Source organism: Bacteroides sp. 4_1_36 (assembly GCF_003466325.1).
In the GTDB taxonomy this organism is placed as follows: Bacteria; Bacteroidota; Bacteroidia; order Bacteroidales; family Bacteroidaceae; genus Bacteroides; species Bacteroides uniformis.
In genome coordinates, this window is record NZ_QSOX01000002.1 from 230,999 (window position 1) to 288,669 (window position 57,671).

General features: G+C 46.4%; 53 protein-coding genes (2 of these 53 running past the window's edge). 38 read left to right on the plus strand and 15 right to left on the minus strand.

Annotation, left to right across the window (positions count from 1 at the left end):
- The 13 genes from DXD65_RS03860 to DXD65_RS03920 form a co-directional block, all read left to right on the plus strand.
- Positions 1-162, plus strand: the end of a protein-coding gene (locus DXD65_RS03860; protein WP_117887363.1) for a hypothetical protein. The gene continues 747 nt to the left of window position 1, outside the view; the window shows 162 of its 909 coding nt (coding positions 748-909); its start codon lies beyond the left edge, outside the window; it ends in the stop codon at positions 160-162.
- An 83-nt stretch (positions 163-245) separates the two neighbouring features.
- Positions 246-1,463 carry a hypothetical protein gene (locus DXD65_RS03865; RefSeq protein ID WP_117887364.1) on the plus strand — a complete coding sequence of 406 codons (1,218 nt, stop codon included), beginning with the start codon at positions 246-248 and terminating at the stop codon, positions 1,461-1,463.
- An 8-nt stretch (positions 1,464-1,471) separates the two neighbouring features.
- A complete protein-coding gene (locus DXD65_RS03870; protein ID WP_117887365.1) occupies positions 1,472-2,554 on the plus strand; it encodes a glycosyltransferase family 4 protein in 1,083 nt (360 codons plus the stop codon).
- Between the two features lie 19 nt (positions 2,555-2,573).
- On the plus strand, positions 2,574-3,104 hold the full coding sequence (locus DXD65_RS21520) for an acyltransferase (RefSeq protein WP_117887366.1): 531 nt from the start codon (positions 2,574-2,576) through the stop codon (positions 3,102-3,104).
- A gap of 2 nt (positions 3,105-3,106) precedes the next feature.
- Positions 3,107-4,168: a glycosyltransferase gene (locus tag DXD65_RS03880; protein ID WP_117887367.1), complete on the plus strand. Its 1,062-nt coding sequence runs from the start codon at positions 3,107-3,109 to the stop codon at positions 4,166-4,168.
- Positions 4,169-4,213: 45 nt separating this feature from the next.
- A complete protein-coding gene (locus DXD65_RS03885) occupies positions 4,214-5,299 on the plus strand; it encodes a glycosyltransferase family 4 protein (protein WP_117887368.1) in 1,086 nt (361 codons plus the stop codon).
- Positions 5,300-5,361: 62 nt separating this feature from the next.
- Positions 5,362-6,336 carry an SDR family oxidoreductase gene (locus DXD65_RS03890; protein ID WP_117887382.1) on the plus strand — a complete coding sequence of 325 codons (975 nt, stop codon included), beginning with the start codon at positions 5,362-5,364 and terminating at the stop codon, positions 6,334-6,336.
- 25 nt (positions 6,337-6,361) lie between these two features.
- Positions 6,362-7,630: a nucleotide sugar dehydrogenase gene (locus DXD65_RS03895; protein ID WP_044469023.1), complete on the plus strand. Its 1,269-nt coding sequence runs from the start codon at positions 6,362-6,364 to the stop codon at positions 7,628-7,630.
- Between the two features lie 4 nt (positions 7,631-7,634).
- On the plus strand, positions 7,635-8,762 hold the full coding sequence (locus tag DXD65_RS03900) for a glycosyltransferase family 4 protein (RefSeq protein WP_034523419.1): 1,128 nt from the start codon (positions 7,635-7,637) through the stop codon (positions 8,760-8,762).
- Positions 8,763-8,796: 34 nt separating this feature from the next.
- Entirely contained in the window at positions 8,797-8,988 is a 192-nt protein-coding gene (locus DXD65_RS03905; RefSeq protein ID WP_005836975.1) for a hypothetical protein, read from the plus strand.
- The gene (locus tag DXD65_RS03910) at positions 8,985-9,305 is read left to right on the plus strand and encodes a hypothetical protein (protein ID WP_005829173.1); all 321 of its coding nucleotides are present in this window, start codon (positions 8,985-8,987) and stop codon (positions 9,303-9,305) included. Before DXD65_RS03905 ends, DXD65_RS03910 begins: the two co-directional genes overlap by 4 nt.
- 9 nt (positions 9,306-9,314) lie before the next feature.
- Positions 9,315-10,295 (plus strand): NAD-dependent epimerase/dehydratase family protein, encoded by a 981-nt coding sequence (locus tag DXD65_RS03915; RefSeq protein WP_005836976.1) that lies wholly within the window; start codon positions 9,315-9,317, stop codon positions 10,293-10,295.
- 51 nt (positions 10,296-10,346) lie between these two features.
- Positions 10,347-11,294 (plus strand): MraY family glycosyltransferase, encoded by a 948-nt coding sequence (locus DXD65_RS03920; protein WP_117887369.1) that lies wholly within the window; start codon positions 10,347-10,349, stop codon positions 11,292-11,294.
- A gap of 14 nt (positions 11,295-11,308) precedes the next feature.
- Here the strand turns inward: DXD65_RS03920 and DXD65_RS03925 are convergent, their stop codons facing one another.
- From DXD65_RS03925 to DXD65_RS03945, 5 genes are all read right to left on the minus strand, one after another.
- On the minus strand, positions 11,309-12,739 hold the full coding sequence (locus tag DXD65_RS03925) for a hypothetical protein (protein ID WP_117887370.1): 1,431 nt from the start codon (positions 12,737-12,739) through the stop codon (positions 11,309-11,311).
- A gap of 194 nt (positions 12,740-12,933) precedes the next feature.
- Positions 12,934-15,057 (minus strand): alpha/beta hydrolase family protein, encoded by a 2,124-nt coding sequence (locus DXD65_RS03930; RefSeq protein ID WP_009038496.1) that lies wholly within the window; start codon positions 15,055-15,057, stop codon positions 12,934-12,936.
- 37 nt (positions 15,058-15,094) lie between these two features.
- Positions 15,095-16,426, minus strand: coding sequence for an MATE family efflux transporter (locus DXD65_RS03935; RefSeq protein ID WP_057087615.1), 1,332 nt, complete (start codon positions 16,424-16,426; stop codon positions 15,095-15,097).
- Positions 16,427-16,528: 102 nt separating this feature from the next.
- Positions 16,529-18,382, minus strand: coding sequence for a membrane protein insertase YidC (gene yidC / locus DXD65_RS03940; protein ID WP_117887371.1), 1,854 nt, complete (start codon positions 18,380-18,382; stop codon positions 16,529-16,531).
- 31 nt (positions 18,383-18,413) lie between these two features.
- The gene (locus DXD65_RS03945) at positions 18,414-20,033 is read right to left on the minus strand and encodes a CTP synthase (RefSeq protein ID WP_005829157.1); all 1,620 of its coding nucleotides are present in this window, start codon (positions 20,031-20,033) and stop codon (positions 18,414-18,416) included.
- A gap of 270 nt (positions 20,034-20,303) precedes the next feature.
- Between DXD65_RS03945 and DXD65_RS03955 the strand changes: the two genes are divergently transcribed.
- From DXD65_RS03955 to DXD65_RS04045, 19 genes are all read left to right on the plus strand, one after another.
- Positions 20,304-21,743 carry a DUF3078 domain-containing protein gene (locus DXD65_RS03955; protein ID WP_035457995.1) on the plus strand — a complete coding sequence of 480 codons (1,440 nt, stop codon included), beginning with the start codon at positions 20,304-20,306 and terminating at the stop codon, positions 21,741-21,743.
- A gap of 230 nt (positions 21,744-21,973) precedes the next feature.
- Entirely contained in the window at positions 21,974-22,393 is a 420-nt protein-coding gene (locus DXD65_RS03960; protein WP_005836985.1) for a SoxR reducing system RseC family protein, read from the plus strand.
- A 37-nt stretch (positions 22,394-22,430) separates the two neighbouring features.
- The gene (locus DXD65_RS03965) at positions 22,431-23,333 is read left to right on the plus strand and encodes a Fe-S cluster domain-containing protein (protein WP_005836987.1); all 903 of its coding nucleotides are present in this window, start codon (positions 22,431-22,433) and stop codon (positions 23,331-23,333) included.
- 60 nt (positions 23,334-23,393) lie between these two features.
- The gene (gene rsxC / locus DXD65_RS03970) at positions 23,394-24,731 is read left to right on the plus strand and encodes an electron transport complex subunit RsxC (protein ID WP_005829145.1); all 1,338 of its coding nucleotides are present in this window, start codon (positions 23,394-23,396) and stop codon (positions 24,729-24,731) included.
- 6 nt (positions 24,732-24,737) lie between these two features.
- Entirely contained in the window at positions 24,738-25,730 is a 993-nt protein-coding gene (locus DXD65_RS03975; RefSeq protein ID WP_005829143.1) for an RnfABCDGE type electron transport complex subunit D, read from the plus strand.
- Positions 25,727-26,392: an RnfABCDGE type electron transport complex subunit G gene (locus DXD65_RS03980; protein ID WP_117887372.1), complete on the plus strand. Its 666-nt coding sequence runs from the start codon at positions 25,727-25,729 to the stop codon at positions 26,390-26,392. The genes DXD65_RS03975 and DXD65_RS03980 overlap by 4 nt, the downstream gene beginning before the upstream one ends.
- Before the next feature lie 16 nt (positions 26,393-26,408).
- On the plus strand, positions 26,409-26,993 hold the full coding sequence (gene rsxE, locus DXD65_RS03985) for an electron transport complex subunit RsxE (RefSeq protein WP_005829138.1): 585 nt from the start codon (positions 26,409-26,411) through the stop codon (positions 26,991-26,993).
- A 93-nt stretch (positions 26,994-27,086) separates the two neighbouring features.
- Entirely contained in the window at positions 27,087-27,665 is a 579-nt protein-coding gene (gene rsxA / locus DXD65_RS03990) for an electron transport complex subunit RsxA (protein WP_008663551.1), read from the plus strand.
- A gap of 131 nt (positions 27,666-27,796) precedes the next feature.
- Entirely contained in the window at positions 27,797-28,831 is a 1,035-nt protein-coding gene (gene galE / locus DXD65_RS03995) for a UDP-glucose 4-epimerase GalE (RefSeq protein WP_005836990.1), read from the plus strand.
- 611 nt (positions 28,832-29,442) lie between these two features.
- A complete protein-coding gene (atpD, locus tag DXD65_RS04000; RefSeq protein ID WP_005829130.1) occupies positions 29,443-30,978 on the plus strand; it encodes a F0F1 ATP synthase subunit beta in 1,536 nt (511 codons plus the stop codon).
- A gap of 19 nt (positions 30,979-30,997) precedes the next feature.
- On the plus strand, positions 30,998-31,246 hold the full coding sequence (gene atpC / locus DXD65_RS04005; RefSeq protein WP_034523421.1) for an ATP synthase F1 subunit epsilon: 249 nt from the start codon (positions 30,998-31,000) through the stop codon (positions 31,244-31,246).
- Between the two features lie 41 nt (positions 31,247-31,287).
- Positions 31,288-31,707, plus strand: coding sequence for a hypothetical protein (locus tag DXD65_RS04010; protein ID WP_005829126.1), 420 nt, complete (start codon positions 31,288-31,290; stop codon positions 31,705-31,707).
- On the plus strand, positions 31,691-32,761 hold the full coding sequence (gene atpB / locus DXD65_RS04015; protein WP_009038492.1) for a F0F1 ATP synthase subunit A: 1,071 nt from the start codon (positions 31,691-31,693) through the stop codon (positions 32,759-32,761). The genes DXD65_RS04010 and atpB overlap by 17 nt, the downstream gene beginning before the upstream one ends.
- Positions 32,762-32,817: 56 nt before the next feature.
- Positions 32,818-33,075, plus strand: a complete 258-nt coding sequence (gene atpE, locus DXD65_RS04020; RefSeq protein ID WP_005829122.1) for an ATP synthase F0 subunit C — start codon at positions 32,818-32,820, stop codon at positions 33,073-33,075.
- Positions 33,076-33,170: 95 nt separating this feature from the next.
- Positions 33,171-33,677, plus strand: coding sequence for a F0F1 ATP synthase subunit B (gene atpF, locus DXD65_RS04025; RefSeq protein ID WP_005836994.1), 507 nt, complete (start codon positions 33,171-33,173; stop codon positions 33,675-33,677).
- Positions 33,678-33,688: 11 nt separating this feature from the next.
- A complete protein-coding gene (locus DXD65_RS04030) occupies positions 33,689-34,249 on the plus strand; it encodes a F0F1 ATP synthase subunit delta (protein WP_005829118.1) in 561 nt (186 codons plus the stop codon).
- A gap of 133 nt (positions 34,250-34,382) precedes the next feature.
- On the plus strand, positions 34,383-35,966 hold the full coding sequence (atpA, locus tag DXD65_RS04035; RefSeq protein WP_117887383.1) for a F0F1 ATP synthase subunit alpha: 1,584 nt from the start codon (positions 34,383-34,385) through the stop codon (positions 35,964-35,966).
- Between the two features lie 116 nt (positions 35,967-36,082).
- Positions 36,083-36,973 (plus strand): F0F1 ATP synthase subunit gamma, encoded by an 891-nt coding sequence (locus tag DXD65_RS04040; RefSeq protein ID WP_005836996.1) that lies wholly within the window; start codon positions 36,083-36,085, stop codon positions 36,971-36,973.
- A gap of 167 nt (positions 36,974-37,140) precedes the next feature.
- The gene (locus DXD65_RS04045; RefSeq protein ID WP_057252424.1) at positions 37,141-39,357 is read left to right on the plus strand and encodes an AAA family ATPase; all 2,217 of its coding nucleotides are present in this window, start codon (positions 37,141-37,143) and stop codon (positions 39,355-39,357) included.
- 31 nt (positions 39,358-39,388) lie between these two features.
- Here the strand turns inward: DXD65_RS04045 and DXD65_RS04050 are convergent, their stop codons facing one another.
- The 5 genes from DXD65_RS04050 to DXD65_RS04070 form a co-directional block, all read right to left on the minus strand.
- The gene (locus tag DXD65_RS04050) at positions 39,389-40,291 is read right to left on the minus strand and encodes an SDR family oxidoreductase (RefSeq protein WP_008663562.1); all 903 of its coding nucleotides are present in this window, start codon (positions 40,289-40,291) and stop codon (positions 39,389-39,391) included.
- 25 nt (positions 40,292-40,316) lie between these two features.
- On the minus strand, positions 40,317-40,913 hold the full coding sequence (locus DXD65_RS04055) for a hypothetical protein (RefSeq protein WP_005829107.1): 597 nt from the start codon (positions 40,911-40,913) through the stop codon (positions 40,317-40,319).
- A gap of 100 nt (positions 40,914-41,013) precedes the next feature.
- Complete coding sequence (locus DXD65_RS04060) at positions 41,014-41,820, minus strand: hypothetical protein (RefSeq protein ID WP_008663564.1); 807 nt, start codon at positions 41,818-41,820, stop codon at positions 41,014-41,016.
- A 21-nt stretch (positions 41,821-41,841) separates the two neighbouring features.
- On the minus strand, positions 41,842-42,561 hold the full coding sequence (locus DXD65_RS04065; protein ID WP_008663566.1) for a response regulator transcription factor: 720 nt from the start codon (positions 42,559-42,561) through the stop codon (positions 41,842-41,844).
- A gap of 73 nt (positions 42,562-42,634) precedes the next feature.
- On the minus strand, positions 42,635-44,206 hold the full coding sequence (locus DXD65_RS04070; protein WP_057255870.1) for a sensor histidine kinase: 1,572 nt from the start codon (positions 44,204-44,206) through the stop codon (positions 42,635-42,637).
- 201 nt (positions 44,207-44,407) lie between these two features.
- On the opposite strand from DXD65_RS04070, the gene DXD65_RS04075 reads away from it, so the two are divergent.
- A complete protein-coding gene (locus DXD65_RS04075) occupies positions 44,408-46,561 on the plus strand; it encodes an outer membrane beta-barrel family protein (protein WP_055288447.1) in 2,154 nt (717 codons plus the stop codon).
- A 115-nt stretch (positions 46,562-46,676) separates the two neighbouring features.
- Positions 46,677-48,347 (plus strand): formate--tetrahydrofolate ligase, encoded by a 1,671-nt coding sequence (locus tag DXD65_RS04080; RefSeq protein WP_005829089.1) that lies wholly within the window; start codon positions 46,677-46,679, stop codon positions 48,345-48,347.
- A gap of 119 nt (positions 48,348-48,466) precedes the next feature.
- On the opposite strand, the gene glyA is transcribed toward DXD65_RS04080, so the two are convergent.
- The 5 genes from glyA to pyrB form a co-directional block, all read right to left on the minus strand.
- Complete coding sequence (glyA, locus tag DXD65_RS04085) at positions 48,467-49,747, minus strand: serine hydroxymethyltransferase (RefSeq protein ID WP_117887373.1); 1,281 nt, start codon at positions 49,745-49,747, stop codon at positions 48,467-48,469.
- 102 nt (positions 49,748-49,849) lie between these two features.
- Positions 49,850-50,620, minus strand: a complete 771-nt coding sequence (locus DXD65_RS04090; protein WP_008663573.1) for a porin family protein — start codon at positions 50,618-50,620, stop codon at positions 49,850-49,852.
- A 23-nt stretch (positions 50,621-50,643) separates the two neighbouring features.
- On the minus strand, positions 50,644-51,210 hold the full coding sequence (locus DXD65_RS04095) for a flavin reductase family protein (RefSeq protein ID WP_005829084.1): 567 nt from the start codon (positions 51,208-51,210) through the stop codon (positions 50,644-50,646).
- Positions 51,207-51,671, minus strand: coding sequence for an aspartate carbamoyltransferase regulatory subunit (gene pyrI / locus DXD65_RS04100; RefSeq protein ID WP_005829083.1), 465 nt, complete (start codon positions 51,669-51,671; stop codon positions 51,207-51,209). The genes DXD65_RS04095 and pyrI overlap by 4 nt, the downstream gene beginning before the upstream one ends.
- A 26-nt stretch (positions 51,672-51,697) precedes the next feature.
- A complete protein-coding gene (gene pyrB, locus DXD65_RS04105) occupies positions 51,698-52,645 on the minus strand; it encodes an aspartate carbamoyltransferase (RefSeq protein WP_005829081.1) in 948 nt (315 codons plus the stop codon).
- Between the two features lie 611 nt (positions 52,646-53,256).
- Here pyrB and DXD65_RS04110 point away from each other — a divergent pair.
- The 4 genes from DXD65_RS04110 to DXD65_RS04125 form a co-directional block, all read left to right on the plus strand.
- Entirely contained in the window at positions 53,257-55,587 is a 2,331-nt protein-coding gene (locus DXD65_RS04110) for a transglycosylase domain-containing protein (RefSeq protein ID WP_057255865.1), read from the plus strand.
- A gap of 70 nt (positions 55,588-55,657) precedes the next feature.
- Positions 55,658-56,023: a 2-amino-4-hydroxy-6-hydroxymethyldihydropteridine diphosphokinase gene (locus DXD65_RS04115; protein ID WP_005829072.1), complete on the plus strand. Its 366-nt coding sequence runs from the start codon at positions 55,658-55,660 to the stop codon at positions 56,021-56,023.
- Between the two features lie 81 nt (positions 56,024-56,104).
- The gene (kdsB, locus tag DXD65_RS04120; RefSeq protein ID WP_016273726.1) at positions 56,105-56,860 is read left to right on the plus strand and encodes a 3-deoxy-manno-octulosonate cytidylyltransferase; all 756 of its coding nucleotides are present in this window, start codon (positions 56,105-56,107) and stop codon (positions 56,858-56,860) included.
- A gap of 12 nt (positions 56,861-56,872) precedes the next feature.
- Positions 56,873-57,671, plus strand: the 5' portion of a protein-coding gene (locus DXD65_RS04125) for a M16 family metallopeptidase (RefSeq protein WP_009038484.1). Its footprint extends 491 nt past the window's final position; the window shows 799 of its 1,290 coding nt (coding positions 1-799); it begins with the start codon at positions 56,873-56,875; its stop codon lies beyond the right edge, outside the window.

Here is a 57,671-nt window from a genome sequence, read left to right on the forward strand (position 1 = left end):
ACATTCTTTTCAACCAATAAAAAAATGGATTTAGGATACCATACTTTCAATATGTATAAAGGTTTGATAGTTGTTGATGGTCATGGACATAGGCGAAAATTATTATTTATGATATATAGCATTTTAGTAAATATCAAAGGAATGTGGAAAAACAAGCGATGATTCAATGTTGCAGAATTAAAAGAAGAGTAAGGAATATAAGATAGTAAACTTCTATTTGTAAAAAGATTTTATTTCTTATTGCTATGAATAAAGGTATAGTAGTTACAATTCTTACTGTTTTATATTTTCTTTGGAATATATTTGCTGGAATTAAATTAACATGGGGTGGAATTTTAATGTTGATTTGGGGAGGTCGTATTAATATCATTTTATTCCTGATTTTTGCTTTATTGTTTATTCTCATTGGGTTAACTGATAAAAAAGGAAGCGTTTTTACATCAAAGTACAAGCGATATGCATTTCCATTTATATTAGCTTATCTTTTTATTTATTTTTATGCAGGTTTTTTCTTGGGAGAATATCCTAGCGGATCTTTTTTAATGAATGCCTTTATGGCGTTTATATTTATACTTCTCAATGACAAATGGAAACTTACGGTTTTTGATTGGTTGGTCAAATCTCTCGTGTTTTTTTTGTCCTTGTCGTTAATTGAATACCTCCTTTATATTTTTACTGATCAGGGTATTCTGATTGCTTATTTCATTCGTGATAATTCTGGTCGCGAACAGCTTTTCGAACAACATCTTTTCAATTTCTTTATTATAAACTCTACTATTCGATTTCAAAGCTTTTGTGAAGAACCTGGAGAACTTGGTACTCTTTGCTATTTGATGTTATTTCTGATAGGGAATAATCCTCGATATAAAATTTATTATTACTGTTTTTGGATTTTTGGTCTAGCTTCATTCTCATTGGGATTTTATATACTTGCAGCCATTTATTTGTTGTCAATTCGTTTCAAGATTCGTACAATTGTTCTTACAGCTGTTTGCGTATTGACAATGCCTTTAATTTTGGGTGAGCAGTTTGAGACTTTAGTCATGGAACGTATTAGTGGAAAGGATATTAGGGATATTGACAATAGAACGGGTGACGCACTTAATAGTGCCCTCAGTACTTCCATTTTCGATGGGTCGATAATTTATGGTCATGGTGGAGTACTTCCTGATAATATGGGATATGATTCAGGGAACACTGGAGGAAAGGTATTTTTGTATAAATATGGTGTTTTAGGGTTGATTTTACTCTTATGTCCGTTTTGGAAATTCATTAATCAGTATTATCGTCAATATCGTGTGCCATATCGGCTTCGAATGTGTTTTGTGATTGCATTCTTCGGAGCATTCTACAAGTCAAATATGCTTGAATTCTATTGGTGCTTATGTCTTCCTTTCTTGTTCCCTATGTTGGCATCTGGAGCTACTTCAAAGACATTTAGTATAGATAACATCAAGTTGTAGCAATTATTATGAATATATTATTTCTGTGCCATCAACTTACTGGTGGGGGGGCTGAACGTGTCTGTGCAGATGTAGCGAATGGCTTGAGCCGTTTGGGACATAAAGTTGCAATTATGATGGATACATCAATAGCTATCGTTTATCCCGTATTACCAGATGTGCAAATTTATTCTTGTCCAGAAAGAAAGGGTAATTCCTGGATCATGTATCGTATCAAAATATTTTGGAAGATATTGGAAGTTTTAAAGAAATATAAACCAGATGTTATAGTAAGTATATTGTACTTTCATGCAACACTTGCTAAATTGGCATCCATGTTGGTACATAAGTGTCCAGTGATAGTTTCTGACCATAATTCTTTTGAACGACCAGAATCAGCTCCTTTCCCATTGAACCAAAAAATAGATAAATTTTTCAGAAACTATTATTTTGATTATCTGACGGTCTTGACACAAGCTGATTATACGTTTTTAAACGGTCGTTTCAAAAAAGTAGTTGTTATGCCTAATCCTTTGACTTGGGAACCGGAAAAAGTAATTCCATCAAAAAGTAAAATAATACTTGCTGTTGGACGTGTGGATATTTGGTACTGCAAAGGCTTTGATATTTTGTTAAAGGCATGGAGCAATCTTGCATGCTTTTATCCTGATTGGACTCTAAGGTTAGTCGGTGCTGGACACAAAAAAAATGTAGATTATTTGAAGTCGTTAGTACAGAATATATCTAATGTAGAGTTTGTTCCATATACCAAGGAGATTAAAACAGAATATCGTGATGCTGAGATATTTGTTCTTAGTAGTCGTTACGAAGGTTTTGGTTTAGTGCTTACTGAAGCTATGTCACAAGGTTGTGCTTGTATTGCTTGCGATTATAACGGTCGCCAATCAGAAATTGTAATTAATAATAAAACAGGTCTTATTTGTGGAATTGATAATCTGTTAGAATTAGAACAGAAATTAAAAATATTATTAGACAATAATGAGTTACGCAAGAGGCTACAACATAATGCATTACATGCACTCGACAGATATAAAGTAGACCATATATCTAAATTGTGGGAGCAGTTGCTTCACAAGTGCATTTATGAGTAATTCTTTTAGTTTATAAATTATGCTGAATCCTTTTAGGAGAATTGTTGATTTTTATTGGAGATTTTTAGTTTCTCCTATTGACTACGCCAGACATATAGGTGTTTTTGTTGGTGAAAATTCTTTTATAGCTACGAGGAAATGGAGTAGTGAACCTTATCTGATTACAATTGGTAATAATGTTCAAATTACGAGTGGCGTAGCTATTCACACACATGGAGGAGGGAACTCTGTGCGTTCTCGAATTCCAGATTTTGATGTATTTGGAAAAGTGCAAATCGAAGATTGGGCTTATATAGGTGCATATTCTCAAATCATGCCAGGTGTTACTATTGGAGAAGGTGCTATTGTAGCAGCAGGTAGTGTAGTAACGAAATCAGTACCTCCTAGGACGGTAGTGGGAGGAAATCCTGCCCGCTATATATGTACAGTAGACGAATACATTCAGAAGAATCTGGAATTTAATTTACAAATACATGGCAAGAATTTATCACTAAAAGAAAAACGGAAATTCTTGTTGACACTTCCTGAAGAAAAATTCTTAAAAAAATAGCTATGAAGATATTTTTCTATATTAATACTATATCTAGTGGGGGGGCTGAGAGAGTGCTGACTAATTTGGCAACAGAAATGTCGACTCGTGGACATGAATGTGTTTTGATAACATCTTTCCCTTGTTCATGGGAATATTCTTATGGAGAAGATGTGCAGCGTATTTCATTAGATTTGAATAAGATAGAAGGTTATTTTAAAAGGAATGTAATACTAATATATCGATTGAGAAAATTATTGAAATCGGAAAGGCCAGATATTCTTGTTTCATTTATGGCAGAACCTAATTTCCGAGCAATAATCGCAAAACTTGGTTCTGGCATAAAGTCCATTCTTTCAGTTCGCAGCAGTCCGGATGTTGAGTATGGCAGTAATTTTACATCTTTTTTGGCCAAAATATTATTTCGTTTTGGAGATGCAATTGTTTTTCAAACTCATGATGCTAAGATATGGTTTCCAGAGGTAATACGGAAGAAATCATTTATTATATATAATCCTATTGATCGGGTTTTCTACAATACGAAACTAAGCGAGTCTCGTTCGGGAATAGTTACGGTCGGTCGAATTGACAAATTCAAAAATCATAGATTACTGATTGAATCATTTGCGAAAATTGCAAATCAAGTGAATGATAATCTTATAATATATGGATCAGGAGATGTTACTTCATTGAAACTATATGCTGAGTCACTTGGTATAGGAGAAAGGGTTCATCTACCTGGCCAAATATCAGATGTTCCTACTTTCATAAAAAGTGCGCGGCTATTTGTTTTGTCTTCGAATGTTGAGGGAATGCCTAATGCATTGATGGAAGCTATGGCTATTGGTCTACCTTGTATATCAACCGATTGCCCTTGTGGAGGTCCTCGAATGCTATTTCCAGAAAGCATTAGGGAGTATCTTGTCCCAGTAGGAGATTCAGATACTTTATCGAAACGAATGTTGGCGGTTCTTACAGATTCTCAAAAAGCAATATTTCTTGCACAAGAATGTAAGAAGGCTTCTTTTGAATTTGAGTCGTGTAGAGTTTTTGACAAATGGGAATTGCTATTCAGGAATACCTAACTTTTATTTACTAATTTCATTATTGATGAATATACGAGGAGTCTGATGAAAATCTTGCATATCATAAATTCATTCATGAGAGGTGGTGGTGCAGAGACATTAGTTTTAACCTTAGCTACTGCATTAAGTAGGATAGAAGGCAATACAGTTCATGTATTAAGCTTGAAAGATCCGGAAGACAAGGAGTTTGTTCAGTTTTTGGAAGAACAAGGAGGAAAATGCTTTGCATTATCTGAAAATTTGAAATCGTTCAAAAATGTTCAATTGTTAGCAAATTTTATTAAAAGAGGTAACTATGATATTGTGAATGTTCATCTTTTCCCATCCCTTTATGTGGCAGCATTAGCTAAAATATTAAAAGGGGTGAATACTCGTTTGGTATATACAGAGCATTCTACGACTAATAGACGTAGAGGGAGATTGATGTTTAGAATTATTGATAAAAGAGTATATCATGTTTATGATTGTATTATAACAATATCAAAAGAGGTAGAGCTGGCACTCAAAAAACACGTTCCAGATGCACGTACTGTAACGATAAATAATGGAATTAATATATCATTATTTGAAAATGCAATTCCTGCCAATATTCGCACAGAAATGGGTTTGAAGCCAGATTGTAAACTAGTTACAATGGTAGCTAGGTTTTGTTTCATGAAAGATTACAAGACTCTTATCAAAGCGATGTCGAGACTTGAGCGTGATATACATTTATTATGTATCGGTGATGGCCCTTTTTTGAACGAGAATAAAGAATATGCGAAGGCAGTAGGCGTAGACTCTCGTATACATTTTCTTGGTTTGAGAAAAGATGTTCCTAATTTGCTACAAGCTTCAGATGTTATAGTTCTTTCTTCGAAACATGAAGGATTTAGTATTTCAATGCTTGAAGCTATGTCATGCAAAAAGCCTTTTATTGGTTCCAATGTACCAGGTATTGGTGATTTGGTAAGAGATGTAGCATTGTTGTTTGAGTTTCAGGATGATGAAGAACTGGCTCTACGCATAAAAGAGGTTTTAACAGACAGAACCTTATATTGTAATGTCGCTGAAAAATGCTATTCTTTTGCCAAACAATATGATATAAACATAATATCACAAAAATATATGAAACTTTATAGAAGTCTATGATTTCTACAGCAAATGTAGGAATAGCTGTTGCTTTTTGGAAATGTAATAATAATTGTAAATATATGGCATATAAACATTTGAAATTTCCCCAAGGTTCTTTATTCTTGGTGACTGGCGGAGCTGGTTTTATTGGTTCCAATCTTTGTGAGGCTATTTTAAATCTCGGCTATAAAGTAAGATGTCTTGATGATTTATCCACGGGTAAGCAAGCTAATGTGGATATGCTTTTGAGTAATCCCGACTATGAGTTTATTTATGGTGATATAAAGAATCTTGATTCTTGTATGGTAGCATGTAAAGGAGTGGATTATGTGTTACATCAAGCGGCTTGGGGCAGTGTACCTCGCTCAATAGAGATGCCTCTTTTTTATTGTGGTAACAATATCCAGGGAACTCTCAATATGCTTGAAGCTGCACGGCAAAATAAAGTGAAAAAGTTCGTTTATGCTTCTAGTTCTTCAGTCTATGGTGATGAGCCCCATCTTCCAAAGTCGGAGGGAAAGGAAGGTAACTTGCTTTCTCCTTACGCTGTGACCAAACGTTGTGATGAAGAATGGGCTAAACAATATACTCGTCATTATGGGCTTGATACCTATGGAATGCGCTATTTTAATGTGTTTGGTCGTCGGCAAGATCCTCATGGAGCTTATGCTGCTGTAATACCTAAGTTCATCAAGCAGTTAATTGATAATGAACGTCCTATTATTAATGGAGACGGTAAACAAAGTCGCGATTTTACCTACATTGAAAATGTGATTGAGGCTAATTTAAAGGCATGTCTTGCACCAAGTGAGGTTGCTGGTGATACTTTTAATATTGCATATGGTGGCCGTGAATACCTCATAGACATTTACTATACATTAACAAAAGCTTTAGACAAAGAGATTGAACCGATTTTCAGTACTGAACGCAAGGGAGATATCAAGCATTCTAATGCAGATATTAGTAAGGCAAAACTCTTACTTGGCTATGAGCCAGAATATGATTTTGTGAGAGGTTTAAATGAGGCTATTGAATGGTATAAAAATAATCTGTAAAACAAGAAAAATATAGTCGAATATAATGGAAAGTGAAATTAAAATTGCCGTAATCGGTCTCGGTTACGTAGGGCTTCCTTTGGCCCGTTTGTTCTCTACCAAATACAAAACTGTTGGTTTTGACATGAATAAATCCCGTGTGAATGCATTGATGGCAGGACACGATGCTACCCTTGAAGTTTCGGACGAATTGCTGCAGTCTGCCATTGCCAATGGCTTCAAGTGCACGGCTGACATTGAAGACATTCGTGATTGCAACTTCTATGTTGTGGCAGTTCCTACCCCTGTGGATCATAACCATAATCCGGACTTGACTCCTCTGTACAATGCAAGTACCACTGTGGGGAAAGTGATTTCCAAAGGTGATATTGTAGTGTATGAATCTACAGTATATCCGGGTGTGACTGAGGATGAATGTATTCCGGTAGTGGAAAGAATATCCGGTTTGAAATTCAATACGGATTTCTTTGCAGGCTATTCCCCCGAACGTATCAATCCGGGTGACAAGCTACACACAGTCGAGAAGATAAAGAAAGTGACTTCAGGTTCAACTCTTGAAATTGGTAAGAAAGTGAACGAAGTGTATGCTTCTGTTATATCTGCCGGAACACATTTGGCTCCCACGATGAAGGTGGCAGAGGCGGCCAAAGTCATTGAGAATTCGCAACGTGATATCAATATAGCCTTTGTCAATGAGCTTTCCAAGATATTCATGCGTATGGGGATTGATACTCAGGATGTATTGGAGGCTGCAAGTACCAAATGGAATTTTCTTCCCTTCAAGCCGGGGCTGGTTGGAGGACACTGCATTGGCGTAGACCCTTATTATCTGGCCCAGTGTGCACAGAGTTATGGCTATAATCCTGAAATCATATTGGCCGGTCGTCGTATGAATGATGGTATGGGAGAGTATGTGGCTGGTCAAGTGATAAAACTGATGCTGAAAAAAGGAATTCAGGTTTTGAACTCTAATATACTGATACTCGGTTTTACTTTCAAGGAGAATTGTCCGGATGTACGTAATACGAAAGTGATAGATATTTATGAGGCTTTGATGGGATACAATCTGAATATAACCGTTTATGATCCGTGGGCAAATCCGGATATCGTAAAGCATGAATATGGAATTGAAGTGATCAATGAACTTCCTGAAGAAAAGTTTGATTCGGTTGTGTTGGCGGTTGCCCATCAACTGTTTACGGGAATAGATATCGAAAGTTTGTCGAAGACACGGTCTGTTGTGTTTGATGTTAAAGGTTTCTTGCCCAAAGAATCCGTTGACGGCAGATTATGATAAAATGAAAAAGCTTTTCTTTGTTACCAATGTTGATTGGTTCTTTATTTCCCATCGTTTGCCTATTGCCCTGAATGCTATTCAGCAGGGATATGAAGTTTATTTATTGTCACGGGATACCGGAAGAAAACAGTTTTTACAAGGGAAAGGGATTCGCTTTATCGATATTCCTTTTGACCGTTCCGGAAGTAATCCTTTGCATGAATTGAAATGTATTTTTCAGTTATATACAAACTACAAAAAGTATAGACCTAATATAATTCATCATGTTACTTTAAAGGCTGCATTGTTAGGTTCTGTTGCAGCTAAGCTGTCAGGGCAACATCATGTTGTGAATGCAATAAGTGGATTGGGGTATAACTTTACGAACGGCAGGAATGGGATTTTGCAGAAGTTGATAAGGACTTTGATTCGCATTGCATTCAAAAGTAAGTCTTTTTCCTTTATTCTTCAGAATCCGGATGATGTGGGGATGATCAAAGGCTTCAATCTGGTTCCCTCGTCCCATATTTTTCTGATAAAGGGCTCGGGAGTAGATTTGAATGAATTTGTTTTTTCCCAAGCTCCTGGCAAGACTCAATTAAAGGTACTCTTTCCTGCAAGGATATTGTTGGATAAGGGGGTGATGGAGTTCATTGATGCAGCCAAATTACTTCAAAAGCGATTTATTGGAAAAGTAAAATTCATATTGGCAGGTGATTGCGACAAAGAAAATCTGGCTGTTTTGGGGGAAGAAAAGCTAAGGTCTCTTCTTGTCGATGATTATATTGAATGGATAGGATATCAGGCTCAAATGTTTCCTATATATACGGATAGCGATATCGTTGTACTGCCTTCCTATCGGGAAGGTTTGCCCAAATCCTTGATTGAAGCATGTGCGGTAGGGCGTCCTATTGTAACAACCGATGTACCGGGTTGCCGTGAATGCGTGAAATCCGGATATAATGGTTATTTGGTTCCTGCCAAGGACAGTAGGGCGTTGGCTGATGCCATCGGCCTATTGATAGAAGATGATGCGAAGAGGAAGGAGTTTGGAAGGAACTCTCGTCTGTTGGCGGAAGAAGAATTTTCTATAGATAAGGTTGTCAGGCAAACTTTTGATATTTATCAATCAATTATTAGGATATCTTGATATTCCCGGGTATCTTTGTAGAAAGATTGGATTCATGAAGAAGAACAAGCCATATAAGGAACAAGAACCGATGGTGCCGAATGTTGGTGAACCGGTAGTTGTATATACGGGTAATGAGAATAATCCGAATATCGTTACGGAAGGACGTGATGACATTAGGCATGCTATTTCCGGTGAAGAATTATTGGATAGACTTTGCCCTCGTATAAAGGCTTTGTTTGGATGAGAGTCGTATTCGCTCCCGAAGTAGAGGAGGATTTGTATGGGCTTATAAAAATACTTGTTGAGAAGGAGTATTTGGGTACTTATCCTTTTGCTATTTCTTATGTGGAAGAACTGATAGCTGATATTCAACAGAACATTCATTCTAAATTAAAAAAGAAAGCGCCCGCTTTTTTTGAGCGTTATGGTAAGGATATGTATTACATCACTTATCAACGTAATTCTAATACGACGTGGTATATTTTCTTCTCTGTCATTGGAGATACTTATTTTATTAAATACATAACCAATAATCACGTTTCCGGTCAGTATATTTTTTAGCATATTTCAATGAACATACTCGTCACTGGAATCCACGGCTTTGTGGGTTCCAATCTCGTTGTTGCCCTAAAGGAACGTCATAGCCTTTACGGGCTGGATATTGTCGCTCCTGAAAAGGAGGGGGTGGTAAAGACTTTTTTCTGGAAGGATATCGAACCGGCTTCTTTTCCGATGCGGAATCTTCCTGAATTCGATGCCATTATTCATCTGGCTGGTAAAGCCCATGATACGAAAAACCGGTCCGCAGCCCAATCCTATTTTGATATTAATACGGGATTGACCCAAAAGATATTTGATTTCTTTCTGGAATCGTCTGCGAAGAAGTTCATATTCTTCAGTTCTGTGAAAGCCGCTGCAGACAGTGTGGTGGGTGATATGCTGACTGAAGATGTGGTGCCTGCTCCGATAGGACCGTATGGGGAGAGCAAGATAACTGCCGAGAATTATATTCTTGGCAAGTTGAATGTTGAAAATGGAGAATTGAAAGTTAATCCGTATGATGACAAGCAGGTCTATATCCTGCGTCCCTGCATGATTCATGGTTCCGGCAACAAAGGCAATCTGAATCTTCTTTATAATGTGGTGAGGAAAGGTATTCCCTGGCCTTTGGGGGCTTTTGAGAACAGGAGGTCTTTTACTTCGATAGACAATCTTTGCTACGTGGTGGAAGGGCTGTTGACTAAGGAGGTGGGGAGTGGTATCTACCACATGGGAGATGACGAGGCCTTGTCCACGAATGAGCTGATAGCTTTGATGTGTCGGGCTTTGGACCGCAAGCCGCATATCTGGAAGATAAACAGAGGACTGATGGAATTCTGTGCCCGGCTTGGGACTCTGCTCCATTTGCCTTTGAATACAGAGCGTCTGCGCAAGTTGACAGAGAATTATGTGGTGAGTAATGCGAAGATAAAGGCTGCCCTGGGAATTGACAGAATGCCGGTGAGGGCAGAGGAGGGGATAGTGAGAACGATAAAATCGTTCTCAAATTAAAAGTTAAGAATTAAAAATTGATAATTAAAAATTAAAGAGGAAAATACTGTTATGTATTATCTGTTAATATTGGTTCTGCTGTTTTTGGCAGAACTTTTTTATTTTAGAGTGGCTGATAGGTACAATATCATCGACAAGCCCAATGAGCGGAGTTCCCATACGAAAGTGACTTTACGCGGTGGTGGGATTATTTTCTATTTCGGAGCGTTGGCCTATTTCCTGACGAGTGGCTTTGAATATCCTTGTTTCCTGCTTGCCTTGACACTGGTGACGTTCATCAGCTTCGTGGACGATATAAAATCCACCGGACAGATGACAAGGCTGCTTTTTCATTTCTCTGCTATGGCTATGATGTTTTATCAGTGGGGACTGTTCTCCTTGTCCTGGTGGTGGATAGTCATAGCCTTGATAGTCTGTACGGGTATCATCAATGCCTACAACTTTATGGATGGCATTAACGGCATAACCGGTGGTTATTCTCTGGTTATTCTTGCTGCGTTGGCCTATATCAATAAGGAGGTGGTTACTTTTGTGGAAGCGGATTTCATCTATACCGTTATCTGTTCCGTTCTAGTTTTCTGTTTCTTCAATTTCCGCAAGCGTGCCAAATGCTTTGCCGGTGATGTGGGTTCGGTGAGCATTGCCTTTATCCTTCTTTTCCTGATAGGCAGGCTCATCATTGAAACGGAAGATTTCAGTTGGATAGTCCTTTTATCCGTTTATGGTGTGGATAGTGTACTGACTATCATTCACCGCCTGATGCTTCATGAGAATATCGGGCTACCGCATCGCAAGCATCTGTATCAGATTATGGCGAATGAACTGAAGATTCCTCATGTCATAGTCTCTCTGGCCTATATGACAATACAGACTTTTATAATAGTAGGATATATTTATTACCAACGGTATGGCTATATCTTCTTGATAGGGTGTATCTTACTGTTGAGCGCAATATACGTACTCTTCATGAAAAAGTATTTTTCAAGACATATCTCTTGAATTACTGTCTTCCATTATACAATTTCCACGGTCACCTGAATACCCAAAGCTTTGGCAATACGCTCGATATCACGCTTCTTTGTTTTTGTATTGCTGCAGGTCATAAGAAACCGTCCGTTGCCTAATGGTTTTTGAGCGCGCTGGTATTTCTCATGAAGTGTGTTTGATATCAAGGGAATCTTGCATACCTTGATATTTAAAGATTGCACTTGTTCCACACCTACTGTCATCACAAATTGCCGGAAAGTCTCGGCTGCTTGTGTTTCTTGAATTACTTTCCCATTACCAAAAGTAATCTTTAATCGGGATATTGGAGTATTGCTTTCCGTATCATTGGTTACTTGGTACAGTTTCTTTGCTGCTTCAAGAAATCTTGGAAATAATGTTCCCCACTGGTTGTTGACAACAATTTTTGTTCCGTCTGCCAATAAAATAACTTCATCAGGCTTAAGAAAGTAACGTTTCTTTAAATCGGGATGAGATTTGATTTTTTCTTGGACTTCTATCAAAGTACGTATTACACCCAATGCTTTACTGTGTAAATTGGATGGAAAGACTTTCTCCAGCTCAACATAGTTTATGTTGGGATGGTCTTTGATATAATGCTTGATTACTTCCAATACAAAACGTCTTTTGACATAGAAGTTGATTCCATCCAATGAGAATTTTGTATGGTCTTTGGAGTCACTTTCTTTATAGTCGTTTTGTGAGTTTTTAGATGTTTGCCTCGTTTTAAGCTGTAATGAAGGCAGAATGCTCTTATTTTCGTAATGTACTGTAAGCGTAAGATTGGCAAATTCTTCATTAATGGCGGATTCCTCAAATCCTTCAGCTGTAAACTTGTCTTTGAGCAACGAAATTATATTCTTTACCCCATTGCCTTCGGATAAGAATTCTGACACCCTCCTATGCAGATTATTACGCGCTTGGATTTTTTTATATTGCTCATTACAGAATGTTTCTATTTTCTCCAGATTGAATTTGTCGTAGCTCAATAAATCACAGATGATGGAACCATTTGTATCTTCTTTTTTAATTTCCGCTGTAAATACACAAATGGGATTCTCTCCATCATTGGGAATGTCATAGTAAAGTTGTATCTTTTCTCCTATATATAATCCGACATTAAGTTTCAACTGGCGCATATACGACATCAGTTGATTTTCTTGTCTTTCATTTCGTATATTAGACGGACGTTTTATTTCAATTGGGAGTACGGGGGATTGTGTATCATGTTCGTTCTTTCGCCAAAGTACAATGTCCGGGCGTATGGAGTTGCTATTGCCTATCGGTAATGTATACTGGGATACCATTGTTCCATTGGTCTTTTTCCATCCAAGAAATTTCAAGCAGTTCTCTATTTCCCGCTGGTAATCACCTTCTACCGAATTTGTTTCAAAATACGGTATCAGTGTTTCCACAATCTCAGGCCAATTTTCATTCATCTTTTATCGGGTTATATTAGGACATATTGTTTACACTTCTTCGGAGTGTGCATAAAGCAAATGTATTGACTTTATTTGAACTGCCCAAATTATAGTCATAAAAAATGAATCGGGCGGTGTACAATAAAAACAAATAGTCCCGGATTCTTTGTCAAGAATCCGGGACTATTTGTTTTTATCGTTTTTGAGGGGCTTTACTTAGCCGGCTTCAACCATTTGTCCAGCCATTCAAAGAAGGTACGTTGCCACAGCACGCCATTCTGAGGTTTCAGTACCCAGTGGTTTTCGTCCGGATAGATAAGCAGTTCGGCAGGAACGCCACGCATCACGGCTGCATCGAAGGCGGCCATTGCCTGGTTGGCAAGGATGCGGAAGTCCTTTTCTCCGTGGATGCAGAGGATAGGGGTGTCCCATTTGTCGACGAAGAGATGCGGGGAGTTGGCAAAAGTGCGTTGTGCCGTAGCGTTGTTCTTTTCCCAATAAGCGCCGCCCATATCCCAGTTGGCAAACCATTTCTCTTCCGTTTCCAGATATTGCATTTCCATGTTGAAGATACCGTCGTGTGCGATGAATGCCTTGAAGCGTTTGTCATGGTGTCCGGCAAGCCAATATACGGAGAAACCTCCGAAGCTGGCACCTACGCAACCCAGGCGGTCTTTGTCGACGAAAGGTTCTTTCGCCATTTCGTCAATGGCAGTGAAGTAGTCCTTCATGCACTGGCCGCCATAATCACCGCTGATGGCTTCGTTCCACTCTACACCGAAGCCCGGAAGACCACGACGGTTGGGAGCTACGATGATATAGTCGTTTGCCGCCATAATCTGGAAATTCCAACGGTAGCTCCAGAACTGGCTGACGGGACTCTGAGGACCACCTTCACAGAAGAGGAGGGTGGGGTACTTCTTGTTAGGGTCGAACTGCGGAGGATAAATCACCCAGGTCAGCATCTGCTTGCCGTCGGTGGTCTTCATCCAGCGGGCTTCCACTTTACCCATCTCCAGCTGGTCGTAAATCTGCTTGTTTTCTGTGGTCAGTTGCACTGCTTCTGCAAAAGCGTCGCCGTTACGTGCACTGTTTACGGCATAGATTTCGTCGCCCATGCTCATGGAATGACGTTTGGCGATAATCTTGTCTCCGCAAAGGGCAAGCGAAGCATAGTCGTACATGCCGTCGGTGAGCTGGGTAAGCTTGTCGTTTCCGGCAAGGTCGATGTTGTAAATCTGTGTCTCGCCATGCCATACACCGATGAAGTAGATGCTCTGGGAATCTTTGTTCCACAAGAAGGCGTCCACGTTCGATTCGAAAGCTTTGCTTACAAAACGTTTCTCGCCGGTCTCGAGGTTCATGATAAACAAGCGGTTCAAGTCGGCTTCGTAGCCGTCACGCTCCATGCTCTGCCAGGCGATGTATTTGCCGTCGGGAGAGTATTGGGGATTCGTATCATATCCCTTGTTTTCTTCCGTGATGTTTTTGGTTTCCTTGGAGGCAAGGTCGTAGATATAAATGTCGGAGTTGGTGGAAATGGCATACGCCAGTCCGGTTTTCTTACGGCATGTATAGGCCACTTTATCAGAAGACGGGCTCCATGCCAGCTGCTCGATACCGCCCCAGGGCTTCATCGGGCTTTCGTATGGCTCTCCCTCAAGAATATCAGTGACATTGCTGATGGCATTGCCGTCGAAATCAGCAACAAACGGATGGGGAGCAGTAGTCACCCATTCATCCCAATGCTTGTACATCAGGTCGGTAACGATGATGCCGGTGGCTTTAGGAAGGTCCGGATGTTTGTCTGCCGTACTCTTCACGGTCTTTACCTGGGCAATGAAAAGGAGTTTCTTGCCGTCGGGCGAGAAAGAGAACCCTTCGATGTCTCCCTCGTATTGGGTCAGCTGCTTGCGTCCGCTGCCGTCGGGATTCATTTCCCATACCTGGCTGCTGCCGCTTTCGTTGCAAAGGAAGGCAAGCTTCTTGCCGTCCTTGAACCACGTGGGCTGTCCTTCTTGCCAGGCGTCATGCGTTATCTGGGTATTGTCACTACCGTCGGCATTCATGACGAAGACTTCGCTGTTACTCTTGTTCTGGGGCACGCTGTAATAAGATACCGTGTAGGCAATCTGCTTTTCGTCGGGGGATACGGCCACACTGCCGATACGTCCCATCGCCCAGAGTGCCTCGGGTGTCATACGCTTTCCTTCAATCTTGATGTCCGACCGCTGGATGAGCGTTGCTGCGTCCTGCTGCTGTCCGGCATCTTTTGTGCCTCCGCAAGAGGCCAATGTCATGGCTGCTGACATAAGTAGTAGATTTACTTGTTTCATATATGTTTTTTGTTTCGGTTATTTCAATGCAAAGATACTAAATTTTCCTTCCTTGCCAATTCCCACGTTTGATATATAGCCAGCAGAAAATGAGAATAAAGCTGGAATAAACCATTTCCGAGGTCCAGCAGATGGCCACGTCGAGTTGCAGAATCAGAATAATGTAGGTGATATAGGCTGTGTAGATGACCAGCGTTGCCAGCTCCATGCCCAATGCAGTACGCGTATTGCCGGTTCCGGAAACTGCCTGGAAATAGACATTGGCAGGAACCAGGAACAGATAGGTGGAGCACATCACCCAAAGCGAATGCACGGCAGCATCCTGCAGGTCGGGTATGTCGGTATAAATTCCCAGAATCAGCTTGGGGAACAGCGCGAAAAGCAATGCCAGCGGAAGTACGAAAACGTAGGCTATGCGTACATGTTGCCGGATAGTGCCTGCCACGCAATCGGAGTGGCCTGCACCGATGAGGTTGCTGACCAATGAACCGCAGGTAGAGGCAAATGCCATGAGTACCATGAACAGTATGCCGGACACATTGCGGACAATGTTGGTCACTGCCAGCGAGCGCTCTCCCAGATGCTCCACATAAAGGAAGAACAAGAACCAGGTGGAGAGGGAGAAGAAATTCTGTATCATGGTCCAGAAAGAGACGTTCAGCATCCGTTTCAATACGTCCAGCCGGAACTTCGGAATACGGTCCAGCCCGTACTTGCGGCAGTCAATACGGCTACGGGTATAGAGGATGAAGAATAACAGCGAAACCAGCTCGGCCAATGAGGAGCCGATGGCGGCTCCGGCAATGCCGAGTGCAGGAAAACCGAATTTACCGAAAATCAGGATATAGTTGAATACAACATTGCTCAACACCATGACGATAGAGTTCAGTGTCAGTGTCTTGGTCTGGGTGGTTCCCAAGAAAAAGGCACGGAACATGACTGCGCTGAACGAGAAGAAGGCACCGAATACACGCCAGTGCAGGTAGCTGGTGGCTGCTTCGTAGATATGTTCCGAGGCTACGATGCGTTTCAGGATAATCGGCGAGAAGCAATAGGACAGCAGGAACATGACTGCCGCCATCCCGACTTGGAAATAGATGCCCTGATAGAACAAGTCACCGATTTCCTTATACTGCCGTTCGCCGTTGCGCCGGGCAATGAGTATCTGTGCCCCGATGCTGAAACCGAAGGCAACCATGAAGATGACCATATAGAAGACACCGGCGATGGCAGATGCTCCCAGCTCGACTTCGCCCACACGCCCGAGGAAGGCGGTGTCCGTCATACCTATCATCTGCTCCATAAGGAGGCTGATTAGGATAGGGTAGGCTATGAGCCAGATTTGTTTGTAAGTGTATTTAGTCTGCATAATTTAGAGTCTGTGAATTTTTTCGTTGGTGTAAGGATAAGAAAGCCGGGCAAATGTCATTGTCCGGCTTTCTGCAAAAGAATATCTTGAACGGTAGTCTTACTACTTTTTGTTCTGTTTTTCTTTCATCATCTGTTCCTGCTGTTTCTGCATGGCTTCCAGACGGGCGGCGAAACCGGTTTTCTTCATCTTCTTCGGGTCTTTCTTGTTGGCTTCCAACTGGGCAAGAAGGGCTTCCTCATTGGTTGTCTTGCGCATGATGAGCGTTGTTACCACACTGACTAACGTAGAGATGAAGTAGTAATAGTTCAATCCCGAAGGATAGTCGTTCAATATGAAGAGGAACATGATAGGCATCAGGTATGACATCCACTTCATGGCAGCCATCTGCGGATTGGCACCCGTATCCTGTTGCTGCATCATGTACTTCGTGTTCAATATGTTGGTAACCGTCATCAGCAGGCAGAACAAGCTGAGGTGGCTTCCCAGGAACGGGATATGGAACGGGAAGTTGATGAACGCATCGTAAGTGGAAAGGTCGTCTGCCCACAAGAAGCTCTGCTGGCGGAGTTCAATGGCACTCGGCACGAACATGAACAAGGCCATCAGGATAGGGAACTGTATCAGCATCGGCAGACATCCGCCCATCGGACTGACTCCGTACTGGCTGTAGAGGCCCATCACTTCCTGCTGCTTCTTCATGGCATCTTCCTGCTTGGGGTACTTCTTGTTTATCTCGTCGATTTTCGGTTTCAGTACGCGCATCTTGGCGGATGACATGTAGGTTTTCCACGTTGCGGGGAATACTACAGCTTTTACGATTAACGTCATAAACAACAGTACGATACCCATGCTCAACCCCCAACTGGACAACCAGTCGAAGATGTTGATGGTGAACCATTTGTTTATCCAGCGGATGAGCGGCCAGCCCAGATAGACCAGACGGTTCAGCTCCCACTTCTCGTCACGCCCCTTGTCGAGTGCGGTCAGAGTCTTGTAGTGATTGGGGCCGAAGTAGAAGAACAGCTGGGTAGGTTCCTTGCCGGCAGGGTCGAACTTCGTGCTCATCTCCGCAGAATAGTCCTTAATGTAGCCGCTGCCTTGAGTCTCCATCTTGGAACTCAGTTTGGTCTTTTCAAAGTCGGCATCTGCCAAAAATACTGAAGAGAAGAATTGGTTCTTGAAAGCAATCCAGTCCAGGCGTTCCGGAACTTCCTTTTCGTCGTTCTTGTTGGCGGACAGATAATCGGTACCCTCTCCGGTGATTTTGTAAGTCAGTTCAGCCAGACGGTTCTCGTAGGTGTAACCCTTCTCTATCTGACGGGCACGCTGAGACCACTCGATGTCCACATAATTGTTGGTGGCGGCCAGCTTGCCTTCCATATTGACTGCCTGGATAGTAAAGTCTATCAGGTATGTGTCATTGTGCATGCTGTAGGTAAAGTCGATATAGCTGTTGCTGTCTGCCGACAAACGCATGGTGACGGTACTGTCCGTACGGTTTACTGCGGTGAAATAATAGTCTTCCGTCTGGATAGTCTCTTTCTTGTTGTAAAAGAGGAAATTCATGGAAGCGTCATTGCCGCTGAACAGTGTGACGGGGGTCGTCTTGTCTTGTCCCATGTATTCCTTCAGCGTGGCCGAAGCTATGCGCCCGCCTTTTGTATCTACGGTTATTTCTGCCAGGTTGTTCTGGATGGTTACCTGCGAGTTGGTTCCTTGACGGGCGTCGAAGAAGAGGGCAGTGGAGTCAACGCTTGCTTCCGCTCCGCTTTCGTTGGCCAGGGCTGCTTCCGCCTTGGCTTTCAAGTCGGCTTCGCGCTGTTGCACCTGGGCTATGGAGTCGTAGTAACGTTGCTGTGCTTCCAACTGCTCCTGGCTGGGACGGCTCAGAAAGCTGAAACCTACTAACAATATCGCTATCAGAACAAGACCTGTGATGGTATTTTTATCCATTCTTTGTTGATTACAAATTACTTATTACAAATTATTTCTTTTCGTTTTCATTTTCGATGGCGGCCTTCACGAATGCTACGAACAGTGGGTGCGGATGCAATACCGTACTGCTGTATTCGGGATGGAACTGGGTACCGACAAACCACTTCAATGCGGGAATCTCAACAATTTCCACCAGGTCCGATTCGGGGTTTATACCCACACACTTCATGCCTGCTGCTTCGTAGGCCTCCTTGAAGCTGTTGTTGAATTCGTAGCGGTGGCGGTGACGTTCCTGGATATGCTCGGTACCGTATGCCTCGTATGCCTTGCTGCCTTTCTGCAGAACACATTCATAGGCACCCAGACGCATGGTTCCACCCATATTGGTGATGGACTTCTGCTCTTCCATGATGTCGATGACATTGTGCGGTGTCTTTTCGTCCATCTCGCGTGAGTTGGCATCGGCATAACCCAGTACGTTACGGGCAAATTCGATGGCGATACACTGCATACCCAGACAGATACCGAAGGTGGGGATGTCGTGTGTACGCGCATATTTGATGGCTACGAACTTGCCGGCAACGCCGCGTTCGCCGAATCCCGGACCGATTAGTACGCCTGCCATGCCTTTCAGGGCTTCTGCCACATTCTCGTCAGTCAGCTTTTCACTGTTCACGAAGTCTACCGATACCTTGCGGTCATTGTAGGTTCCTGCTTGTGAAAGGGCCTCGCGGATGGACTTGTAGGCATCCTGCAAGTCATATTTGCCCACCAATGCGATGTGCAGCGGGGCAGTCTCTTCGGCTTTGTGACGGCGTTCGAGGAAAGCGCGCCACGGTCCCAGTCCCGGAGTGTCGCCGACGGGAAGTCCCATTTTCTTCAAAATGGTAACGTCCAGTCCCTGGCTCTGCATCAAGATGGGCACCTCGTAGATGGTAGGCGCGTCGATGCTTTGCACCACGGCATTCTCGTCCACATTGCAGAACAGAGCCACTTTCTTGCGCAGGGTGGTACTCAACTCATGTTCCGTACGCAGTACGAGGACATCGGGTTGGATACCGGCACTTTGCAGTTCCTTTACGGAGTGCTGGGTGGGCTTGGTCTTCAGCTCACCGGCAGCTGCCAGGTAGGGGACATAAGTAAGGTGTACGCACAAGGCGTCTTTTCCCAGTTCCCACTTCAGCTGACGGATGCTTTCCAGATAGGGCAGAGACTCGATGTCACCCACTGTACCGCCAATCTCGGTAATAACAAAGTCGAATTTGTATTTGTTTCCCAGCAGTTTTACATTACGCTTGATTTCGTCTGTAATATGGGGAATAACCTGGATGGTCTTTCCCAGATAGTCACCCCGGCGCTCTTTGTCGATGACGCTTTTGTAGATGCGTCCGGTCGTGATATTGTTGGCCTTGGTGGTTTGGATGCCCAGGAAGCGTTCGTAATGGCCCAAATCGAGGTCGGCTTCGTGGCCATCCACGGTAACGTAGCATTCGCCGTGTTCATAAGGGTTCAGTGTACCCGGGTCGATGTTGATGTACGGGTCAAACTTCTGGATGGTTACCTTGTAACCTCTTGCTTGCAGCAATTTACCGATGGAGGATGAGATGATACCTTTACCTAATGAAGAGGCAACACCACCGGTGACGAAAATATACTTTGTTTCTCCCACAACTATATTATTTTATTAATTGTTTAATCTAATGCCAAGAGCCTATACGGCTTGTCGTTCAGGGTGCGCACTGCTCCCGTCAGTACACGTAGAACTTAAAAAGCGCAAAATTATAAAAAAAAGAGGAAGTAGAGAAAGTTTCGATGAAACAATTATTAAAAAATACGATTTCATCGAAGAAAGTCCTTCTTGCCTTTTTCTTATGGCTTTTCTATGTTTTCTAAACATTTTAAGCTAAATTTGCGCTCGAAACATAGACTTTAGGGCATTATGAAGAATAGACACATTGCATTTTGGTTAATTGCTACGATGATTTCTTCGTCGGTGATGGCACAGAATACGCTGGATACCGCCTCGAAGAACAGTGGACAGGAAACAACTGCCAAAGCCGACACCTTGCCGGATATAATGAAAGAATACATGATTCTGAAATTGAAACCGGAAGGTATGGGGTACAGGCTGGATACTGTTTCCATATTATATGAAAGGTATATCGGAGTGCTGGATTATTTGAATGACCCCACGACTCCGGAGCGTTATATACCTTCCAATCCGAACTACTATAGGTTGTTCCTTCCCCTTACCTATTATTATGCCCCCATGAGACGCCTTTCCAAGGTGGACTGGCATTTCCAGGTGCCTGATACGGTGCCTGCCCTGACGCGCGAGATGTTGCCGTTCGACACACTGAGTTTCACCTCAAAGGACCGAGCCAACAAACTGGTGGACCGTACGCTGCTGAACACGTATGTGAATTGTCCCAATCTGGTTGTAATGACCGAGAAGGAGGTGATGAAAGGGAAGATATTCAAGGATAATATAGAGAAGGAGGTTTCTTCCAAGCCGTCCGTCGTGAAACTGTTTGCACAAGAGAATATGGTGGGAGTGAAGGAGGAAGCCGACGTGATTATCCACAAGCCCAACTGGTGGGTGACGGGTGGAAACGGTTCATTGCAGATTACCCAGAACTATATCTCCGACAACTGGTACAAGGGAGGTGAGAGCACTAACGCCGTGCTTGCCAACCTGCAATTGTTTGCCAACTATAATGACCGTGAAAAGGTGCAGTGGGAAAATCTGCTCGATGCCAAGCTGGGCTTCAGTTCCGCACCTTCCGACGAGTTTCATAACTATCTGGTAAGCACCGACCAACTCCGGCTGTACAGTAAACTGGGTATTCAGGCTGCGTCCAAGTGGTATTATACCATCACGACTGAGTTTAAGACCCAGTTCTGCAATGGCTACAAGGCCAACAGTGAAGAGCTGGTTTCGGCTTTCTTTGCTCCGGCGGACTGGTCAAGCAGTATCGGTATGGACTACAAGTTGAAGAAGCAGAAATTCAGCTTGTCCGTTTTCATGGCTCCGCTGACGTACATGCTGCGCTATGTAGGAAATAAGGGGGTGAATGAAGTGAGTTTCGGTCTTGATGAGGGCAAATGCGTGAAGCATAACTTCGGTTCGCAGATACAGCCTACACTTTCATGGACCATCATTCCTTCCATCACGCTGGATTCCCGCTTGGACTTCCAGACCAGTTATGAGTGGACACGTATTGAATGGGAAAACACGGTGAACTTTGTGCTGAACCGCTATCTTTCCACCAAGCTCTATGTGCACGCCCGCTATGACGACAGTGCCAAGCCGACGGAAGGGGACAGCTATTTTCAGGTAAAAGAATTGCTCAGTTTCGGTATCAATTATAAATGGTAAATAAACAAATGGTCTGTTCGGAGTGAACAGATTATCTGTTTTGGTTAGTCAGACGGTCTGTTTTTCCTTGACAGACCGTCTGTTTTTTGTCTTTTTGTAGTCTGTGGCAGGTGAAAAAACATAAAAACATAGAAAAAGCACGTTTACGAACACAGAAAATGCATAGGAAAGGTTTGCAGTTCACAAATAATGCGTAAATTTGCCGTGATTTGTAATGCACACTTTGCAAAATGGCGAATACTATAAAACATCAAGGTATTGTGGAAAACATAAACGGTTCTCATCTCCAAGTGAGAATCATCCAGACTTCAGCGTGCGCTTCGTGTAGTGTCAAGGGGCATTGTACCTCTGCGGATACGAAAGAGAAACTTGTCGATGTGGCCGATGCCAATGCCGCATCCTACCAGCCCGGTGACCGTGTATGGGTGACGGGCGAACTTTCAATGGGAGTGATGGCAGTTCTGTTTGCCTTTATATTTCCTTTCCTTATTCTGATAATTTCACTGTTTGTCTTTATGGCTATCTGGAATGACGAGCTGCGTTCTGCACTTTGTTCGCTGGCACTTCTTATACCTTATTATTATATATTGTGGCTGAACAAGTCGCGGATGGGTAAGAAGTTCTCATTCTCCGTACGACCGATGAACTAACTAATAATAAAACAAATAATTAATAAACAACTAATTTATGAATGTAATTCTGATTGCAGTGATTTCATTGGGAGTTATAGCGCTGGTATCGGCCGCTATTCTTTACGTGGCTTCCAAGAAATTCGCCGTGTATGAAGATCCGCGGATTGCCCAGGTAGCAGAGGTGCTTCCCCAGGCAAATTGCGGTGGATGTGGTTACCCCGGTTGTAGCGGATTTGCAGATGCTTGCGTAAAGGCAGGTTCGCTGGATGGTAAACTTTGTCCGGTGGGTGGACAGCCCGTCATGACAAAGATTGCCGAGATTCTGGGCTTGGATGCCGCTGCTGCCGAACCTATGGTTGCGGTGGTGAGATGTAATGGAACTTGTGCCAACCGTCCTCGTGTGAACCAATACGATGGCGCCAAGAGTTGTGCCATTGCGGCTTCTCTCTATGGTGGTGAAACGGGTTGTAGTTATGGCTGTCTGGGATGCGGCGACTGTGTGGCTGCCTGCCAGTTCGATGCTATCCACATGAATCCGGAGACCGGACTTCCCGAAGTGGATGAGGAAAAGTGTACGGCTTGTGGAGCTTGTGCCAAGGCTTGTCCGAAATCTATTATTGAAATCCGTCCTCAAGGCAAGAAATCACGTCGTATTTACGTACAGTGTGTAAACAAGGACAAGGGGGCCGTAGCACGCAAGGCTTGTACCGTGGCATGTATCGGTTGCGGCAAGTGTGTGAAGGTTTGTCCGTTCGAGGCTATCACGCTGGAAAACAATCTGGCTTACATTGACCCCAATAAGTGTAAATCCTGTCGCAAGTGCGAGGAAGCTTGTCCGCAAAACACAATCATTGCCCTCAACTTCCCGCCGCGCAAACCGAAGGCTGACGATACAGCTCCCCAAGTAAAGGTTGCAGTTCCTAAAGCTGAGGTTGAGACTCCTAAAGCAGAGGTTTAGACTTCCCAAGTTGAGGTATGAATTAATAAAGTAAATAAACGACTAAAAATACAGAATTGTATGTTGAAGACATTTTCAATTGGTGGAGTCCATCCACACGAAAATAAACTTTCAGCACATCAGCCTATCATCAAGGCAGAGATTCCGGCCAAGGCCGCTATCTTGCTGGGACAGCACATCGGTGCTCCTGCCAAGCCTATCGTTGCCAAAGGTGATGTTGTGAAAGTGGGTACAAAGATTGCCGAGCCCGGCGGTTTTGTATCAGCAGCCATTCATTCGTCTGTCAGCGGGAAAGTCGCTAAGATTGACACGATTGTCGATGCCAGCGGTTACGCCAAGCCTGCTATATTCATTGACGTAGAAGGGGATGAATGGGAAGAATCCATTGACCGTTCCGAAACGTTGGTGAAGGAATGCAGTCTGACCTCCGAGGAAATCGTGAAGAAAATCGCTGATGCCGGTATCGTAGGTCTGGGCGGTGCATGCTTCCCTACGCAGGTCAAGTTGTGTCCTCCTCCTGCATTCAAGGCAGAGTGTGTCATCATCAACGCCGTAGAGTGCGAACCGTATCTGACTGCCGACCATCAGCTGATGCTGGAACATGCGGAAGAAATTATGGTAGGTGTATCCATTCTGATGAAGGCGGTAAAGGTGAACAAGGCATTCATCGGCATTGAGAACAACAAGCCCGATGCCATCCAGCTGATGACGAAAGTCGCTTCCAGCTATGCAGGCATCGAGGTGGTACCCTTGAAGGTACAATATCCGCAGGGTGGTGAAAAGCAGTTGATTGATGCAGTCATCAGTCGCCAGGTTGCAGCCGGTGCGCTGCCTATCTCCACGGGAGCTGTGGTGCAGAATGTGGGTACCGCATTTGCCGTTTACCAGGCCGTACAGAAGAACAAACCTCTGTTTGAGCGTGTCATTACCGTGACTGGTAAGTCGTTGGCAAAGCCGTCCAATTTCCTGGCACGTATCGGTACGCCGATGAAGCAGCTGATTGAAGCTTGCGGCGGTCTGCCCGAAGATACGGGTAAGATTATCGGCGGTGGCCCGATGATGGGTAAAGCTCTGGTAAATACGGATGTACCGACAGCCAAAGGAAGCTCCGGTATTCTGATTATGAACGAGAAGGAAGCCAAGCGCGGCGAAGTACAGCCTTGTATCCGTTGTGCCAAGTGCGTGGGAGCCTGCCCGATGGGGTTGGAGCCGTATCTGCTGGCTACCGTTTCGGCCCACGGAGATTTTGAAAGAGTAGAGAAAGAAGACATTATGTCGTGTATAGAATGCGGTTCATGCCAGTTCACTTGTCCTTCCAACCGTCCGATGCTGGATTATATCCGCTTGGGTAAGGGTAAGGTAGGAGCGATGATCCGTGCACGTCAAGCTAAAAAATAACGAAGTATGAATAAATTAATCGTATCCCTTTCGCCCCACGTTCACGGCGGTGACAGCGTGAAGAAGAATATGTACGGTGTGCTTATCGCATTGATTCCGGCATTCCTTGTTTCGCTTTACTTTTTCGGACTGGGTGCGCTGATTGTTACGGCCACTTCCGTAGCAGCCTGCTTGTTCTTTGAATGGGCCATCGGCAAATTCCTCATGAAAAAAGAGACCACAACCATCACCGACGGCTCTGCCATCATTACCGGTGTGTTGCTGGCCTTTAACCTGCCTTCCAACCTGCCCATCTGGATTATCATCCTTGGTGCCTTGTTTGCCATCGGGGTAGGCAAGATGTCCTTCGGAGGTTTGGGTTGCAATCCCTTTAACCCTGCACTGGCAGGACGTGTATTCCTGTTGCTTTCATTCCCCGTGCAGATGACGACATGGCCGGCTGTAGGCCAGTTGACAGCCTATACGGATGCCACGACGGCTGCTACGCCGCTGGCTATTATGAAAGGTGTCATCAATGGTGCTCCGGGCATGTCCCTGAGCGACCTTCCGGGAGCTTTCGACCTTCTGATAGGTAATAATGGAGGATGTCTCGGTGAGGTGAGTGCTTTGGCGCTGCTGCTTGGTTTGTTCTACATGTTGTGGAAGAAAATCATCACCTGGCACATTCCGGTATCTATTCTGGTGACGGTATTCGTGTTCTCCGGTATCATGTATCTGGTCAATCCGGAACTTTATGTATCCCCGGTCGTACAGTTGTTGTCCGGTGGTCTGATGCTGGGTGCTGTCTTTATGGCTACGGACTACGTGACTTCTCCGATGAGCCACAAAGGTATGCTGATTTATGGTGTTTGCATCGGCCTACTGACTGTCATCATCCGTCTGTTCGGTGCATATCCGGAGGGTATGTCGTTTGCCATTCTGATTATGAATGCGTTCACTCCGCTCATCAACACCTATGTTAAACCTAAACGCTTTGGGGAGGTAGCGAAGAAGAAATGAAAAAGTTAGAATCATCCTTGAAGAATATGTTGCTGGTACTTACGGGCGTTACCGCAATCTCCGTAGCGTTGCTGGCTTATGTAAACGAATTGACGAAGGAGCCCATTGCGCAGGCCAATGCAAAGACCTTGAGCGATGCCGTAAGTGCGGTGGTTCCGGGCTTCGACAATGACCCCATCGCCGAGAAGAAGATGCAGGAAGTAAACGGAGTACAGTATTCTGTATATCCTGCCACCAAAGGCGGAGAATATATCGGAGCTGCTGTGGAAGCTGTTGCCATGGGTTTTGGCGGTGAGCTGAAAGTGTTGGTCGGTTTCGATGCTGAAGGCAAAATCATCGACTACTCCTTGTTGTCGCATGTGGAAACTCCGGGGTTGGGTTCCAAGGCTGCCGACTGGTTCAAGAAAGGCAATAAAGGTGACATCACCGGCATGAATCCGGGTGAAGCTGCATTGACAGTGAGCAAGGACGGTGGTAAAGTAGATGCCATTACAGCGTCTACCATCACCTCACGTGCTTTTTTGAATGCAGTGAATGCGGCTTATGCTGCCTATGCCGGTCAGGAAACTGCCGACGGCACTACCGGCGCTACTCAAAAGAATGTTGAACAACCTGCTGATTCCGCAGCTCCCGAAGCTGTGGATACACTCAGCACTAAATAAGAAAGGAGTAGAAGATATGAATAATTTTAAAGTTATGATGAACGGGATTATCAAAGAGAATCCTACGTTTGTACTCCTGCTGGGTATGTGTCCTACACTGGGTACCACTTCCTCTGCCATTAACGGTATGGGTATGGGACTGGCTACAATGTTCGTGCTGATATGTTCCAATGTGGTGATTTCTGCCATCAAGAATCTGATTCCCGATATGGTGCGTATCCCTTCATTCATTGTAGTCATAGCATCATTTGTGACACTGTTGCAGATGATAATGCAAGCTTACGTTCCTGCATTGTACGCCACACTGGGCCTGTTCATTCCGCTGATTGTTGTAAACTGTATCGTATTGGGGCGTGCCGAGGCATTTGCTGCCAAAAACAATCCGGTGGCTTCCTTGTTCGACGGTCTGGGCATGGGCTTGGGCTTTACCATTGCACTGACATTACTGGGTGCCGTGCGTGAGTTCCTGGGAACCGGCAAGATATTCAACTTGAGTATCCTTCCTGAAGAATACGGCATGTTGGTATTTGTCCTTGCTCCGGGTGCATTCATCGCATTGGGCTATCTCATTGCTTTAATCAACAGTATGAAGAAGAATTAATAATGAAAAATTAAAAATGAAAAAATTGAGAACGTATCGGCGGTAGGCTGCCGGGCTTTTAATTTTTAGTTTTTAATTCTTAATTTAATGATTATGGAATATATATTGATATTTATCTCGGCAATCTTTGTAAACAACATCGTATTGTCGCAATTCTTGGGAATTTGCCCGTTCTTGGGAGTTTCCAAGAAAGTGGAGACTGCATTGGGCATGTCGGCAGCGGTGGCATTCGTGCTCACCATCGCCACTATCGTGACATTCCTTATTCAGAAGTATGTGCTCGACGCTTTTGATTTGGGCTATTTGCAGACTATTACCTTTATCCTGGTGATTGCCGCATTGGTGCAGATGGTAGAGATTATCCTGAAGAAAGTTTCTCCTTCTCTGTATCAAGCCTTGGGCGTGTTCCTGCCGTTGATTACTACCAACTGCTGTATTCTCGGTGTGGCTATCCTTGTTATCCAAAAAGATTATGATTTGCTGACGGGAGTGGTTTATGCATTCTCCACGGCACTTGGTTTCGGCTTGGCACTGACACTGTTTGCAGGCCTGCGCGAGCAAATGAGCCTGGTTAGTGTACCGAAAGGTATGCAGGGTACTCCGATAGCTTTGATTACTGCCGGACTGCTGGCAATGGCATTCATGGGCTTTTCGGGGGTTGTGAAGATTTAAAGAAGAAAAAACGGAAATAAAGTGGAAGGGGGATAAACTAAAATTTATCCCCCTTTTTCTGTTTTTATTAATTTATTTCCTTACATTTGTGGCGTATTGATAACCTAAAAGCTAAATTATCTATATTTAATATGAAAGGGAAAATCTTAGTTACGGGTGGAACCGGTTATATTGGTTCTCACACGGTGGTGGAACTTCAAAACGCAGGTTATGAAGTTGTTATTATTGATAATTTGTCAAACTCCAGCGCAGATGTTGTAGATAACATAGAGAAGGTATCGGGCATCCGCCCTGCATTCGAGGAATTGGATTGCTTGGATTATGCCGGTCTTGACGCTGTGTTTACCAAATATAAAGGCATTAAAGCCATCATTCACTTTGCGGCCAGCAAGGCTGTGGGTGAATCTGTCCAGAAACCGTTGCTTTACTATCGTAATAACCTGGTTTCACTGATAAACCTGCTGGAATTGATGCCGAAGCATGGAGTGGAAGGTATCGTATTCTCTTCTTCCTGCACAGTTTACGGCCAGCCGGACGAACTTCCGGTAACGGAAAAGGCACCTATTAAGAAAGCTGAGTCTCCGTATGGAAACACGAAGCAAATCAATGAAGAGATTGTACGTGATACGGTTGCTTCCGGTGCTCCGATAAACGCCATCTTGTTGCGTTACTTCAACCCGATAGGTGCACACCCCACAGCATTGCTGGGAGAGTTGCCTAACGGTGTACCGCAGAACTTGATTCCTTATCTTACCCAGACCGCTATCGGCATCCGTGAGAAACTGAGCGTGTTTGGTGACGATTATGATACTCCCGACGGTTCTTGTATCCGCGACTTCATCAATGTAGTCGATTTGGCCAAAGCACACGTAGTGGCTATCCGCCGTATCTTGGAGAACAAGCAGAAGGAAAAAGTGGAAGTATTCAATATCGGTACAGGTCGTGGACTTTCCGTATTGGAACTGATTAATGCTTTCGAAAAGGCTACCGGTGTAAAACTGAACTATCAGATAGTAGGGCGGCGTGCCGGTGATATTGAGAAGGTATGGGCAAACCCGGAATTGGCAAACAATGAACTGGGTTGGAAGGCAGAAACAAGTATTGAAGATACTTTACTTTCTGCATGGAAATGGCAGTTGAAGCTTCGTGAAAGAGGTATTCAATGACAAACTTTGAATTTGTGTTTTTTAACAAATAGGCAATAAACAAATGCCTCCCCGCATTTGTTTATAATGTGCAAATCAGCCTGAAGCTGTTTATGTATATGTGAATATCCGTAACTAGTACGTATGCCTCCCCGGCATAGACAGGTAAGATTGCATAGTAGTTTTGTCGTGTTTTATTTTGTGTTTGTGTTGTGAATAAGCCTTGTCGAGAGACAAGGCTTATTTTTTGTATATTATATACAGAACCTCTGTTGTCAATTCAGTGTTTTTTTCATAAGATGGGTGGGCAATTCCTTTTTCTTGCTAATTGTTAACTGACGTTATCATGTCTGTAACAATTTGTTCCAATTGTAGTATTAATCGTTCAAAATAGTCTTTTTTGTTCAAAAAATGCTATACACGGTAACAACTACATGCAAATTGTTTATACATTTGCGTTGTTGTTTATGTAACTATTGGGATGAACAAACCATAGCTGACAAACGTTAATAGGTACGAGTACATAGCTGATGAAAGACGCGACTTGGCTGACTTGTTAATGAGGATACACGCGACTTACAACTTAGTATTGGGAAAAATAATTAAGGAAATATAGAATAAAAAGATTGCTTATGTCACAGATTGTCGGACATATCTCACAGGTAATCGGGCCTGTAGTAGACGTCTATTTCGAAGGAACGGAGGCAGAAATGATGTTGCCGAGTATTCACGACGCACTGGAAATAAAAAGGTCGAACGGCAAAAGACTGATTGTAGAGGTACAGCAGCACATTGGTGAAAACACGGTGCGTACTGTTGCTATGGACAGTACGGACGGCCTGCAGAGAGGAATGACAGTGCATCCGCTGGGAGGCCCCATCACCATGCCGATAGGTACACAAATCAAAGGCCGCCTGATGAACGTAGTGGGCGACTCTATCGACGGCATGAAGGAGTTGGACCGTACAGGTGCTTATCCCATCCATCGCGACCCCCCTAAGTTTGAAGATTTGACTACCGTACAAGAGGTGCTTTATACAGGCATCAAGGTTATCGACTTGCTGGAACCATATAGCAAGGGCGGTAAAATCGGTCTGTTTGGTGGCGCCGGTGTAGGCAAGACGGTGCTTATCCAAGAGCTCATTAATAATATTGCGAAGAAGCAGCACGGCTTCTCTGTGTTTGCCGGTGTAGGAGAACGTACACGTGAAGGCAACGACCTGCTGAGAGAAATGATTGAATCCGGTGTTATCCGTTACGGAGAAGAATTCAAGAAAGGTATGGAGGAAGGCCATTGGGATTTGTCCAAAGTAGATTATGACGAAGTGGCCAAATCACAAGTGTCTTTGATATTCGGTCAGATGAACGAACCTCCCGGTGCGCGTCAGTCCGTGGCATTGTCTGGGTTGACGGTGGCCGAGTCCTTCCGTGACATGGGAGCGGAGACGGACGGTCCGCGTGACATTCTGTTCTTCATTGATAATATCTTCCGTTTCACCCAAGCCGGTTCCGAGGTTTCGGCCTTGCTGGGCCGTATGCCTTCTGCCGTAGGCTATCAGCCGACACTGGCAACGGAAATGGGTGCCATGCAGGAGCGTATTACCTCTACAAGAAACGGCTCCATCACTTCCGTGCAGGCTGTATATGTGCCTGCCGATGACTTGACGGACCCGGCACCTGCCACAACGTTTACCCACCTCGATGCCACCACGGTGTTGAGTCGTAAGATTACTGAACTTGGTATTTATCCTGCTGTGGACCCGTTGGAATCTACTTCACGCATTCTCGACCCACACATCGTGGGGGTAGAACACTACGAAGTGGCACAACGTGTAAAACAAATATTGCAGCGCAACAAGGAATTGCAAGACATTATCTCCATCCTTGGTATGGAGGAACTCTCTGATGCCGACCGTACGTTGGTGAACCGTGCACGTCGTGTGCAGCGTTTCCTTTCACAGCCGTTTGCCGTTGCCGAGCAGTTTACGGGTGTCCCAGGTACAATGGTTTCCATTGAGGACACTATCAAAGGCTTCAAGATGATTCTTGACGGGGAGGTGGACTACCTGCCCGAACCTGCTTTCTTGAATGTGGGAACCATTGAAGAAGCCATTGAGAAGGGTAAGAAACTACTGGAGCAGGCAGGGGGAAAAACGATTAAAAATTAAAAGTCTGGGAGCTTTGATGATGAAAAAGTTGCATTTGAATATTGTTTCACCGGAGAAGGAACTCTTCAACGGGGAAGTGGAAAGTGTTACATTGCCGGGCACTATGGGCTCTTTTTCTATCCTGCCGCAGCATGCACCGATTGTATCATCGTTGGGAACGGGGAAATTGATTTACGCAACGGACGGTGAGGAACATGAGTTGGATATTCAAAGCGGATTCGTGGAGATGAGTAACGGAAGGGTTGCCGTCTGTATAGAACAGCAATAGGCTATTAAAAAATTAAAAATTAAAAAATAGAGGTTGTTAGCGTGACTATTACTAAGAGAAACTACTTATTGCATACAGCGCTCTTGACGGTATTGATAGGAATTGTAGGCGGTTGGGCGTATTTTTCGATAAATCCGCATCACTATTTCGGCGGTTATCCGCTGATTCCGCTTTTCTTCTTTGTTTTCGGAGTATTCATGATTAATATGACCGAAAGCTGCCGTCACCGGATGCCAGGACGAATGTTGCAGATTTATCTGCTGATGCGTGTGATGAGAATGCTGGTCTCCATGATTGTGATGCTGGTTTATTGCGTTGCAGTACGTGAGGAAGCCAGGGCGTTTTTGTTGACGTTTATAGCCAACTATCTGATATATTTGATTTATGATTCCTGGTTCTTCTTCACTTTTGAGGCGAATCGGAAACTGAAAAAGAAAAGTAACAATGAAAAGATTGCGTAACATACTGACTGTAATTCTGCTGGCACTGGGCATGTTGCTACCCGCCACGGTGCGGGCCGAGAATACGGTGGACGTGAAGGAGATTGTCTTCGGGCATATCGGCGATTCTTACGAATGGCACATCACGACGTGGGGCGAAACTCACGTTACGATTCCTTTGCCGGTAATAGTGCATAGCTCTACCACCGGATGGCATGCCTTTCTATCCTCACGTCTGGAGGAGAACGGTGGAAGTTATGAAGGCTTTTCCATCGCTCCCGCAGGAAGCAAGTACGAAGGCAAGCTGGTGGAGTATGATGCCACCGGAAACGAAATACGCCCGTTGGACATCTCCATCACGAAGGTGACACTGGCTTTGCTCATCAACAGCGCATTGCTGCTTCTCATCATTTTGAGTGTGGCGCACTGGTATCGCAAGCACCCGCAGGGAAGTGCCGCTCCCGGTGGTTTCATCGGGTTTATGGAGATGTTTATCATGATGGTGAACGATGATATTATAAAGAGCTGTGTCGGTCCGAAGTACCGTAAATTCGCACCTTACTTGCTGACGGCCTTCTTCTTTATTTTCATCAACAACATTATGGGGCTGATTCCTTTCTTTCCCGGAGGGGCCAACGTGACGGGAAATATAGCCATTACGATGGTATTGGCCATCTGTACTTTCTTGGCCGTGAATATCTTTGGAACCAAGACTTATTGGAAAGATATCTTTTGGCCGGATGTGCCCTGGTGGCTGAAGGTACCGGTCCCCATGATGCCGTTTATCGAGTTCTTCGGTATTTTCACCAAACCGTTTGCTTTGATGATACGTCTTTTTGCCAATATGCTGGCAGGGCACATGGCAATGCTGGTGCTTACCTGCCTGATATTCATCTCGGCCAGTATGGGACCTGCTTTGAACGGAACGCTGACCGTGGCATCGGTGTTGTTCAATATCTTTATGAATGCACTTGAGTTGTTGGTTGCCTTTATCCAGGCATATGTGTTCACCATGCTGTCAGCCGTGTTCATCGGTCTGGCGCAGGAAGAGCATAAGGAGAAGGCGGTGAAGTGATACGATTATTGGGAATATAAATATTAATAAAAATAACCATTTAAAAACTGAAAGTTATGTTACTATCTGTATTATTGCAAGCTGCTGCGGCAGGTGTGGGAGTTAGTAAACTGGGTGCAGCCATTGGTGCTGGTTTGGCTGTTATTGGTGCTGGTGTAGGTATTGGTAAAATCGGCGGTTCTGCTATGGAGGCCATTGCCCGCCAGCCGGAAGCATCCGGAGATATCCGTATGAACATGATTATTGCCGCTGCCTTGATTGAAGGTGTTGCTTTGTTGGCAGTAGTTGTGTGTTTATTGGTATTCTTTTTATAATGTACAATCTACCATTTGCCATTTACAATTTGTCCGTGCAGCATCACCGCGCAGCCAAATTGTAAATCGTAAATTGTCAAATAGTAAATAAAATTATGTCATTGTTATTACCCGATAGTGGTCTGCTGTTCTGGATGCTCCTTTCATTCGGTGTGGTGTTTGTGGTGCTTGCCAAGTACGGTTTTCCCGTTATCACCAAGATGGTGGAAGGTCGCAAGACCTACATCGACCAGTCTTTGGAAGTGGCACGCGAAGCAAATGCCCAGCTCTCCAAACTGAAAGAGGAGAGTGAAGCGTTGATTGCTGCTGCCAACAAAGAACAAGGACGTATTCTGCGGGAGGCGATGCATGAGCGTGACAAGATTATCGTCGAAGCACGCAAGCAGGCGGAAGCCGCCGCGCAGAAGGAGCTGGACGAAGTTAAAAAGCAGATACAGCAAGAGAAGGAAGAGGCCATCCGCGATATTCGCCGCCAGGTGGCAGTCTTGTCCGTAGATATAGCCGAGAAAATTATCCGCAAGAATCTGGACGAGAAACATGAGCAGATGGAGATGATAGACCGGATGCTGGATGAAGTGCTGGCCGCAAGTAAAAACAATTAATTCTCAAAGAAATGGATATAGGAATCGTTTCGATGCGTTATGCGAAAGCATTGATGGAATATGCCAAGAGCATGGGGGCAGAAGATACTCTGTACAAGGAGTTTTGTATGCTCGACCGTAGCTTCAGGAAACATCCGGATTTGCGCATGGCATTGGAAAACCCCATCCTGACGATACGTGAGAAGTTAACACTTATCTGTACCGCTGCTGTGGGGGATGCTCCTGCGGGCCGTGAGTTTGCGCGTTTCATGACCCTGGTGTTGAAGAACCGGCGGGAAAACTTTCTCCAGTACATCTGCCTGAGTTTTCTGGATTTGTACCGGAAAGACAAGCATATCGGTGTAGGAAAGCTGATAACAGCCGTTCCCGTCAGCCAGGAAGTGCGGGAGCGCATCCATGACAGTGCTTCCTCCCTGCTGCATGCCAGCATGGAGCTGCAGACTGAAGTGGATCCCTCCATTGAAGGTGGTTTTATCTTCGACATCAACGACTTCCGTCTGGATGCCAGTATTGCTACGCAGCTTAAGAAAGTGAAACAGCAGTTCATTGATAAGAATAGAAGAATCGTGTGATTTACGATTTGACAATTTACAATTTACTTATTTAATAGTCTTGTGATGCGTAAGTTGTAGAGGTCAAACAGTATATGATTCGGGTTCTTTCAAATAGTAAATAGTAAATTGTAAAATAGTAAATACTAAGATGTTGTCTGAAAATATAAAAGTAAGCGAAGTCTCCGATATTCTCCGCAAGCAACTGGAAGGGATTGACACCCGCGTACAGTTGGACGAGATTGGCACGGTACTGCAAGTCAGTGACGGTGTAGCCCGTATCTATGGGTTGCGCAATGCCGAAGCCAACGAGTTGTTGGAGTTCGACAACGGCATCAAGGCCATTGTGATGAACCTCGAAGAGGATAATGTGGGTGCTGTGTTGCTTGGCCCTACGGATAAAATCAAGGAAGGCTTCATTGTAAAGCGTACCAAGCGTATTGCTTCCATCATGGTGGGAGAGGGTATGCTGGGCCGTGTAATAGACCCTCTGGGTGCGCCGCTCGATGGCAAAGGACTGATAGGCGGAGAACTTTATGAAATGCCGCTGGAACGCAAGGCGCCGGGAGTTATCTTCCGTCAGCCGGTGAATCAGCCGCTACAGACCGGTCTGAAGGCTGTGGATGCCATGATACCTATCGGCCGTGGACAGCGTGAGCTGATTATCGGTGACCGCCAGACCGGTAAGACGGCCATTGCCATCGATACCATCATCAACCAGCGTGCCAATTTTGATGCTGGTGATCCGGTATATTGCATTTATGTAGCCATTGGCCAGAAAGGTTCTACCGTTGCCTCTATCGTGAATACCCTGCACCAGTACGGTGCGATGGACTATACCATTGTGGTGGCTGCTACGGCGGGAGACCCGGCTGCATTGCAGTATTACGCTCCCTTTGCAGGGGCTGCCATCGGAGAGTATTTCCGTGATACCGGCCGTCATGCGCTGGTGGTCTATGACGACTTGTCCAAGCAGGCGGTGGCCTATCGTGAAGTGTCTCTGATTCTGCGCCGTCCGTCAGGACGTGAGGCCTATCCGGGTGATATCTTCTATCTGCACTCCCGTTTGTTGGAACGTGCGGCGAAGATTATCAGCCAGGAGGAAGTGGCACGCGAGATGAACGACCTGCCGGACAGTCTGAAAGGCAAGGTGAAAGGTGGCGGTTCGCTGACTGCATTGCCCATTATCGAAACTCAGGCAGGAGACGTGTCTGCCTATATCCCAACGAATGTGATTTCAATCACTGACGGGCAGATATTCCTTGATACGAACCTCTTCAACCAGGGTAACCGTCCGGCCATTGACGTGGGTATCTCTGTGAGCCGTGTGGGTGGTAATGCCCAAGTCAAGGCTATGAAGAAGGTGGCAGGTACATTAAAGATTGACCAGGCACAGTACCGGGAGCTGGAAGCGTTTACCAAGTTCAGTGGCGATATGGACCCCGTGACGGCATTGACCATCGACAAGGGACAGAAGAATACACGCCTGCTGGTACAGCCCCAATACAGCCCGATGCCGGTAGAAAAGCAGATTGTCATTCTTTATTGCGGCACGCACGGCTTGTTGAGGAATGTTCCTTTGGACAAGGTCAGCGAGTTTGAACGCAACTTCCTTGAGTCTCTTGAGATGAACTATCGCATGGAGGTACTCGACGTTTTAAAGACGGGTGCCATCAATGACGATGTCTGCAAGAAGATTGAGGAGACGGCAGAGGCGGTTGCAAGGCAATTCATGTAAATAGTGATTAGCGTTTAGTGATAAGTGATTTTGTTGATATATCCGGCAATCCAACTACACCGTATATGCAATATAATCCCTAATCCCTAATCCTTAATCCTTAATCCTTAATTATCATGTCTTCACTGAAAGAGGTAAAAAATAGAATAAGCTCCGTCAAGAGTACACGCCAGATAACATCGGCTATGAAGATGGTGGCATCTGCCAAACTGCATAAGGCGCAGGGGCGGATTGAGAATATGCTGCCTTATCAACGGAAGCTGAATGAGATTCTGACGAACTTTCTGCGTACGGATGCTTCCTTCGAGTCGCCCTATACCGAGAAAAGACCCGTGACGAGGGTAGCGGTCGTGGCGTTTTCGTCCAATAGTTCCTTGTGCGGTGCATTCAACTCGAATGTGGCGAAGATGCTGGAACGGGCTTTGGAAGATTACCAGTCGCTGGGCAAGGAGAATATTCTGATATATCCCGTTGGGAGAAAGGTGGAGGAAGCCGTCAAGAAAATGGGATATGTGCCGCAAGGCAGCTACCAGGTGATGGCAGACAAGCCTTCGTACGTTGAAGCGTATGAGCTGGCAGAGAAGTTGATGCATGAGTTTGTGGAAAAGCAGATTGACCATGTGGAGCTGATTTACCATCACTTCAAATCGATGGGTTCGCAGGTGCTGCTCCGCGAGAATTATCTGCCCATTGACCTGACGCAAGTAGCGCAGGAGGCGGCAGAAGATGTACCGGAGGATGCCCGCAGTTTTAATAATGATTACATTGTGGAACCTTCCGTCGGCGAACTGATAGCGGAACTTCTGCCAAAAGTGTTGAGTCAGAAGATATTTACCGTGCTTCTCGATTCCAATACTTCGGAACATGCTGCCCGTATGCTTGCCATGCAGACGGCGACAGATAATGCCAACGAGTTGATTCAAGATTTGACGAAACAGTATAACAAGAGCCGTCAGCAGGCCATTACGAATGAGCTGCTCGATATTATCGGCGGTAGCTTGAAATAGCCCGGATCGCCCCGTAAAGGGCTTGTTCAGGCTGGGTACAAATAAATGGAATAATAGGACAAGGATAACGAAATAAGCGTTATCTTTGTCCTATTATCATATATGGCTACTGATGAAATCCGTATCATTCTGAGAGAGAGCGGATTGGTTGAATAATAAACATATCAATGGAGAATAATCCCGAAATAGCGCTTGCATGGCAATTCATTGAAAACACAGGCACTCATCTTTTTTTGACCGGCAAGGCAGGTACCGGTAAGACAACTTTCCTGCGAAAACTGAGGGCGGAGAGTCCGAAACGGATGATTGTACTTGCACCGACGGGAATTGCCGCTATCAATGCAGGCGGTGTCACCATCCACTCCTTTTTCCAAGTACCTTTTGCTCCTTATGTGCCCGAAAGCTCATTCAGCGCAGATGGCAAGGCAACCTACCGTTTTCGTTACGGGAAAGAGAAAATCAACATTATACGCAGCATAGATTTATTGGTCATCGATGAAATCAGTATGGTCCGTGCCGACTTGCTCGATTCGGTGGATGCCGTCTTGAGGCGGTTCCGCGACCGGAACAAACCCTTTGGCGGCGTGCAACTGCTGATGATTGGCGACTTACAGCAGCTGTCTCCCGTAGTGAAAGACGATGAGTGGCAGATGCTGCGCAAATACTATGACACGCCTTATTTCTTCTCCAGCCAGGCCTTGAAGCAGACGGAATATTGCACCATAGAACTAAAGAAAGTCTATCGGCAGAACGATGGGACTTTTCTTGAATTACTGAACCGCATTCGCGAAAACCGTTGTGACGGGCAAGTGCTGGAAGCCTTGAACCGCCGGTATATTCCCAATTTCGTACCAGATAAAGAAGAAGGATACATCCGCCTGGTGACCCACAATTATCAGGCCCAACGGATTAATGACCATGAGCTGGAACAACTTCCGGGACGCTCGTATGCCTTTCGTGCCAAGATTGACGGAAAGTTTCCCGAATATTCCTATCCCACGGATGAAGTACTGGAACTGAAACGCGGTGCCCAGGTAATGTTTGTGAAGAACGACACCTCCGGTGAGCACCGTTACTACAATGGCATGATTGGAGAGGTGACAGCCGTGTCGGCAGATGGAATTGAAGTGCGCAGTAAGGGAAGCGACGCTACCTTCTTACTTCAGGAGGAAGAGTGGACGAATGCCAAATACGTGCTTGATGAGGAAACCAAGGAGATTACAGAAGATATTGAAGGAACATTCCGGCAATATCCGCTGAAGCTGGCGTGGGCGATTACCATTCACAAAAGCCAGGGACTGACGTTTGAACGTGCCGTGATTGATGCCGGTGCCTCCTTTGCGCATGGGCAGACCTATGTGGCTCTGAGCCGCTGCAAGACATTGGAGGGAGTGGTGCTCAGTGCCCCGCTTTCTGCAAAGGCCGTTATCAGTGACCATGCAGTAGATACCTTCACGATGGAGGCACGGAGAAACGAGCCGGACGAGAAACGCTTCCGTTCCTTGCAGCAGACCTATTTCCTGGAACTGCTGTCGGGCTTGTTCGATTTCCAGCCCATGGAGCAGGCTTTGCGGCGGTATGTGCGGCTGATAGACGAACACTTGTACAAGCTCTTTCCCAAGCAACTCGCAGCCTGCAAGGAGGAAATGGAACGTTTTCACGACAAAGTGACGAAAGTAGCCCAGAAGTTCAGTATCCAGTATACCCGCCTGATTGATACTGCGCAGGACTATGCAGCCGACCCGACTTTGCAGGGGCGCATACACTCTGCCGCCACTTATTTTCAAGAGCAGTTGCAACCGCTGGATGCGGTGATGGCGAGTACGGTAACTTCTGATAATAAAGAGTTGAAGAAGAAGCTCCGGGATGCCATGGAGGAACTGGAGGAAGTGTTTGACATGAAGACTGATTTGCTGGATTATGTGCTGGAGAATGGTTTCCATATGGCAGGATACTTGAAGCAGAAAGCACTGCTTTCCATTGATGATTCGGCTTCGCAGAAGGGTAAAGGCAAAGGGAGAAGTGCTTCTGCCAAAGAAGGGCAGGGAAGCAGTAAGCAGGCTGATAAAGAGAAACGTCCGCGTGAGCGGAAACGCGATGCTGCGGCTGTTGAAGTACCCACGGATGTGCTGCATCCGGAACTTTACAACCGCTTGGTAGCATGGCGCAATGCAGAAGCTTCCGCATTAGGGCTGCCCGTATACACCGTCATTCAGCAGAAGGCAATTCTAGGCATCAGCAATCTGCTTCCTTCGGATAAGGCCATGCTTGTACGCATTCCGTATTTCGGAAAAAAAGGGGTGGAGAAATATGGAGATGTGATTCTGGAGATGGTACGTGTGTATCGCAAAGAGAAAGGACTGGCAGAGCCGGAGTTGCTGTAGTCGAATCTCCTGCCATCCGCACCTGCATTATTTACCATCCGAACATCAGCTTTATTCCTTCCTCCAGCGTATACGGTTGATACCCCAGTTCCCGGTGTGCCTTTTCTATACTCAGCCCGCTGAAACGGGGACGTGGTGTCTTTTCGTTCATTTCCTTCGTGGTGACGGGACGGATGAGCGAGCGATTCAGCCCCAATACGTCCGCTACCCGATAAGCGATGTCTGCAATGGTCAGGCACTCGCTGCCACAGAGATGATAGATACCGTTTTGCGGATGACTTATCAGCTTCTCCACTCCTTGCGACACGTCTCCCACGAAGGTGGGCGTACGCCATTGGTCGGATACGACGAACACTTCCTCATTGTTCCTTAATCTGTTTGCCACCAGTTGGAGCACATTTCCATGCTGTCCGGGCAGGGCGGCACCGTACACCACCACTACGCGCACGATGGCATAATCCCTGCAAACGGCAGCGATACGTTTCTCACCTTCCAGTTTGGTGTAGCCGTAATAATTAACGGGAGCGGGAATATCCTCCTCCGTATAGGGTCGGTCCGTATCACCACCGAAAACGAAGTCGGTGGAAAGATGGATAAAACGGCTGCCTCCCGCCTCACAGCATTCTGCCAGATGCTCCACGGCAGTAATGTTGACGGCATCCGCTTCTGCATGGTGCGTTTCGCAATAATCGGGGACGGAGAGGGCGGAGGTATTGATTACAACATCCGGCTGTACTTCCTGGAAAAGCTTTTTCACCGCCTGGCGGTTGCATATATCCGTACGGATAAAGCGATAGTCGCCCGAATGGGGACAGATGTCGTCGTGCAGGGAACAGCCCGTTGTCTGATAAAACACGTTGTGGGACAAATCATCCAGGATGCGTCTGCCGGTAAAACCGTTGGCGCCTATTACCAGTATTTTCTTTCTTGTCATTGATTCTGTTGTTAAGTGATGGGCATCAATAGGGCACGTGTCTGCCCTGCTGTACCTCGATGCGTATGCCAAAGGCTCCGTTGGCTGATTTCAGCTCGAACGCCCCTTTGAAATTGTTCTTTTCCCAAGGCAGTGCGGAAGGGTTGGGTACTTTCCAGCCGTCCTTGTCATATTCGCCGTACGTATGGATGCGCATGCCGTTCTTCAAAGTGAAACTTCCCATTTGCAGGTTGTCGGTAGAGCCCCAGAAGCCCGTCAGTCCGAAGGGATTCGAACTGAAATACCGGGAGTTGCTGAGTGAGAATATGTTCGAAAGACCTTGTGAATAAGTCACGTTCGGGTTCAACTGGAAGATGCGGCTATAGTCTTTGCTGGCATCCGGTATCTCCAAAGTGAATTTGGGAAGAGTGGGGGTGGACAGATTCATCAGCCCCATATCCAGCAGGAAGCCGTCGTAATTCTTCACGCCCGGCAGAAGCTCCTTTTCAGACGGAGACATGCCTTCGGGAGACGCTTCGCCACGTACTGCAGTACGTACCGTATCGGCAGGCATCTCGCTCTGTGCGCTGACGGATGACATGCCTGCAAGTAAAATGATGATGCAGAAGAAGATTCGTTTCATAGTTCTTTGTTCACAATTTCAGTTGCTGTCTGCCGCATAGGGGCAGACTGAACAAAGATACTCGTTTCCCTCTATTTCCGGAAATATCTTTGTATTATTTCTATTTCTTTATACGAATGGTAGGGGCGAAAATGGGCGAATTTACCCATTTCATTTTGGTGGGGTCGTATCTTCGTTCCATCCCTCCGTTGAGGTCGAGCCAGTCCGTCACTTTCAGTTCCAGTACCATGCCATAACCGCTTTGCGGATACATCGGGTTCATATATCCATGAAAGGAGTTACTTCTCCCGTAGCCCGAATACTGGCCGAAGGCATGCAGGCGCATGTAGGGATTGATGCGGTAGGATACGGAGGCATTGTAGCCTATGTCCCATTGAGTACCTCGGGGGGCATCCCTTTTGGCATACTGGGCACCGGTAATGGATGAAGGTTGGGAGATGGAATAGTGGGCGGCATATACCCCTCCGCTCAATTCCCAATGTCCGTCGGGACTGTAATAAGTGACTCCTGCGCCAGCCTGCATGATGGAGCCCATTGCAGGATAGGTGTTATGGCTGCCGTACATCGTCAGTACGACTTCCGGCGAGAGCAGGAAATCGGCGAAACGCTGGAAGTCCCATTCAAAGATGTTTTTCTGAAAGTGTATCTTCTTCATGTCCGTCCAGGGCAGGGGCTCCACATAGTCGGAGGGAGGGAGATGGAGATTTATCTCTTCCTGCTGTTCGCCTTGCAGACTTTGTTGGGGCTGGCTTTCATCAAGGCCCGTACGCTTGTTCTCTTTTGGAGAAAAGGGAATCTGCTCTTTCTTTACGGGAGGCCGGTTCTTTATTGTGTCTTCCGGAATCTCGCTCTGTGCATAGGCGCAGAGTGAGGAACAGATAAAAGTAATGAATAATAACTTTTTCATAAATAGTAGTTTAGTTTTAGTTTAGTTCACTATTAGTTTATATCCTATTCCCCGCACATTGACGATACGGATGCGCTCGTCTCCGGCCAGTTTATGCCGCAGTTTGGTGATGAACACATGCAGGCTGCGGGAGTTGAAGAAGCTGTCGTCTCCCCAGAGGTCGAGCAATACATTCTGGGTGTTGACCACCTGGTTACGGTTCTCGCAAAGACGTTTCAGTATCTCGGACTCGCGGTGGGAGAGTTCCACTTCCGTATCCGCGTTAGGTGAAGTCGGGGTGCCTGCAAAAGCAAGTCGTTGAGTGACGGAATTGAAACGGTAGTCACCGATTTCAAAAACGGTAGTTTCTTTGGGCTTTTCCTCTGTAAAGGAGAAAGCTTTGCCTACCAGGGCCTTTATGCGGATAATGAGTTCCTGCATTCCGAAAGGCTTTTTCAGGTAGTCGTTGGCACCCAGCTCAAACCCTTCCACCACATCGTTGATGGTGGAGCGGGCGGTAAGGAACAGTACCGGGGTCTGTTTGTCGGTCTGCCGGATGCGGCGCACCATTTCAAAGCCGTCCATGCGGGGCATCATCACGTCTGCCACCAGCACGTCGGGACGGAGGTCGAAGAACTTGCGCAATCCCTCTTCACCGTCTGCTGCGGTGTGGATGATGAAGTTCTGCCCTTCCAATGTGTCCTTGATAATCATGGCGAGGGTCTGTTCGTCCTCAACCAGAAGTACGGTTATCTTTTCCATAATTGTCGCTTTTGTTACAAGTAATGTAAAGCTCCTTAACAAGTAATGTAAAGTACCCTAACAAATAATGTTATCATATCCTTATCGTAAAGGTACTTCCTTTTCCCAACTCACTCTTTACCGATACGCTGCCACCATGCTTCTCTATCATGGTCTTCACATAGAACAATCCCAGCCCATAGCCTTTCACATCGTGCAGATTACCCGTGGGTACGCGGTAGAATTTGTCGAAGATGTGCTTCTGCTTCTCGGGAGCAATACCGATACCGTGGTCGCTGACGGAGATTTCGGTCTGTTCATTCTGCCCTTCGACGGTTACCTTGCGGCAATGGATGGCCACTTCGGCTTCTCCGTGCGAATATTTGATGGCGTTGTCTATCAGGTTGCTGATGATGTTGCTGAAATGCGTACGGTCGGCAAGTACGCTCAAATCTTCCGGTTCGATGTCCACCGATATGTGGACGGAGCTTTCCGCTTTCAGCTTGTGTTGTTCGATGAGCGTTTCCAGAATATCACGTATTGCAAACTCCTCCGGGTGCAGGCGGAAAGTCCTGCGGCGTTCCATACTCATGGAAAGTATCTGTTCAACCAGTCCACTGAGGCGCTGAAGCTGTTCCTGGCAGATACGCAGGTATTTGTCGCGTTTGGCCTTTTCCTCCGCTTGGTTGAAGTTGAGCAGAGCGTCGTTGGCGGCATATGCTACGGCGATGGGGGTTTTCAGTTCGTGGGTGATGTTGTTGGTGAAATCGCTCTTCATCTCTTCCAGTGTCTTCTGTTTCAGGATGGTGCGTATCAGGAACCAGAAGGAGAAAGCGAGTACGATCAGAATAACGAATGATGTGGTGAGAATGCCCGACATCTGTCGCAAGACCAACATGCCGGCCGGTTCCATGATGAGACGGTAGCTTTGATTTGTATTGATGTCGAAAGAATAATTATATTCCACGGCTTTTGAGGTAGGCACATAGCCGGGGGTACCGATGTTTACCAATGTATCTATATAGAGAATGGTAGAGTCCCATTTGCTGCCTTTGTGAAGATGTAGCAGCCTATGGGGAAGATTGATGTTACGGTCATGCAGGAATGAAGTCAGCAGGCTGTCATAAAGCAGTACGTCGGGGTCGGAAATGATGTCCAGTCCCGAATGCAGTCCGCGCTGGAAGTAGGTGGCGAGTTCCAGCATACTGTTTTGGTCGCGCAAAATCACATCCAGTCCCCCTTTGGCACTCAATGCGGATTGGGGAGAGCTGTCTGAGTCCCTGACACTGACTTCCACGCGGGTTGAATCGTTCGGGTGGGTCACGTAAACACTGTCTCCTTTGGGCATGAAGGTTTCGTGCAGGGTGGTGTTGTCCAAAGAATCTTCACGGGAGATGGTGGTACTGCTACGGACAAATGATTTTCCGTCATCGCTGTATCCGGCTGATACGCTGACTTCACCGTGGTTTATGTCGTCCTGCTTCATTTTATCCACGCGTATCATCATTTCGTTATAGTCGCTCATGCGCATGGCTTCGGTGATGTCCCTTTCCATTTCACTGTGCATGGTATGGTAGAGCCCCGTCAGCCAGTAGGCTTGGTAGGCGAAGATGCCGGCCAGGGAGACGATGACAAGTATGGCAATATATTTGAATGGCAGTTTCATGTTTGTTTCCGGTTACTTTTATACATACAAAGGTAAGATTAATATTGTGAACCCTATCATCCGATAAGACTAAATAACACTCCCGATAACACTGGATAACACTTGGTAAGCCGCTGATAACACAAGTTTCTGCTGATTCTGCCGTACTTTGCAGACGAAGATTTGCAGAAGAAGAATATAAACATAAATAAAAAGAAGGACATGAAACGATTCTATTTACTCCCTATTGTATGCTGTGCTTTGAGCATCAGCCTTTCGGCACAAGAGAACAACGGCACTGCAACCACCTCCGGTGCGGACGACAACCGCATCCTCAGCGCCGACAGCCTTATCACGACCGATGCCCGTCTGGACAGTCTTTATCAGACCTTGCCGGAAGTGATGATTACCGGTGAACGCCCCATCGTTAAGGCAGCGCAAGGCAAGCTGGTGTACGACCTGCCCCGCCTTATCCAGAACCTCCCCGTAGACAATGCCTACGATGCCGTGAAAGAGCTTCCCGGCGTCATCGAGATGAATGGAGGGCTGCAGTTGGCAGGTCAGGGAGTCACCGTTATCCTGGACGGCAAAGTAACCACCCTCAGCACAGAGCAGCTCTATTCCTTGCTGCGCAGCATCCCTGCCAGCCGCATAGAGAAGGCGGAAGTGATGTACAACGCCCCTGCACGCTACCAGGTGCGTGGCGCACTTATCAATATCACCTTGAAACAATCGGTAGGCGGCCCCGGCTCCTGGCAAGGCGAACTCTATGCCAAGTATCGCCAGAAGCATAACGAAGGCTTTGAGGAACGCGCCAGCCTGCTCTTCAGCAAAAATAAATTCTCAGCAGATTTTCTTTACTCGCACAGCCATGGCCGGGGCTACTCTACTACCGACAAAGAGGCTGTGCACACCCTGGCAGACGGCTCGGTTCACCCCATGACAACATATGAGGTGGGCCGTGGCCGCAGTCATACCCATAATTTCAGGGTAGGGGCGGACTATAACATCGCCAAGGACCATCAGCTGAGTTTCGTCTATAACGGTGGCTATTCCACCTCCCACAACTGGAAGGGCGTGACGGGCACGCAGGTGTCCACAACTCATGGCAATAGCACCGACTGGCTGCACAACGGCCGTCTGGACTATCGTACCCCTTTCGGCCTCAAAGCCGGTGCCGAACTGACCTACTACCGTTCCCCGTCCGACCAGTTGCTGCATAGCCGCATGCAGGACGAGGAACTCGACTTCTACACCGAAGATTGCCAACGTATCAACCGATGGAAATTCTTTCTGGCCCAGGAGCACAGTCTGGGAAAAGGTTGGGATTTGAATTACGGAGCCATCTATACTACCAGCATCGACAACAGCTACCAATATTATTATGACCCCGAAACCGGCGGACAACTGACCTCATCGGATGCCTTGAGCAATATGAAGTCCCGCCGCCGCGAGCAGACCTGGAATATCTATGCAGGTTCCAGCAAGAGTTTCGGCGACAAACTCGCTTTGGACGCTTCCCTGGCTGTGGAGCATTACAAGACTCCCGTCTGGAACCAGTGGGACTGGTATCCCATCGTCAACTTGAACTATATGCCGTCACCGGGACATATCCTTCAGCTCTCTCTGAGCAGCGACAAGGACTATCCCGACTACTGGGCGGTGCAGGATGCCGTCTCTTACATCGGTGGCGGATACTCTGAGCTGCATGGTAATCCGTTGCTGAAACCGGCGCAAGAGTATGAGCTTAAAATGACCTATATTTTGAAGAGCAAATACATCTTCAGCGCTTGGTTCAACCATACCAAGGACTACTCCGTACAGACACTCTACCAATCTTCCGAACGTCTGGTTGAAATCTACAAGACACTCAATTTTGATTATCAGCAACAAGCAGGTATACAAGCCTCTATCCCGTTTAAGGTGAAGGATTGGTTGAATTCTCGCCTTACCCTCATCGGCTTGTGGCATCGCGAAAAGGATGGTGATTTCTGGGATATTCCTTTCGACAGAAAGCAATGCTATGGCATTGCCCAGATGAACAATACTTTTACTCTCTCCACCAAACCCGACTTGAAGCTGACGGTGACCGGATTTGTGCATAGTAAAGCCATTCAGGGCATCTACGACCTGCCTACGTCGGGCAATGTGAATATTGCCCTGCGCTACGGCTTCGCCAAGAACAAAGCCATTCTCAACCTCTATTGCAACGATATTTTTGAGACGGGACAGATTTCTCCCCGCATCCGTTTCAAGACGCAGAATGTGACGAATCATTACTCATGCTTCCGCGAATTCGGCGTATCGTTTACTTATAAATTCGGTGGATATAAGGAGAAGCAACGGGAGGCGGTGGATACGTCGCGGTTCAAATAGATAGAAGATGCAGGTGGTCAGGTGAAAATACGGTATTCTTTTGTACTTTGCCACATCTTTCGTACTTTTGCAACTTTCAAAACATTAAAGTTGTTATTTAAAGAAAAGACTCTGTATGAAATCGGACATTGAAATAGCCCGCAGCATAGAGCTGAAGAAGATAAAGCAGGTGGCTGAAAGTGTGGATATCCCGCGTGACGAAGTAGAGAACTATGGCCGTTACATAGCCAAGATTCCTACGCATCTGATTGATGAAGAGAAAGTGAAGAAGAGCAATCTGATACTGGTGACGGCTATCACGGCTACGAAAGCGGGTATCGGTAAAACAACCGTGTCCATCGGGCTGGCATTGGGGCTGAACAAGATTGGCAAGAAAGCGATTGTGGCTTTACGCGAACCCTCGTTAGGTCCTTGCTTCGGCATGAAAGGCGGTGCTGCCGGTGGAGGATATGCCCAGGTGCTGCCCATGGAGAAGATAAACCTGCACTTTACGGGCGACTTTCACGCCATTACCTCCGCACACAACATGATTTCCGCTTTGCTCGACAATTACTTGTACCAGCATCAGGCGGATGGCTTCGGACTGAAAGAAATCATCTGGCGGCGCGTACTTGATGTGAATGACCGTTCCTTGCGGAGCATTGTCACCGGATTGGGACCGAGCACCAACGGCATTACCGAGGAGTCGGGCTTCGATATTACCCCGGCTTCCGAAATTATGGCTATTCTCTGTCTGGCAACAGACCTCGACGACCTCCGTCGCCGTATTGAAAATATTATTCTGGGATTCCGTTTCGATGGTACTCCTTTCACAGTGAAGGAGTTAGGAGTAGCCGGTGCCATTACCGTACTGTTGAAAGATGCTATCAACCCCAACTTGGTACAGACTACCGAAGGCTCTGCTGCTTTTGTTCATGGAGGACCGTTCGCAAATATTGCCCATGGTTGCAACTCCATTCTTGCCACAAAAATGGCCATGACATTTGGCGATTATGTAGTGACGGAAGCCGGTTTCGGGGCTGACCTGGGTGCGGAGAAGTTCTACAACATCAAGTGCCGCAAGAGCGGCTTACAGCCCAAGCTGACGATAATCGTTGCTACCGCACAAGGACTGAAGATGCATGGCGGTGTCAGTCTGGACCGCATCAAGGAACCCAATATGGAAGGACTGAAAGAGGGCTTCGGCAATCTGGACAAGCATGTACGCAATTTGCGTTCATTCGGCCAGCAGGTCATCGTGGCATTCAACCGTTTTGCCAGTGATACGGACGAGGAGGTGGAAGCTATCCGCCGCCATTGCGAAGAAAAGCTTGAGGTAGGTTTTGCCGTGAACAACGCCTTTGCCAAAGGAGGAGAGGGAGCCGTTGACCTTGCCAATCTGGTAGTAGATACTATCGAGAACAAACCATCCGAACCGCTGACCTTCACCTACGAAGAGAGCGATTGCGTGGAACGTAAAATAGAAAAGGTAGCCTGCAACCTCTACGGGGCAAGCGTAGTGACTTACAGTCTCCACTCCCGCAAAGTTATCAAACTGATAGAGCAGATGGGTATCAGCCATTACCCCGTCTGTATTGCCAAGACGCAGTACTCCTTCTCTGCCGACCCGAAGATATACGGTGCAGTCAACAACTTTGAGTTCCACATCAAGGATATTGTGGTCAATAACGGTGCGGAAATGATTGTAGCCATCGCCGGTGAAATTCTCCGTATGCCGGGATTACCCAAGAAACCACAAGCCGAACACATTGATATTGTGGACGGAAATATAGAAGGGCTGAGCTAAACGCGCGGAGCGCGTTTAGAATTAAAAATTAAGAATTAAAAATTAAAGGCTGCGCAATGTTCGCTTTGAACTGCGCAGCCTTTAATTTTTAATTCTTAATTTTTAATTCTGTTTGCTTATTAATAAGCAAACAGCGGGTATTCTTTCATCTTCGCATTGACGTGTGCACGTACCTCTGCGATGACTTGTTCGTTGTCTACGTTGGACAGAACGGTTTCAATCATCTCGGCAATTTCGAGCATCAGGTCTTCCTTGGCACCACGGGTTGTGATGGCAGGAGTACCCAGACGGATGCCGGAAGTCTGGAAAGCCGAGCGGCTGTCAAACGGAACCATGTTCTTGTTTACGGTGATGTCGGCAGATACCAACGCCTTCTCGGCAACCTTACCGGTCAAATCGGGATATTTGCTGCGCAGGTCTACCAGCATGGAGTGGTTGTCCGTACCGCCGGAAACGATGGTGAAGCCACGGTCCATCAAGGCTTGTGCCAAGACAGCGGCGTTTTTCTTCACCTGCTTGGCATATTCTTTCCATTCCGGTTGCAGGATTTCGCCGAAGGCAACGGCTTTGGCTGCGATGACATGTTCCAGCGGACCACCTTGGATACCGGGGAATACGGCTGAATCCAGCAACTGGGACATCATCTTGATTTCTCCCTTCGGAGTTTTCTTGCCCCAGGGATTGGGGAAGTCCTTACCCATCATGATAACGCCACCGCGAGGACCACGCAGAGTCTTGTGGGTAGTGGAGGTCACGATGTGGGCATATTTCACGGGGTTATCCAGTTCACCGGCTGCAATCAGTCCGGCAGGATGAGCCATGTCAATCATTAGGATGGCACCTATCTTGTCCGCGATTTCGCGCATGCGCTTGTAGTCCCATTCGCGGGAATAAGCAGAACCGCCGCCGATAATCATTTTGGGTTTCTCGCGCAGGGCAACTTCTTCCATCTGGTCATAGTCCACACGTCCGGTTTCCTGGTTCAGATTGTATTCGCAGGGAGTATAGATAATACCGGAAGTGTTGACCAGTGAGCCATGGGAGAGGTGACCGCCGTGTGCAAGGTTCAGTCCCATGAATTTGTCGCCCGGATTGAGCACGGCGAGGAATACGGCTGCATTGGCTTGTGCACCGGAGTGCGGCTGTACGTTGGCCCATTCTGCGCCGAAAATCTGTTTCAAGCGGTCGATGGCAATCTGCTCACTCTGGTCCACTACCTCACAACCACCATAGTAACGCTTGCCGGGGTATCCTTCAGCATACTTGTTGGTGAGGCAGGAGCCCATTGCCTGCATAACCTGGTCACTTACAAAGTTCTCTGATGCAATCAGTTCAATGCCTTTGAGCTGACGTTGGTGTTCTTTTTCGATAAGTTCGAAAATTAAATCATCTCTTTTCATTCTGCTTATTAGATAAGTTTGATAAATCTGTGTTCTCTTATTAAGCGCACAAATTTACGGGAAATAAATGAATAAATTGAAAGAAAAGGAAGAAATTTACTGTCAAAAGAACACTCCGAAAGAAAAACTCAGCACATTGTCCCTGCGGTGAAAACGGATTTCGTTTTTCGTGTTTTCGTCAGCAGCGTTGTTGTCGGCCGGAATATCGTATGTCACGCTCTTGGAGATGTTGTGCAGCCCCATGTCGTAACGGAAGTCGAAAAAGACGCGTGAGATGGTGACGGATACGCCGACGGTGAAACTGAGATTGAGCGGACGCAGCCTTTCACGGATATTCACCTGGTCGAAATTCTCGAAGTCGATGTCACTTTTCCTGTCCCATATATAGCGCACTTTGGGTCCTCCAAAGACGGCAAGGCTGTACGGCCCCTCCTTGATGAAGTTGTATCCGTAGATGACGGGGATGTCTATACTGTGGATGGACGATGTAATGGAGGCTTCCTCCAGCCGGGCTCCTGATGCGGCGTCTTCGGGCAGAGGTTTCTCGAAGGTGATGTTGCACCGGTTGATGTTGTAGGATATTTCCGGTTGCAGGAAGTGGCGGTCGAAGTTTATCCGCATGAAAAGGGAACCGAAATATCCTATCTTGTAATTGTTCTGCACTTCGTCAATGGGTACTCCGTTGACACTGAACTGGGATACAAGGAACAAGGAAGAGGTGAAACCGCCTTTGAAACCGAAATTGACCGGAGTTTCCTTGCGGTGTCCGGAATGCTCTTCGTCGGCAGTACCGGGCACAACCGGAGTCTGTCCCCACATCATGGCGGGGAAGGCCAACAGATATAAGCCCATCAAGATTCGTCGCAACTCCATCTCTTAAAACCTTTATCGCATTATTACTTCTTTTTCTCTACTGACCATCCGAATTTGCCTATCTTTTCTCCCAGCTCATAATATCCACCGTGCACATAGACCAAGGGATTCGTTTCCGCCAGTTCCAGTTTGCCGGTTTCAGGGTTCAGATTACGGGTATCGGCACGTACATTTACCACATCCGCTATAAACATGTCGTGCGAACCGAGAGCCATAATCTCCTTTACCCGGCATTCTATGCAAAGCGGTGATTCCTCGATAAGAGGCGCGCTGACTACGGTGCTTTTCCCCGGTGTCAGATGCATTTCCTCGAATTTGTTGTAGTCCTTTCCGGAGCGTACGCCACACCAGTCCGTGGCCCGTGCCATATCTTTCGTGGTGAGGTTGATGACGAATTCCATATTCCGCTTGATGATGTCGTAGGAGTGGCGTTCGGGGCGTACGGAGATGTAGCACATGGGCGGGTTCGTACAAATCGTCCCCGTCCATGCGATAGTCAGAATGTTATATTCCTCCGGAGTGCTTCCGCAGCTCACCAGTACGGCGGGCAGCGGATAAATCATGGTTCCGGGTTTCCAGTCTTCTTTCATATAATCTCAATATCTTCTCTGGTCTGCTCCTTTTCGCAGTAGTGACATTTGATGACGCAATTGTCCTTATCCACGACATGAAACAACGTAGGCATAGGCTCATTGTTCGTGATGCACTTCGGGTTGGCGCATTTCACGATTCCGCGCAGCTCTTCGGGCAGGCGGACTTCGCGTTTCTCCACCACTTCGTAGTCGCGGATAATGTTCAGTTTTACATTGGGAGCCACCACGGCGATACGGTTTATCTCTTCGTCGCAGAAGAACTTGTCGGCAATCTTGATGATGCCTTTCGTGCCCAGCTTCTTGCTCTTGAGGTTGAAGCCGATAGTGATATTGTTGCTCATGTGTTCCAGTCCGAGCAGGGAGACTACGGTAAACAGTCTCTCGGAGGGTATATGGTCTATTACAGTGCCGTTTTCCAGAGCAGCAACCTGCAATTCCTGTTTCTTTTCGCTTAACATCTTGAAATATTAGTTATTAGACGATTCTACTGAATTACTCCTTTACTCTTTTTCACCTCATCCAGCGTGATGCCCAGTACATCGCACAGAATAGCTTCACGGGCATACAGTCCGTTTTGTGCCTGCTGGAAATAGTATGCCTTGGGATTGTCGTCCACATCATAGGCTATTTCGTTGACACGGGGCAGCGGATGCAGGATGCGCAGGTTGGGACGGGTATGTTCCAGCATCTTGTTGCGCAGGATGTAGACATTCTTCACCCGCTCGTACTCCATAAGGTCGGTGAAGCGCTCGCGCTGCACACGGGTCATGTAGAGGATGTCGGCATCAGCAATGATTTCTTCCGTAAAGTCCGTATGTTCCACGTACTTGATGTTGTGCTCGCGGCAGTAGATTTTGTATTCTTCGGGCATCCGCAACTCGTCGGGAGCGATGAAGTGGAAAGTGGGGTTGAAGTGGCGCATGGCCATCAGCAGGGAGTGGACGGTACGGCCGTACTTCAAGTCGCCGACCAGAAAAATGTTCAGGTTCTCCAGTGTGCCTTGTGTCTTGTAGATGGAGTAGAGATCGAGCATGGTTTGTGAGGGATGCTGGTTGGCACCGTCTCCGGCATTCACAATGGGCACGGTGGTGACTTCACTGGCATAGCGTGCGGCCCCTTCGAGGTGGTGGCGCATCACGATGATGTCGGCATAGTTGCTCACCATCTTGATGGTGTCTTTCAGCGTCTCGCCCTTGGATGAGCTGGTGGCCTTTGGGTCGCTGAACCCGATGACACGTGCTCCAAGCCGGTTGGCGGCAGTCTCGAAACTGAGGCGTGTACGGGTGGAAGGCTCGAAAAATAAGGTGGCAACTACTTTCCCGTCCAATATATGCCGATTGGGATGGGCTTCAAACTCTTTCGCCATCTCGAGCATATAGAGGATTTTTTCCCGGCTATGCTCGGCAATGGTGACTAAACTTCTGTTTTCCATATCGTTGAATTCATTTATACTTTTCGAGAGTGTAAAGTTACGGAAAATATGCGGGCTACGGAAATATGCGGGGAAGTTTTTTGCGAAATATGGGCTGTTTTTTTAACCGTGTGGCTTGTTGTCCGGAATGCCACACTTCATCATCCGAAATGCCACACTTCGACAAAGTAAATGCCGCATTTCGCGAATGTTCAAGTGTGGCATTTGCCTTAGTCAAGTGCGGCGTTTGCCTTGTCGAAGTGTGGCATTCCGGACAGTGAAGTGTGGTATCTCTTTACGCCGTCGCCGTCGTTCTTTTTAACGACAACGTCGTTTTTTTCTCTTCTCTTCTTATCTTATCTCCTCTTACGCGCGCGAGGGCAAGTTTTCATTGTTTCAATCTGTATTATAGCTCATTACGATGTGTTTTTCCTTTCCGATTTTTTCTTCAAGTTTTCTAATTATTTTGCAATCGTTTTGCATTTCACTGACAGTTTCCATTAAAATAAACGGGCGTTTTTTTTGTGAATGCCGGAAATCTTATCCTGAAAAAGATATAAAAAGCATAGGCACATCCAATATATTTCCGTACCTTTGCCCTATTATTGAACTTTGATTTTAGCAACTGAAACATGATAAGGAAAGTCGTCAAAATCCTATGGATTTTCATCGCACTGATTTCGCTGGTGTGTGTCTTTATATTCTTTTCCATAGCCAAGGGCTGGATAGGCTATATGCCTCCGGTGGAAGACCTGGAAAATCCGAATTACAAATTTGCCACAGAAGTCTTTTCCGAGGACGGAAAAGTATTGGGTACTTATTCCTATAGTAAGGAAAATCGCGTGTTTGTGGGATACAATGATTTGTCGCCCAATATCATCAACGCCTTGATAGCTACGGAAGATGTACGTTTTGCCGAACATTCGGGCATTGATGCCTACGCCCTGACGCGTGCCATAGTGAAGCGCGGTATCCTGATGCAGAAGAATGCCGGCGGTGGCAGTACCATCACCCAGCAGCTTTCCAAGCAGCTTTATTCCCCCAGTGCCGACAATGTGATGGAACGTCTGTTCCAGAAGCCTATCGAATGGGTGATTGCCGTAAAGCTGGAACGTTACTATACAAAAGAGGAAATCCTCACCATGTATCTCAACAAGTTCGATTTCCTGAACAATGCGGTAGGCATCAAGACTGCTGCCTTTACTTACTTCGGTTGCGAACCGAAAGATTTGAAGATTGAGGAAGCGGCTACGTTGGTGGGCATGTGCAAGAATCCGTCTCTCTATAATCCGGTGCGCTACAATGAACGTTCCCGCGGACGGCGCAATGTGGTGCTCGACCAGATGCGGAAAGCGGGATATATTACGGAAGCCGAGCGCGACTCCCTCCAGGCGTTGCCTCTGAAACTGAAGTACAACCGTGTGGACCACAAGGAAGGGTTGGCCACTTATTTCCGCGAATACCTGCGCGGCGTGCTCACCGCCAAGAAGCCCGACAAGGCCAACTACCGCGGTTGGCAGATGCAGAAATACTACGAGGATTCACTTGATTGGGAGAACAATCCGCTCTTTGGATGGTGCGAAAAGAACACCAAGAAAGACGGTACCAAATACAACCTCTACACCGACGGGCTGAAAATCTATACCACGCTCGACTCGCGTATGCAGCAGTATGCCGAGGATGCCGTGACAGAGCATCTGAAGGAACTGCAAGGTTACTTCTTCAAGGAAAAGAAAGGGGCCAAGAAAGCTCCCTACACCTTCCGTCTGACCCAGGAGCAGGTGGACGAGATTCTGGGACGTGCCATGAGGTTGTCCGACCGCTACCGCATTATGAAGAAAGCCGGAGCCACCGAAGCTGAAATAAAGAAAGCCTTCGATACCCCGGAGGAGATGTCCGTATTCAGTTGGGAAGGGGAGAAAGACACCATTATGACCCCGATGGATTCCATCCGTTACTACAAGTTCTTCCTTCGTGCCGGTTTCATGTCCATGGACCCGCGCAGCGGACATGTCAAGGCATACGTAGGCGGACCGAACTACCATTACTTCCAGTACGATATGGCCATGGTGGGACGCCGCCAGGTAGGTTCTACCATCAAGCCTTTCCTTTATACATTGGCTATGGAGAACGGTTTTTCTCCCTGCGACGAAGTGCGCCACGTGGAATACACGCTGATTGATGAAAACGGAAAACCGTGGACGCCGCGTAATGCCAACAAAAAGCTGATTGGTGACATGGTGACTGTGAAGTGGGGGCTGGCAAACTCGGACAACTGGATTACGGCCTATCTCATGAGCAAGCTGAATCCCTATAATCTGAAACGTCTTATACATACTTTCGGTGTCCGCAACCGTGATATAGTACCTTCCGTTTCACTCTGTCTGGGCCCGTGCGAGATTTCCGTCGGCGAGATGGTAAGTGCCTATACCGCATTCCCCAACAAGGGTATCCGGGTAGCTCCGCTGTTCGTGACCCGCATCGAGGACAACGACGGAAACGTGCTGGCAACCTTTGCTCCCGAAATGCAGGAAGTCATCAGCGTATCCAGCGCTTACAAGATGCTGGTCATGCTGCGTGCCGTTGTCAACGAAGGTACCGGAGGCCGTGTGCGCCGTCTGGGTGTGAAAGCCGACATGGGCGGCAAGACCGGAACGACGAACTACAATGCCGACGGCTGGTTTATGGGCTTCACGCCTTCGCTTGTGTCCGGTTGCTGGGTGGGCGGTGAGGACCGCGACATCCACTTCGATACGATGCTTCACGGACAAGGTGCTTCCATGGCATTGCCTATCTGGACCAAATACATGGTGAAAGTGCTCGGTGACAAATCTCTGGGATATGATGAAAATGAAACATTCCAGTTGCCCGAAGGCTATGACCCGTGCAAGGATGATGTGAATCTGGAAGGAGACACCCATATAGAAGAACCGATAGAGGGACTCGACGAACTGTTTAATTAGTTGAAAGGTGAAAATTGAAAGTGGAAAGGTAAACTTTCAATTTTCACCTTTTCCCCTTTCACCTTAAAAAATGGATTATACGATTAGTATTGGGAGCAACGAGCAGCGGAGGGAGAACATGGAACTGGCTCGCAGACGCTTGACGGAACTTTTTTCGGGAATACGTTTCTCGGAAGAGGAGGAGACGGTACCTTTGTTCTTTCACCGTCCGAATCTGTTCTCCAATCAGGTGGCATGCTTTGCTTCCGATAATCCGGTAGAGGAAGTCACCGCCTGCCTGAAAGCCATCGAACGGGAAGCCGGAAGGAAGCCCGAGGAGAAGGAGCAGGAAATTGTACGGCTGGATATAGACTTGTTGTCTTGTGACGGGACTGTCTATAAGCCAAAAGATTTGAAACGTGATTATATCCTGCGAGGATTGAAACAACTGTTATAATAATAAAGAATATAAGGAGATGTGTCGATAGTATATGAACACTTTCGGATACACTCTCATTTTAAAAAACGAAGATTGAAAATGAAATTTTTAGGAATCATACCTGCCCGTTACGCATCTACGCGTTTTCCAGCCAAACCATTGGCGGTGTTAGGTGGAAAAACCGTGATACAGCGAGTATACGAGCAAGTGGCAGGAATCTTGGACGATGCATACGTGGCTACGGACGATGAGCGTATTGAAGCCGCAGTAAAAGCATTCGGAGGAAAGGTGGTAATGACTTCCACCGAACATAAAAGCGGCACCGACCGCTGTCAGGAAGCTTGTACAAAAATAGGAGGACAGTTTGATGTCGTGGTGAATATCCAGGGGGATGAGCCTTTCATCCAGCCTTCGCAGTTACAAGCCGTCAAAGCATGTTTCGACGATCCGGCCACCCAGATAGCCACTCTGGTGAAACCCTTTACGGTAGATAATGGTTTCGAGGCACTGGAAAATGTGAACTCTCCGAAGGTTGTGCTCAACAAAAACAGGAATGCCCTCTATTTTAGCCGTTCCATCATTCCCTACCAGCGTAATGCGGCGAAGGAAGACTGGCTGAAGAACCATACGTATTATAAGCATATCGGCCTTTATGCCTATCGCGTAGAGGTACTGAAAGAGATAACCGCCCTTCCGCAGTCATCCCTCGAGATTGCCGAATCATTGGAACAGCTTCGTTGGTTGGAAAACGGATACACTATCAAAGCAGGTATCACGGATGTAGAAACTATCGGCATAGATACTCCTCAAGATTTGGAACGGGCAGAAGAATTTCTTAAAAGCCATGGGCTGTAAACTAGAAAGCCCATGCTGAACCGAAGTGACCAACCCCGGATTCTTGAACCGGAACAACTGGTGGTGCAAAGGCCGGAACGTATCAAGTTGCCTAATGGCGTGCCATTGAGCGTGCTCAATGCCGGTGACAATGAAGTGACACGTATCGATCTCCTCATGGCAGGCGGCCGATGGCAACAGAAACAGCCCTTGCAGGCGTTGTTTACGAACCGCATGCTTCGCGAGGGCACCCGACGCTACGATGCCGCCCGGATAGCGGAAAAGCTGGACTATTACGGAGCCTGGCTGGAATTGTCCAGTGCATCCGAGTATGCCTATGTCACCCTTTATTCTCTGAATAAATACCTTCCCCAAACGCTTGACATATTGGAGTCTATCGTCAAAGAGCCGGTATTTCCCGAGAAAGAGCTGGGAGTGATTGTAGACAACAATATCCAGCAGTTTCTTGTCAACTCTTCCAAGGTGGACTTTCTGGCGCACCGCGGATTGGTGAAGGCTCTGTACGGCGGGCAGCATCCCGGTGGACGTCTGGTGCAGGAAGAGGATTATCGGCGCATCACTCCTGCGGTGCTACGCGAGTTTTATGACCGTTACTATCATTCCAATAATTGCAGCATCTATCTCTCGGGTAAGGTAACCGGTGATTGCATCCACAGGATAGAGTCCTTGTTTGGCTGCGAGGCTTTCGGTACGGATTTCCGTAAACCGGAGAAGACAGAATTCCATCCGGTTACCACCTCCGGAAAACGTATCTTCATCGAACGTCCGGACGCCCTGCAAAGTGCCGTCCGTATGGGCATGCTTTCCCTGG

Excerpts from the sequence above, each read along its gene's own strand:
- DXD65_RS03900 (WP_034523419.1), top strand. The coding sequence starts at position 7,635 with ATGAAAAAGCTTTTCTTTGTTACCAATGTTGATTGGTTCTTTATTTCC.
- DXD65_RS04095 (WP_005829084.1), bottom strand. The coding sequence starts at position 51,210 with ATGAAAGAAGACTGGAAACCCGGAACCATGATTTATCCGCTGCCCGCC.
- DXD65_RS03980 (WP_117887372.1), top strand. The coding sequence starts at position 25,727 with ATGAAAAAGTTAGAATCATCCTTGAAGAATATGTTGCTGGTACTTACG.
- DXD65_RS21520 (WP_117887366.1), top strand. The coding sequence starts at position 2,574 with ATGCTGAATCCTTTTAGGAGAATTGTTGATTTTTATTGGAGATTTTTA.
- DXD65_RS03930 (WP_009038496.1), bottom strand. The coding sequence starts at position 15,057 with ATGAAACAAGTAAATCTACTACTTATGTCAGCAGCCATGACATTGGCC.
- DXD65_RS03880 (WP_117887367.1), top strand. The coding sequence starts at position 3,107 with ATGAAGATATTTTTCTATATTAATACTATATCTAGTGGGGGGGCTGAG.
- DXD65_RS03915 (WP_005836976.1), top strand. The coding sequence starts at position 9,315 with ATGAACATACTCGTCACTGGAATCCACGGCTTTGTGGGTTCCAATCTC.
- DXD65_RS03910 (WP_005829173.1), top strand. The coding sequence starts at position 8,985 with ATGAGAGTCGTATTCGCTCCCGAAGTAGAGGAGGATTTGTATGGGCTT.
- DXD65_RS04075 (WP_055288447.1), top strand. The coding sequence starts at position 44,408 with ATGAAACGATTCTATTTACTCCCTATTGTATGCTGTGCTTTGAGCATC.
- galE (WP_005836990.1), top strand. The coding sequence starts at position 27,797 with ATGAAAGGGAAAATCTTAGTTACGGGTGGAACCGGTTATATTGGTTCT.
- atpC (WP_034523421.1), top strand. The coding sequence starts at position 30,998 with ATGAAAAAGTTGCATTTGAATATTGTTTCACCGGAGAAGGAACTCTTC.
- rsxE (WP_005829138.1), top strand. The coding sequence starts at position 26,409 with ATGAATAATTTTAAAGTTATGATGAACGGGATTATCAAAGAGAATCCT.
- DXD65_RS04040 (WP_005836996.1), top strand. The coding sequence starts at position 36,083 with ATGTCTTCACTGAAAGAGGTAAAAAATAGAATAAGCTCCGTCAAGAGT.
- DXD65_RS03955 (WP_035457995.1), top strand. The coding sequence starts at position 20,304 with ATGAAGAATAGACACATTGCATTTTGGTTAATTGCTACGATGATTTCT.
- DXD65_RS04060 (WP_008663564.1), bottom strand. The coding sequence starts at position 41,820 with ATGAAAAAGTTATTATTCATTACTTTTATCTGTTCCTCACTCTGCGCC.
- DXD65_RS03905 (WP_005836975.1), top strand. The coding sequence starts at position 8,797 with ATGAAGAAGAACAAGCCATATAAGGAACAAGAACCGATGGTGCCGAAT.
- DXD65_RS03895 (WP_044469023.1), top strand. The coding sequence starts at position 6,362 with ATGGAAAGTGAAATTAAAATTGCCGTAATCGGTCTCGGTTACGTAGGG.
- pyrI (WP_005829083.1), bottom strand. The coding sequence starts at position 51,671 with ATGTTAAGCGAAAAGAAACAGGAATTGCAGGTTGCTGCTCTGGAAAAC.
- DXD65_RS04055 (WP_005829107.1), bottom strand. The coding sequence starts at position 40,913 with ATGAAACGAATCTTCTTCTGCATCATCATTTTACTTGCAGGCATGTCA.
- DXD65_RS04050 (WP_008663562.1), bottom strand. The coding sequence starts at position 40,291 with ATGACAAGAAAGAAAATACTGGTAATAGGCGCCAACGGTTTTACCGGC.
- rsxA (WP_008663551.1), top strand. The coding sequence starts at position 27,087 with ATGGAATATATATTGATATTTATCTCGGCAATCTTTGTAAACAACATC.
- glyA (WP_117887373.1), bottom strand. The coding sequence starts at position 49,747 with ATGAAAAGAGATGATTTAATTTTCGAACTTATCGAAAAAGAACACCAA.
- DXD65_RS03865 (WP_117887364.1), top strand. The coding sequence starts at position 246 with ATGAATAAAGGTATAGTAGTTACAATTCTTACTGTTTTATATTTTCTT.
- DXD65_RS03890 (WP_117887382.1), top strand. The coding sequence starts at position 5,362 with ATGGCATATAAACATTTGAAATTTCCCCAAGGTTCTTTATTCTTGGTG.
- rsxC (WP_005829145.1), top strand. The coding sequence starts at position 23,394 with ATGTTGAAGACATTTTCAATTGGTGGAGTCCATCCACACGAAAATAAA.
- DXD65_RS03925 (WP_117887370.1), bottom strand. The coding sequence starts at position 12,739 with ATGAATGAAAATTGGCCTGAGATTGTGGAAACACTGATACCGTATTTT.
- DXD65_RS03935 (WP_057087615.1), bottom strand. The coding sequence starts at position 16,426 with ATGCAGACTAAATACACTTACAAACAAATCTGGCTCATAGCCTACCCT.
- DXD65_RS03960 (WP_005836985.1), top strand. The coding sequence starts at position 21,974 with ATGGCGAATACTATAAAACATCAAGGTATTGTGGAAAACATAAACGGT.
- atpF (WP_005836994.1), top strand. The coding sequence starts at position 33,171 with ATGTCATTGTTATTACCCGATAGTGGTCTGCTGTTCTGGATGCTCCTT.
- DXD65_RS03965 (WP_005836987.1), top strand. The coding sequence starts at position 22,431 with ATGAATGTAATTCTGATTGCAGTGATTTCATTGGGAGTTATAGCGCTG.
- DXD65_RS03885 (WP_117887368.1), top strand. The coding sequence starts at position 4,214 with ATGAAAATCTTGCATATCATAAATTCATTCATGAGAGGTGGTGGTGCA.
- atpE (WP_005829122.1), top strand. The coding sequence starts at position 32,818 with ATGTTACTATCTGTATTATTGCAAGCTGCTGCGGCAGGTGTGGGAGTT.
- DXD65_RS04110 (WP_057255865.1), top strand. The coding sequence starts at position 53,257 with ATGATAAGGAAAGTCGTCAAAATCCTATGGATTTTCATCGCACTGATT.
- kdsB (WP_016273726.1), top strand. The coding sequence starts at position 56,105 with ATGAAATTTTTAGGAATCATACCTGCCCGTTACGCATCTACGCGTTTT.
- DXD65_RS04080 (WP_005829089.1), top strand. The coding sequence starts at position 46,677 with ATGAAATCGGACATTGAAATAGCCCGCAGCATAGAGCTGAAGAAGATA.
- yidC (WP_117887371.1), bottom strand. The coding sequence starts at position 18,382 with ATGGATAAAAATACCATCACAGGTCTTGTTCTGATAGCGATATTGTTA.
- atpD (WP_005829130.1), top strand. The coding sequence starts at position 29,443 with ATGTCACAGATTGTCGGACATATCTCACAGGTAATCGGGCCTGTAGTA.
- DXD65_RS04045 (WP_057252424.1), top strand. The coding sequence starts at position 37,141 with ATGGAGAATAATCCCGAAATAGCGCTTGCATGGCAATTCATTGAAAAC.
- DXD65_RS03975 (WP_005829143.1), top strand. The coding sequence starts at position 24,738 with ATGAATAAATTAATCGTATCCCTTTCGCCCCACGTTCACGGCGGTGAC.
- DXD65_RS03920 (WP_117887369.1), top strand. The coding sequence starts at position 10,347 with ATGTATTATCTGTTAATATTGGTTCTGCTGTTTTTGGCAGAACTTTTT.
- DXD65_RS03870 (WP_117887365.1), top strand. The coding sequence starts at position 1,472 with ATGAATATATTATTTCTGTGCCATCAACTTACTGGTGGGGGGGCTGAA.
- DXD65_RS04070 (WP_057255870.1), bottom strand. The coding sequence starts at position 44,206 with ATGAAACTGCCATTCAAATATATTGCCATACTTGTCATCGTCTCCCTG.
- atpB (WP_009038492.1), top strand. The coding sequence starts at position 31,691 with ATGAAAAGATTGCGTAACATACTGACTGTAATTCTGCTGGCACTGGGC.
- pyrB (WP_005829081.1), bottom strand. The coding sequence starts at position 52,645 with ATGGAAAACAGAAGTTTAGTCACCATTGCCGAGCATAGCCGGGAAAAA.
- DXD65_RS04090 (WP_008663573.1), bottom strand. The coding sequence starts at position 50,620 with ATGGAGTTGCGACGAATCTTGATGGGCTTATATCTGTTGGCCTTCCCC.
- DXD65_RS04065 (WP_008663566.1), bottom strand. The coding sequence starts at position 42,561 with ATGGAAAAGATAACCGTACTTCTGGTTGAGGACGAACAGACCCTCGCC.
- DXD65_RS04030 (WP_005829118.1), top strand. The coding sequence starts at position 33,689 with ATGGATATAGGAATCGTTTCGATGCGTTATGCGAAAGCATTGATGGAA.
- DXD65_RS04115 (WP_005829072.1), top strand. The coding sequence starts at position 55,658 with ATGGATTATACGATTAGTATTGGGAGCAACGAGCAGCGGAGGGAGAAC.